General features: G+C 62.1%; 34 protein-coding genes and 1 pseudogene. 16 read left to right on the forward strand and 19 right to left on the reverse strand.

Translation table 11 applies throughout. From position 1 onward, the window contains the following. Positions 1 to 104: 104 nt before the first annotated feature. A pseudogene (locus Mspo_RS15185) lies at positions 105 to 410 on the forward strand (BPSL0067 family protein); the annotation flags it as partial. 446 nt (positions 411 to 856) lie between these two features. Next, positions 857 to 1,207: a hypothetical protein gene (locus Mspo_RS15190; protein ID WP_159731184.1), complete on the forward strand. Its 351-nt coding sequence runs from the start codon at positions 857 to 859 to the stop codon at positions 1,205 to 1,207. 115 nt (positions 1,208 to 1,322) lie between these two features. On the opposite strand, the gene Mspo_RS15195 is transcribed toward Mspo_RS15190, so the two are convergent. Next, positions 1,323 to 1,730 (reverse strand): hypothetical protein, encoded by a 408-nt coding sequence (locus Mspo_RS15195; RefSeq protein WP_159731186.1) that lies wholly within the window; start codon positions 1,728 to 1,730, stop codon positions 1,323 to 1,325. Positions 1,731 to 1,742: 12 nt separating this feature from the next. Between Mspo_RS15195 and Mspo_RS15200 the strand changes: the two genes are divergently transcribed. After that, positions 1,743 to 2,057: a hypothetical protein gene (locus tag Mspo_RS15200; protein WP_159731188.1), complete on the forward strand. Its 315-nt coding sequence runs from the start codon at positions 1,743 to 1,745 to the stop codon at positions 2,055 to 2,057. 135 nt (positions 2,058 to 2,192) lie between these two features. Here the strand turns inward: Mspo_RS15200 and Mspo_RS15205 are convergent, their stop codons facing one another. The 9 genes from Mspo_RS15205 to Mspo_RS15245 form a co-directional block, all read right to left on the reverse strand. Next, a complete protein-coding gene (locus Mspo_RS15205) occupies positions 2,193 to 2,486 on the reverse strand; it encodes a hypothetical protein (protein WP_159731190.1) in 294 nt (97 codons plus the stop codon). 299 nt (positions 2,487 to 2,785) lie between these two features. Then, positions 2,786 to 3,064, reverse strand: a complete 279-nt coding sequence (locus Mspo_RS15210) for a hypothetical protein (RefSeq protein ID WP_159731192.1) — start codon at positions 3,062 to 3,064, stop codon at positions 2,786 to 2,788. Between the two features lie 339 nt (positions 3,065 to 3,403). Further along, the gene (locus Mspo_RS15215) at positions 3,404 to 5,227 is read right to left on the reverse strand and encodes a ParB N-terminal domain-containing protein (RefSeq protein ID WP_244613472.1); all 1,824 of its coding nucleotides are present in this window, start codon (positions 5,225 to 5,227) and stop codon (positions 3,404 to 3,406) included. Between the two features lie 484 nt (positions 5,228 to 5,711). Then, positions 5,712 to 6,248 (reverse strand): hypothetical protein, encoded by a 537-nt coding sequence (locus Mspo_RS15220; RefSeq protein WP_159731194.1) that lies wholly within the window; start codon positions 6,246 to 6,248, stop codon positions 5,712 to 5,714. A 204-nt stretch (positions 6,249 to 6,452) separates the two neighbouring features. Beyond that, the gene (locus Mspo_RS15225) at positions 6,453 to 11,510 is read right to left on the reverse strand and encodes a DEAD/DEAH box helicase family protein (RefSeq protein ID WP_159731196.1); all 5,058 of its coding nucleotides are present in this window, start codon (positions 11,508 to 11,510) and stop codon (positions 6,453 to 6,455) included. A gap of 105 nt (positions 11,511 to 11,615) precedes the next feature. Continuing rightward, entirely contained in the window at positions 11,616 to 11,942 is a 327-nt protein-coding gene (locus tag Mspo_RS15230) for a hypothetical protein (protein WP_159731198.1), read from the reverse strand. A gap of 218 nt (positions 11,943 to 12,160) precedes the next feature. Next, complete coding sequence (locus Mspo_RS15235; RefSeq protein ID WP_159731200.1) at positions 12,161 to 12,595, reverse strand: hypothetical protein; 435 nt, start codon at positions 12,593 to 12,595, stop codon at positions 12,161 to 12,163. A 64-nt stretch (positions 12,596 to 12,659) separates the two neighbouring features. Then, positions 12,660 to 13,712, reverse strand: coding sequence for a phosphoadenosine phosphosulfate reductase family protein (locus Mspo_RS15240; protein ID WP_159731241.1), 1,053 nt, complete (start codon positions 13,710 to 13,712; stop codon positions 12,660 to 12,662). Between the two features lie 5 nt (positions 13,713 to 13,717). Beyond that, positions 13,718 to 14,695 carry an ArdC family protein gene (locus Mspo_RS15245; RefSeq protein WP_159731202.1) on the reverse strand — a complete coding sequence of 326 codons (978 nt, stop codon included), beginning with the start codon at positions 14,693 to 14,695 and terminating at the stop codon, positions 13,718 to 13,720. Between the two features lie 354 nt (positions 14,696 to 15,049). Here Mspo_RS15245 and Mspo_RS15250 point away from each other — a divergent pair, with 354 nt between their 5' ends. Together Mspo_RS15250 and Mspo_RS15255 are read left to right on the forward strand one after the other, a co-directional pair. Beyond that, positions 15,050 to 15,535, forward strand: coding sequence for a MucR family transcriptional regulator (locus Mspo_RS15250; RefSeq protein ID WP_159731204.1), 486 nt, complete (start codon positions 15,050 to 15,052; stop codon positions 15,533 to 15,535). Positions 15,536 to 15,877: 342 nt separating this feature from the next. Then, positions 15,878 to 18,028 carry a DNA topoisomerase gene (locus Mspo_RS15255; RefSeq protein ID WP_159731206.1) on the forward strand — a complete coding sequence of 717 codons (2,151 nt, stop codon included), beginning with the start codon at positions 15,878 to 15,880 and terminating at the stop codon, positions 18,026 to 18,028. Positions 18,029 to 18,080: 52 nt separating this feature from the next. Here Mspo_RS15255 and Mspo_RS15260 read toward each other — a convergent pair whose 3' ends face one another. From Mspo_RS15260 to Mspo_RS15295, 7 genes are all read right to left on the reverse strand, one after another. Then, positions 18,081 to 18,740, reverse strand: coding sequence for a hypothetical protein (locus Mspo_RS15260; protein WP_201281718.1), 660 nt, complete (start codon positions 18,738 to 18,740; stop codon positions 18,081 to 18,083). Between the two features lie 77 nt (positions 18,741 to 18,817). Then, positions 18,818 to 19,090, reverse strand: a complete 273-nt coding sequence (locus Mspo_RS15265; protein WP_159731208.1) for a hypothetical protein — start codon at positions 19,088 to 19,090, stop codon at positions 18,818 to 18,820. Positions 19,091 to 20,062: 972 nt separating this feature from the next. Continuing rightward, the gene (locus Mspo_RS15275; protein ID WP_159731212.1) at positions 20,063 to 20,395 is read right to left on the reverse strand and encodes a hypothetical protein; all 333 of its coding nucleotides are present in this window, start codon (positions 20,393 to 20,395) and stop codon (positions 20,063 to 20,065) included. 39 nt (positions 20,396 to 20,434) lie between these two features. Next, the gene (locus Mspo_RS15280; RefSeq protein ID WP_244613473.1) at positions 20,435 to 22,708 is read right to left on the reverse strand and encodes an adenosylcobalamin-dependent ribonucleoside-diphosphate reductase; all 2,274 of its coding nucleotides are present in this window, start codon (positions 22,706 to 22,708) and stop codon (positions 20,435 to 20,437) included. Positions 22,709 to 22,893: 185 nt separating this feature from the next. Further along, positions 22,894 to 25,011 carry an ATP-dependent helicase gene (locus Mspo_RS15285; RefSeq protein WP_244613474.1) on the reverse strand — a complete coding sequence of 706 codons (2,118 nt, stop codon included), beginning with the start codon at positions 25,009 to 25,011 and terminating at the stop codon, positions 22,894 to 22,896. Then, complete coding sequence (locus tag Mspo_RS19620) at positions 24,995 to 25,924, reverse strand: hypothetical protein (protein WP_201281719.1); 930 nt, start codon at positions 25,922 to 25,924, stop codon at positions 24,995 to 24,997. Before Mspo_RS19620 ends, Mspo_RS15285 begins: the two co-directional genes overlap by 17 nt. Next, a complete protein-coding gene (locus Mspo_RS15295) occupies positions 25,921 to 26,862 on the reverse strand; it encodes a DUF3991 and TOPRIM domain-containing protein (protein WP_159731214.1) in 942 nt (313 codons plus the stop codon). The genes Mspo_RS19620 and Mspo_RS15295 overlap by 4 nt, the downstream gene beginning before the upstream one ends. Positions 26,863 to 27,120: 258 nt before the next feature. On the opposite strand from Mspo_RS15295, the gene Mspo_RS15300 reads away from it, so the two are divergent. The 10 genes from Mspo_RS15300 to Mspo_RS15345 all read left to right on the forward strand — a co-directional run bounded on the left by Mspo_RS15300 (position 27,121) and on the right by Mspo_RS15345 (position 44,513). Next, positions 27,121 to 27,477, forward strand: coding sequence for a WGR domain-containing protein (locus tag Mspo_RS15300; RefSeq protein ID WP_159731216.1), 357 nt, complete (start codon positions 27,121 to 27,123; stop codon positions 27,475 to 27,477). Then, a complete protein-coding gene (locus tag Mspo_RS15305; RefSeq protein WP_244613475.1) occupies positions 27,467 to 27,700 on the forward strand; it encodes a hypothetical protein in 234 nt (77 codons plus the stop codon). Before Mspo_RS15300 ends, Mspo_RS15305 begins: the two co-directional genes overlap by 11 nt. Further along, positions 27,697 to 28,107, forward strand: a complete 411-nt coding sequence (locus Mspo_RS15310) for a hypothetical protein (protein ID WP_201281720.1) — start codon at positions 27,697 to 27,699, stop codon at positions 28,105 to 28,107. Before Mspo_RS15305 ends, Mspo_RS15310 begins: the two co-directional genes overlap by 4 nt. A gap of 168 nt (positions 28,108 to 28,275) precedes the next feature. Beyond that, positions 28,276 to 28,491 carry a helix-turn-helix domain-containing protein gene (locus Mspo_RS15315; protein ID WP_159731218.1) on the forward strand — a complete coding sequence of 72 codons (216 nt, stop codon included), beginning with the start codon at positions 28,276 to 28,278 and terminating at the stop codon, positions 28,489 to 28,491. Then, on the forward strand, positions 28,484 to 30,562 hold the full coding sequence (locus tag Mspo_RS15320; protein WP_159731220.1) for an N-6 DNA methylase: 2,079 nt from the start codon (positions 28,484 to 28,486) through the stop codon (positions 30,560 to 30,562). The genes Mspo_RS15315 and Mspo_RS15320 overlap by 8 nt, the downstream gene beginning before the upstream one ends. A 392-nt stretch (positions 30,563 to 30,954) precedes the next feature. Then, positions 30,955 to 31,941 carry a hypothetical protein gene (locus tag Mspo_RS15325; RefSeq protein WP_159731221.1) on the forward strand — a complete coding sequence of 329 codons (987 nt, stop codon included), beginning with the start codon at positions 30,955 to 30,957 and terminating at the stop codon, positions 31,939 to 31,941. Beyond that, positions 31,941 to 36,074 (forward strand): protein kinase, encoded by a 4,134-nt coding sequence (locus Mspo_RS15330; protein WP_159731223.1) that lies wholly within the window; start codon positions 31,941 to 31,943, stop codon positions 36,072 to 36,074. The genes Mspo_RS15325 and Mspo_RS15330 overlap by 1 nt, the downstream gene beginning before the upstream one ends. After that, the gene (locus tag Mspo_RS15335) at positions 36,074 to 37,756 is read left to right on the forward strand and encodes a hypothetical protein (RefSeq protein WP_159731225.1); all 1,683 of its coding nucleotides are present in this window, start codon (positions 36,074 to 36,076) and stop codon (positions 37,754 to 37,756) included. Before Mspo_RS15330 ends, Mspo_RS15335 begins: the two co-directional genes overlap by 1 nt. Continuing rightward, positions 37,753 to 43,299: an ATP-binding protein gene (locus Mspo_RS15340; RefSeq protein ID WP_159731227.1), complete on the forward strand. Its 5,547-nt coding sequence runs from the start codon at positions 37,753 to 37,755 to the stop codon at positions 43,297 to 43,299. The genes Mspo_RS15335 and Mspo_RS15340 overlap by 4 nt, the downstream gene beginning before the upstream one ends. A 437-nt stretch (positions 43,300 to 43,736) precedes the next feature. Next, positions 43,737 to 44,513, forward strand: coding sequence for a caspase family protein (locus Mspo_RS15345; protein ID WP_159731229.1), 777 nt, complete (start codon positions 43,737 to 43,739; stop codon positions 44,511 to 44,513). A 1,306-nt stretch (positions 44,514 to 45,819) separates the two neighbouring features. On the opposite strand, the gene Mspo_RS20300 is transcribed toward Mspo_RS15345, so the two are convergent. After that, a complete protein-coding gene (locus Mspo_RS20300; RefSeq protein ID WP_368854813.1) occupies positions 45,820 to 45,966 on the reverse strand; it encodes a hypothetical protein in 147 nt (48 codons plus the stop codon). Between Mspo_RS20300 and Mspo_RS19625 the strand changes: the two genes are divergently transcribed. Continuing rightward, positions 45,901 to 46,131 (forward strand): hypothetical protein, encoded by a 231-nt coding sequence (locus tag Mspo_RS19625; protein WP_201281721.1) that lies wholly within the window; start codon positions 45,901 to 45,903, stop codon positions 46,129 to 46,131. The genes Mspo_RS20300 and Mspo_RS19625 overlap by 66 nt on opposite strands. A 146-nt stretch (positions 46,132 to 46,277) precedes the next feature. On the opposite strand, the gene Mspo_RS15360 is transcribed toward Mspo_RS19625, so the two are convergent. Then, positions 46,278 to 46,931: transposase (locus Mspo_RS15360; protein WP_210252813.1), on the reverse strand; the 654-nt coding region annotated here is incomplete at its 5' end.

Here is a 46,931-nt window from a genome sequence, read left to right on the forward strand (position 1 = left end):
CGAAGACGCCGAGCATCATCGTAATTCCTAAACGATAACCTCAGGAAACGGCGTAAGCGTATCCATGCACCAAAGCCCAATACAATGGCCAGAGCGTCGGAAGCGGGCAGTGCGTCGCTCTGGCGCAAGCGACGTCGGACGTCGGCCTCACGTCGACCTGGGTTCCAGGAGAACAAGTTCAGGGGGCGAGCGACATTCCCGAAGGCACGGTAATCGCGACATTCGGTGAAGACGGAACCTACACGAACACGCCGGGTCAAAGCCACACTGCGATATACCTTGGCCAAAATGACCAAGGCATACAGGTAATGGACCAATGGACGAATCAGTCGGCCCATTACCGGACGATATATTGGACTGGGAACAATCAATATGAATCGGGGGATAAATTCTATGTCGTTTCACACTAAGGTGCTCGCCATCCTGACATTGTTGGTTCCGACGGGGGCCTTCGCCGTCGAACCTTGTAAGAACAACCTATCCGGCATCACCATAATTTCAGGACTAGCGGATCCGCCAGGGACACTGACGCCGGACACGGAATCGCTGAAGCCCGATGGTTCTCTGAAGGAGCAAGGTTGGCACAATCTGAAAAAGGCGCATCAGCCGCTCAAAATCATGTGTCGATATAAGGATGGAACACGCGAGACTTTTGTTTTCAAGAGTCCGATTGACCAATGCGTGTACACTCCTGGGCATGTGGTGTGCAAATAGAGCTGCCCGTCGACTATCGAACTACGAGGGAGGGTCGAGTGCAACCGCAGCATTCGACCCTCAATTCATATTCGCGCACATGGAGCGCACGGTTGCAGTGCGGACGATCTTGGAGCGGCCGCCTGCAATTCGGGAGCCTTTCATGAATAAGGAATCGTCGGCGTCACGTCTGCATCTGAACGTAAGTCGGGTTTCGAGCTCTCTCGTCGGATTGCTTGTGGACGCCCTTTCGATAGCGATCGGAGCGGGCGCGCTGGGAGGCGCTGTCGCCGGCATTGTCGTGCTTCTGATGGACGGTCCGGGCGCAATTCGAGGGCGTATGCTGGATGCGCCATTCATTCATCCTGCTTCGCGCGTGAGCGACGATTTGGCGCGACTATTCGACAGAAGCGCGAGAGAGCGAAGGGAAGCTTCGGAATCCCAAGTCGCGGACATGAATCTGTCGCAACATAAGCGGATGGAGCCGCGCTCGACTTTTCTGAGCGATGAATGAACTCGGGAGCATCTGGCGCTCGCAAGCGGATAGTGGGGCTGCGAGCGAGTGCATTCTCGACACACTCCGGCGCCCTCTGCGTCCGATTCTAGTCGCCAGCGCCGGGCTTACCTCATTACGCGGCGATAGGTCGAAGCGGCAAATTGCGATCTAACAATCGCGGCAGGGTCGGATAGACCGTCGCCTGCTTGCACATGCCGAGATCGTCGTGAAGGATCAGGGTGCGGACGGCGATCTTGCGGATGCGGCCATCACGGAGCGACCGGACGAGCGCGAGATCGGAGCGCCCGCTCACAAAGACGTCCTCCCATTTGCCGGTGGTGACGCTGCGGCGGGAGGCGGCGACGAGGCCATTCAAAAACGCCAAAACAATCCAGGGATCGCGGCACACAGGCGTCCCGCGAAATCGGTCGCGCCAATAGGAGTCGTTCTGCAGATAGTAGATGGCTCCGACGGCGATGACGCCGACGCCCTTCGGATTGTCGCCGCCCTGACGGCGCTGTGCATAATATTGTCGAATCATTTCGCATCTCCAATGTTAGAGACGTTCCGTCGGAATTCCTCCGTGTCAGTCCGCCCAGGCGCCGACACGAAGAACGGAACCATCTTTGAAAACGACTCGAACGCCGACGCCGCATTCGATTTCGGTCTTCGCGTGATCGATTTCGAAGGACCAATTTCTTTCGATCAGGCTCATGGCGTATTCGACGGTCATCTTTTTGCTGTCTTCGCCGTCGAATACGAATTCCGCCAGATGCGCGAGATGGTGGCGCTGCCGAATATTTCGGCGGTGACATCGACGTGTGTCCTGGCCATCTTCGTGTCTCCTGGAGTCGGCCTACCGAATTAGCGAGGCGGAGAGAGTGGGAATGACTGCCGCCTCGGTTTTCGAGCAAGATCAGGCGCCCCTGAAGATCGTGTCGTCGGGGCATTAGACGGCGGGCGTGAGACCGCCACATCATGGGCCATTTTGCTCCGCCGTCGCCTAGGAAGGCGGTCGCGCAGGAGAGGTCGGCGTATTGAGATCGATTTCCTCGACTTCGTTGCCGTCGTCGTCCAGCAACACGCAATAGACGCGCGTTCGAACGAGATTGTCGGGTTCGATGCGGGCGCTCTGCCCGTCGGGCAGGGAGACCCAATTGGACGATTTTTCCCGTGCGCGAGCATGGGCGCCGACGAGGATTTTTGCGCCGTCTCGGGCCGTGGAAGCGGCGACTTTGAATTCTGCGCAGTCGCTTTCCACCTGCTCTTCGACGAGAAGGATGCGGTAGGTAGGCATTCGGGCTCTCCATTGGTCGAAAGGCTATGAACGCGCGGGGCTTTGCGCCGTGATCTCGGTCGCCTCCGTGAGAATGCGAACGAGGTCTCGTGTCTCGTCGAAGGTGAGACTCGCGTGTCCGAAACTGTCGCCGAACCGAAATTGCACGGCGACGATACGCGGCGACTCGTTATAGACGCGAATGCAATCTTGCGCATTCATCGGTCTCTCGGTCTTGGGAACGCGTTTCAGAAGTGGAGCGCGCCATCGCCACGCAATTTGCAGTATCCCATCCATCGTCGGGCTTCCTTCGATTTCGGTTAGTCCTCGGCCTCGGCGCCGGAATGCCGAATTCTGAACGGTTCACTGCGGTCGAACAGACTCGCGAAGGCGGCTGCTTCTTTGGCCTGAAGCGCGAACTGGTCGGCGAGCCTCAGCGCCGTGTCTCCCGCCGGGAGCAGAGATTTAGGGTCGGGTGACGGGGGAGCCGCCGCCAGCTTGCGGAATTCGGCTTCATGATCCTTGAAGCGCTCCGCCGCGACCCGGCAAATATTGGCGAGCGTGGCGAGATCGTGTTCGGTGAAGAATTTCGATTTCATCGGGGCTCCTCATGTATGCGACGAGAGTCGTCGGCAACGAGCGCGCGAATTTTCACGATCGCCGCATCTGCGTCGCGGCGGCTGCGGTACGGGGCCTCGAAGAGATCGTAGGCCTCGGTTCTCGGCTGCGGACGAGGCGATCGGCTGTTGGTGAATGACGCGATGCGCCAGCTTCCGTCCTGGAATTGAAAGGAATACATGGTCGGAGCTCCTGTCTTCGCCGCCGACTCCGCGCGCGGCCGTGGCGACGGAACCATAGGCGGGCGCGCGGAGGGAGGTTCGAGCGCTGGCGCCCGAGTAAACACGGCCGGCTTGGAGCCGGCCGCGCCGTCGCTGCGCTCAGGCGAATTCCTCCGCTTGGTGATCCTCTTCGGGATCGGAGTCCTCGTCGGAGGCGCCGATCTCTGGATCCGGGCCGTCTACATTCCCTTCGTCCTCCTCGGCGCGTTCGGTCCGCCGGGCGAGCTCGCTCGCGAGCTCCTCTTCGGAGAGGGCGAAACGCGCGGCCGGAAGCACGAATGTTCCGCCGGAGACGTGCTCGATGAGGGCGGCGCGCGTCTCCTTGGCGCGCGGACGCGGCAGCACGGAGTGCTGCGCGGCGGCCTTTTCGAGCGCAGCCTTCGAAAGCGACGACAGAAAATCTTCCGTCGCCATATTGGGTAGATGCGCATCCGCGCCGATCGCGTCCCCGACGAGGCGGGCGGCGGCGCCGCTCGAATGATAGCCGGGGCGGCAGTTGAGAACATGGGCCAGCATGTCGCGCGCGGCCTTCCGAACGAGGGCGGCGTCCTGGGTGATGCGTCCCTCATTGGCGAGCCGATGCGCGAGGCCTCGACGCAGGGGCGAGGAGTAGCCGCTGGCTTTCACATCGACATTGTCCGCGGCGAAGGCGACGACGAGCAGACTGAGAAGCGTGAAGTCGTCGATCTCGTTTTCCACGAGCGCTCTGACGAGGGCGTCGGTGCGGAAATCGCCGATGATCGCGAGGCCTTTTTGCGTGATCTCGGGACGGGTGCGAGCGGGCTCCGAGAGCGTCTCGGACGTCCCGCCGGAGGCTGCATTCTTTCCCTTCGTCGGCTCCGCCTTGGGCAGGCGATAGGTGATTTCCTTCACCGATCCGTCGTGTGTGTCGACGTAACGGCCGATCGTGTCGCTCTTTCTCGGCTGTCCCCAAACCCGCTCGGCCTTCGGCGGCAGCTTGCCCTGGCCGTATTCGTCAACTTGCAGAAGGGCGCCATTCTTCGGCAGATTGGCCTCGATCCATGCGGCTTGTGCAGCGAGAAATGCCTCGACCTGGGTGGTGTAGCGACTGTCCTGATCGCCCTGCTCGAACAGATCGTCCTCCCACACGATGCCGAAAGCCTGCTCTTCGTCGGGACCGAATTTCGCGATCTTGGCGTAGAGACGTCGCTTGGTCAGCGCGCGAGCGACTTCGTGCCAGATGACCGTCTCTTGGCCCTTCTTTGGCTTGTGCTTCTTCCAGACGGAAGCCTGCTCGTCGGCGCCGGCGGCGGCGATGGTGCGCAGATGACTTTCCTGCGGCATGTCGCCCTTGGCGATCTGGTCGAGCATGTCCGGATGAATATGGGCGAGCAGACGCAATTTCTTGATCGTCCGCACGGGGAGGGCGAGGGCGCCGCCGATCGCCTCTTCCGTCCAATTGTCGGAAATGAGCGCTTCGATCGTGCGCCACTGGTCGACCGGCCCCATCTGGGCGCGCACGACATTTTCGGAGAGCGCGCGGAGATTGTCGGCTCCGTCGTCGGGGCCGCGGACGAGGACGAGGATTTCGGCGAAACCTGCGCCGATGGCGGCGCGTACGCGCCCGTGACCGGCGACGATGACGAGATCGTCGCCGTCGGGACGCACCACGGGAGGCTGTGTGATGCCGGTCGCCTTGATATTGGCGATCATCTGCCGATCGGCATACTCGCTGGGAGCGATGCGGCGGGGATTGTTGGGGTTGGGCTTGAGAGAGCGTGGATCGACGTGACGCAATTCCATACGGACGCAGGCGTGCCCCGCCGCGGTGCCGAGATTGTCGCCGCCGTCGGTCTCGACTTCGGCGACGATTTGGCGATCGGCAGGCGCGCTGGGAGCGACGCGGCCGTGCTTGTTGGAATTGGGCTCGTTAGAGCCAGCATCGATGTGAGGCTGTGCCATGATGATGATCTCCTCTTTCAATTCGGATTGCCGGTCTTCTTTTCGAAGACGAGGATCGAACGCCCCGATCGCGGACGGCGGGGCAAGAGCGCGCGGCACGCGCGGGAGCAGAGCGACGAACTCTTGCGGCGATGGCCGCGCATGGGGCAAATCGCCTTCTCGATTTCCTGTTTCTTATTCCTGCGCTCGGCGCGAAGGGGGATGAGCGAGCGCCAGCCGAATGGTCGCATTCAATTGGTCCACGTTGTTCTGGAAAGCGCGCATGTTTTGTCTCCTTTTCGATTTTGATTTCCTTTCGAAATCGAGAATTCGAGCTTCACGAGACGGTTCGGGACGCAAGGGCGCGCATGCTCGACACGAGCAGGCGCGCACGTCTCGACCCTTGCGTCCCGGATCGCTCGCGATAGTTTTCAACCTTCTGTAGATATTTCGAGGACTTCACTTCATTATGAGCGAGCCCGGGGCCTTTCATCCGACCGGAAAATCACGCGGAGAAATCGAACAGCGAGCCTTGGCGGAGCATCGGCGCTGTCGCCGGCGCCGGGTCGGGTGGCGAATCCGGTCGGGAAATTGGTTCGTATTTGGCTTTCAGACGCTCGAACAACTCGCGCTCCCGGCGGGCGACGTCACTGTCGCGCTGCGCCTTTACGATCGCGAGAAGGTTCGCCGTCGTGATCCGCGATTGGACGAGGATCTCGACGTCGCAAAATGTAAATTCTGCGGAGCCATAACAGGGCCATTGTAGCGTCTGTTCGAGGAATTGCGCCTTCGTTTCCAAAGCCAGAAAGAAGTGCTCGAAGAAGCCTTGGGGATCGTGGTGAGCAATATGCCCGAAGCTGTTGGAGAGGCGCACATACAGTCGGTCGGTGAAACCGCTCCTCGGACAGTCGTCGGCCAGGAATTTCAGCAGCGCGTTCGCGAACCAGGCCTTGTCGTCAGCCGAATGGAACTTGGTCGGCGTGAAGTCCGCGGCCGTCAGTTGCGGTGTTCGGAGAGATCGAATGATTGCGGTCGGGAGCATGGAAGGTCTCCTGATTGGAATGGGGCGGGCGCGGCGAGCGGCGATACGGGCTCCTTCGGATCGCCGGCGCCGAGATGCTCCGACCAGGACCATCGCCGCCGGAGCCCGCGAGCGGCCGTGAAGCCGCGACGGTGATTGCGTCGCTCCATCTCGATCATGATCGTCGCGAGGTCTGGGCGCGCTGCCGCGAACCGCCGAAGAGCGTCAGGCCGCGGAGCTGGCTTCGGCATTTCCGTCGTCATTCGCCGCGAGCGAAGCGTCGAGGGCCGCCAGCTCGTCGCGTTTTGCGTCGAGCTCGTCTTCGTAGGCGAAAGTTTCGTCGAGGCGCCGGCGATAGGCCGGGAGGCGTTCGGCGGCGTCGTGCATGGTGCGCTTGTGCTCGGCCAACTCCACTTCGAAGCGGCTCAGCGCATATTCGAGGCGTGAGACGATTCCGAGCGCTGTCAAATCGGCGGAATAGCCGATCTGGGTTTCATGGCCGGCGCGCTGCATCGTCAACTCGACCTCGGCGAGCTTCTGGCGCGCCACGGGGTTTGCCGTTACGGACAAATCGAAGCCGCCGATACTGGCGACGCGCCAGTCGCCGCCCTGGCCTTCGAATTCCCTGGCGCGGACGCCTTTGAGCAAGGCGGCGCCGGCGTCCTTGCGTTCGACGAAGCGATGGCCCTCGACCTCCATTCGGAAGGCGTCGCCGCGGGTCGGGATGCGCTTGGCGATGTCCTGCTCGATCTCGCCGATCCGCTTTTCGGCGTGACGGAGCGAGGCCTCGGTCGAGGAGATCGTGCGGCGGACGGCGTATTGATCGTCGAAATGTGCGTCGCGCAGGCGTTCCAGCCGAGCGATCTCGGCTTCGAGCCCGGCCTTCTGCATGAGCCTCGGGTCGCCCGATGCAATGGCCTTCGCCATGGCGAATTGATTGACCTGCGATCCGGCGTCCTCCAGCCGGCGGATGCTGCGGTCGCCGGACATGGCCATTTCGATGAAGCGGGCCTTCCGTTCGAGCAATTGCCAGCCCGTGGCGTCGACGCTGCCCTTGGTGGCGTAGGCGTAGAGCTCGATCTCCTCATTCTCGTTGCCCTGGCGCTCGATGCGGCCTTCGCGCTGCTCGATCTGCGAGGGGAGCCAGGGAACATCGAGATGATGCAAAGCGATCAGCCGGCGCTGGGCGTTGACGCCGGTGCCCATCGTGTCGGACGATCCGATGACGATGCGGGTCTTGCCGGCGTTGATGTCCTGGAACAGGCGCTGCTTGGCGCTCGACTTCTTGTAATCCTGCATGAAGGCGATCTGCTCGGCCGGAACGCCGAGCGCGACGAGGCGGGATTTGATCCAGCGGTAGGCCGAAAAGCCGCGCGTCGCCTCCACATTGAGCGTGCCGAGATCGGAGAAGATCATCTGCGCCGCGCCCGGCAGGAGATAGGGAACGCCGTCGGCCCTTGTGTAGCGGCGGTCCGCCGTCTCGCGCCAGATCGAATAGACATTGTCGATCAGGGCATTGAGCTTGTTGCCGTCCTCATTCGCATGGCCGGGGAGGACGAAGCGCAGATCGATGGCGGCGTGGCGACCATCGGTGATGACGGAGAGGAGAATATCGTCGCCCTTCTCGGGCTTGCCCTTGCGCTTCTCGATGACGGCGATGCGCTCGGCGAGGATTTTCTGATAGGCCTTGAAGGCGGCGCTCGGCTCGGCCGTGACGATCTGGCGCTTGCCGCCCTTGACGCTCGGCAGGCGCAGATAATGGCGCAGGTCCGATTTGAGCACGACATCGGCAACCGAGCGATACATGGCCATGAGGTCGGCGACATTGACGAATTCCGAGAAGCACGTGACCGGCTTGTAGAGACCGGACGGCTGCAGCTCGAGCTCGGTGCGCGTCTCGCCGAAGGTCGCGGCCCAGGCGTCGAACTCGTGAATGCCCCGCTCTTCGAGCGTCTCCGGCTGCATGAAGCGCTGCAGGGTGAACATCTCGCCGAGCGTGTTGGTGATCGGCGTGCCCGAGGCGAGGAGCAGAGCCCGGCCGGAGTTCTTCCCGTCAACAAAGCGGGATTTGACGAAGAGGTCCCAGGCGCGCTGCGATCCATCCGGATCGACACCCTTCAGGCTCGTCATATTGGTGGCGAAGGAGAGCTTACGAAACTCCTGCGCCTCGTCGACGATGAGCTGGTCGACGCCCATCTCGCCGATGGTCAGCAGGTCGTCCTTGCGGCTCTGCAAGGCTTCGAGCTTGGCTTCGAGCCCCTCCTTCATCCGTTCGATGCGCTTGCGCGAGATGCGGTCGTCGCCGTCGATCTTCTCGAGCAATTCGGAATAGCTGGCGAGGTGGGTCTGAATGAGCGTCTGCTCGAAGGCGGCGGGCGCCGGCACGAATTTGAAGGCGCTGTGGGTGATGATGATGCAATCCCACTGCGCCGTGGCGGCGCGGGCGAGGAAGCGCTGGCGCTTGTCCTTGGAGAAATTTGTCTCGTCGGCGACCAGAATGCGGGCGTTCGGATAGAGCAGGAGAAATTCGCGGCTGGCCTGCGCCAGGCAATGGCCGGGAACGACCAGCATCGCCTTGGCGACGAGGCCGAGCCGCTTCTGCTCCATGATGGCGGCGGCGATGGTGAAGGTCTTTCCGGCGCCGACCGAATGGGCGATATAGGTTTTGCCGGCGCTGATAATACGCCAGATGGCGCGCTTCTGGTGATCGTAGAATTTGATGACGCTGCTCGCGCCGGGAAGCTGGAGATGGCCTCCGTCGAAATGCCGCGGGACCAGATTGTTGAATTGGTCGTTATAGATGCGGGTGAGACGCTCGGCCCGCTCGACATTGGTCCAGACCCAGCGCTCGAAAGCCGTCTTGATCTTGGCGAGCTTCTCCTTGGCCGCCTCGGTCTCGGCGGCGTTCAGCTCGCGCCGTTCTCGGCCGTCTTCCTTCCAGACGTCATAGATTTGCGGGATCGAGGAGTTGAGCGCGTCGCCGAGCAGGAGGCCGGCGTTGCGCCGCGCGGTGCCCCATTCGGAGGTCGCCTCGGCGCGACCGGAGAAGGCGGAGAGCTCGACGGTCCAGGAGGCGATCTCGACGGTGTGGCGGATCGAGGCCTCCACGCCGATGACCTCGGCGACGAAGGCGGCGACATCGGCGGTCGGGATCCAGGGCGCGCCGAGCCGCGCGGAAATATCCGAGGGCTTCAGATCCTCGGGCTGGACGGGGCCGAGCGCCTCGACATTGCGCCGATAGCCCGGATCTCGCTCGGCCGCGGCGATCACGGCGGCGAGCTTGGTGCGCACCGGGCCGGACAGATAGGCGTCGGCGGTCTGCCAGCTTTCGAAGCCCTCGATCGTGGTCTGAGGATCGAGGAAGACGCGATCCCCGAGTTCGGCGAGCGCCTCGTCGCGCGAGCGGCCGAGCAGCTCGGCGATGCGGTCGATGTCGACATGGCCGAGCTCGTGCAGAGTGACGGCGAGGGCGTCGGCCGCGCTCTCGATCGTCGGCGTCGCCGGCGGATGCAGCACCCGCTCGGAGAAGATCGGCCCCTTCTTCGCCACGCCGGTCTCGACGTCATAGTCCTCGATCGAGGCGACGAGCCAGACGTCGGGGTCGTCGAGGAAGGGCTGGAGATTGGGGCGGCGCTGCGTCTCGCGCGCCTCGCCGGTCTTCGGATCCGTCGTCTCGCTGATGGTGGTGAGATTGATAGGGCCGAAATTGCGCAGGAAGCTGTTGTAGGCGATGCGCAGGCGCGTCTGGGCCGGCCCCCAGGGCTCATTGGCCTCTTGGGCGCGCAGGACCTCGCGGATAGCGTCCCGGATCGGAATGAGCGTGCGAATGATGCGGGCGTGCTTTGCGGGAATGCCTTCGCCCCCCTTGCCGCCGCGGACCTCGATCTTGCGCGGCGCGCCGTCGATGATCTGCATCAGCGCGTCGTCGACGATGACGAAGCTTCCCTCCTTGATCGTCGCGCCTTCCGCCGCCGTCCCGACGCGAAGGGCGGTCCGGCTCGGCGCCGTCGCGGCCGATGGCTCGCTCGGCTGATGGATTCCGCGCGGCAGGCGCGAAACGGCGGCGTCGATCTCTTCGTCGAGCGCGGCGCGATCCTTTCGCAGGCAGGTGTAGGTCGGGCCATAGGCACTGCTGGTCCGCGCATGGAGCCCCATGACCATCTCTGGATGATCGATGAAATACCGATTGATCGAGAGAGCCTCCTCGCCATCCTCGGCGGGGACCGCTTCGGCGAGGCCATCCCATGCCGCGCCGCCGGGCTCCTGGTCGGGGGCGCGCCTTTGCAGGAACAGGATGTCGACGACGACGTCGGTTCCGGCGGCGGCGTTCATGGATCCCTCGGGGAGCCGGATCGCGCCGACGAGATCGGCCATGCCGGCGATATGGGCGCGCGCCTTGTCGTCGACCTTGTCCATTGTCCAGCGGCTAGTGACGAAGGCGGCGAGACCGCCCGGCTTCAATCGCTCGATCGACCGCGCGATGAAATAATCATGCAGCGAAAGGTCGAGGCGCTCGGCTCCGTCGAGACGCGCGCGGCGGTCGCTGAACGGCGGATTGCCGATGACGAGGTCGAAGTTCTCGGTGAGGCGGGCCTTGGTGAAGTCTTCGCGCCGGATCCAGGCGTTCGGAAACAGCTGAGCGGCGATGCGGGCGGTGGTGGCGTCCATCTCGATGCCGGTGAGGCTCGATTTGCCGGTGAGCGCTTCCGGCATGAGGGAGAAGAAGAGCCCCGTCCCGCATCCGGGCTCCAGGATCGCGCCGCCGGCAAAGCCCATGCGCTGGACCGCGCGCCAGATGGCGCGGATGATGAACTCGGGCGTGTAATGGGCATATTGCGTGGCGCGGGCGAGGCTCGCCAGCTCTTCTCGCGGGACCAGCCGTTCCAACTCCTCGCCCCGGTCCTCCCAGCCCTCGGCGAAGGTCTCACCGGCGCGCCGGAACATCATATCGGCGAGGTCGCGCGCGCCGAAACCGACGAAGCGGCTCAGGACGTCCTGCTCCTCCGAAGTCGCATTCCGCTTCTCGGCCTCGATTTCGAGCGCGAGCCGGATGGCGGCGAGATTGTCGGCGGCGCGGGCTTTCCATCCGTGGGCGAGCCGGCGGTCGCCCCGCAAGACGAAGTCCTGCGCGGGAATGGCGGGCGCCGCCGCGACGGCCGGCGTTTCGTCTTCTTCGGGGCGATCGGTCGAGGGGCGAAAACTTCCGCCGTCGAGCGTCAAGCCGCCGGCGAGGCAGGTGGAATCGAAGAGAGAAAGCGTCAGCTGATTGCTGTCCTTGGCCATGGCGAGAAAACCTTTCGGCGAGCACGAAAAAGCCCGGCGCGCGATGGGCGGCCGGGCATGGGCAGTGGGACGAATGTTCGAAGGAGAGGTCGGGTCGCGGCGGACTCACCAGGGTCCGAAGGCGGCTTCGATAGCGACGCGCTCGCGTCGATCGACGAGGTCGAGCGCTTTCATGTGAAGCGCGGAGCCGGCGCGCGCACGCGCGACGACATGGGACCAGGCCTCTCTGTCGTCGTGGAATCTCGGGGGGCCTTCTTGCGGATTATCGAACTTCTGCAGCTCGATGCGAGGCGCGCCGTCGCGATAGCTGCCGCAATCGGATATGACCCAGCCGTCACGGCGCGCGGCGTCGTGGTCGAACGCGTCGAGACTGAATGTCGCCGCGGTGGCGGCGTCGCGATTTTCGGATCCATTCGTGCTGATCTGTCGCATCGGAGTCTCCTCTCGATCTTCTTCTCGAAGACCCCGATCACGCACCGAGGACGAACGGCTGGGGCAAAGGCGGCGCCTCGTGCGCCGGGATCGATCCGGCCCAGCGAAGCGGCCGGAGCGACCCACCCTTTGCGGCGGCCGTTCGTTCGCGGTAACGCATTCCTTTCATGTACTTCTTTTTTCGATTTCTCCTTTTCACACCTCCGAATTGTGCAGCATCACGAATGGTGCCGGACGAGCCGAGCCGCTGGCGTCTTGTCACGCGCGATACGTTCCGAGAGCCAGCGCCGACAATCGATCCTGTCGACGACGCGCTGCGCGCCGAGATCGAGCAGGCAGGCCGCGCCGCCGAATGCATCGAACGAGGGGAACACGCAGCCCTGACTCCAATGGAAACCCCATAGGCCGGTCAATCCGAACGTCCTCGCACAGCGCTGAACGAATGCAATCACTTGTTCGGGATCGCCGTCGTCGCCCGACACGATGCGAAGACATCCTCTATCGGCGTCGCTGGCTTTCACCGTGAAGCAGACGCGCTCAAATCTCGCGTCGAGCTCGTCCGCATATTGCACATAGAGAGCAATGGCCGGAGGGACGAATTCGGAACGGCCGAGTGGAAGAATGCAGGAAAAATGCGTGTAGGAGCGGGACATGGCGATGTCTCCTCTGCGAGGCGCGAAACGGATTGTGAAAAAGGGAAGTCGAGAACTGCGGACGTCAGCCGGGACCGGCGGCGTCGCCGAAGGCGCCGGCGGGCAGGCGCCAGCCCTCGGGAGATGTGCGTATCGCCGGCGACCAATGCTCAGAGAGGGCGAGCTCGACCAGGTCTGGCCGAGCGAGCGCGGCTGGATAGGGTCTGCCGCGATCGGCGACGGCATGGATGGGAGCGTCGCGTTTGATGGTGCAGCCGAAGCGCCGTTCGTATTCGGCGATCATCTCGAAGCGTTCCGGCGCCATCCATCTGATCGTCGCCAGCTGGTCGGGCGAGCCGAAGATGCAATGCATGCAGGAGACGCGGCCGAAGCCGAGCTGATAGGCGACATGCGGAACGACCCTGTGACGCCGGAGCAGATCCCAGACTTGTCGTTCCTCCATGCCGTGGACCGGACGCCAATGATCGACGTGGCGACGCCGGCGGGTTCCGCCGCGCGTATCGGTGCGATGCGGCTCGAAGGTCGCATAGCGAGCCCTCGCCGGGCTCTCCTCGGCGCGTTCGCCGGTGACGACGAGCGTCCGCTTGCCGAGGAAGCGCGGTGAATTGCAGATCATGCTTCGCATCACGTCGATCTTCGCGACGGAACTGCACCAGCGAAGCCGCAAATCGGCCGTGACCTGGGGGAAGCGCAGACGCGTGCCGGGATTGCCGAGACCGCCGACGGTCGTGACGCTTCCTTCGGCAGTCTCGAACGTCACGCAGGCGGTGGGTTCGCCCTCGCGCAACATCTCGCGGCGCAAGCCTCCGTCGCGCCATGAGAAGTAGAGCGGAACATCGAAGGCCTCGGCGATCGCTCGGCAGTAGCCTGCGGTAATCGGCCAATCGAACGTCGGCGGCCCGCGACCGTCGACGTCATGATGATGCAGCTCGATCCGTGAAGGATCGACGCCTTCATCGAGGAGATGAAGAACGCATGCGAGCGAATCTTTGCCGCCAGAGCAAGCGACAAGGATGTGATCGTAGCTCCTGACGTCGGGAGCGATGCAGGCTTCCGTATCCTGGCGAGCTTGCAGATTCTCGTCGCCTGCGGGGTTCGTCGATATGGCGCGTGTCATGACGATCACGCGGCTTCGACGAGGGGCGCGTCACCGCCAGCGGACTCCTCTTCATCCGAGCCGAATTCGCTTTCGGCAAAATCGGGATGGAAGGCCAGACAATAGTCGGCCGCCTTCTGCGCCGCCGCCGCCGCGCGAAATATCTCGCGCTTGTCGGTCTTGAGTCGCTGGAGCCAAAATGCCACATAGCTCGCGTGGTTCTCTATGTCTGTCGGCAATCCGAGTTCGGTGTTGACGAGACAGCTCGCTATGTCCGCGACGAGTTCTTCGAATGCGTATTTCGCCGAACCGAAGCGTCCTGTGAGATCACGCTTCAATCGCTTCTCCGCTCCTGTCCAGTGCGTCAGCTCATGAATCTGGACCGCGGCGAGCCCTTGCGGCGAACGGAACGCGCTTTCTGGAGGGAACTGAATGTGGTCGGTCGATGGGCTGTAGAAGGCCTGGTCGCCGCCAATGCGAACCACGGCGCCGCTGTTGCGCAGGATGACGTCAGCCGCGTCGAATCGGCGCCACGGCGCTTCCTCGATCGTCGGCGCCACGAATTCGGGGATACCGTCGATCTGCGAGCCGTTGAAAACCGTGTAGGCGCGAAGCAGAGGGATGTTGCGCGTGTGCTCCTCGCCATCGGCGGGAGCGTCGCGATCCTCGACGCGTAGCTGCTTATAGAAGAAGACGGTCGTGCCCTTTTCACCGGCGCGCACCTGCCAGCCCCTGGCCTTCGCCTGCTTATAGCTGCAATAGCGTGGATCGCCGCTCGCGAATGAAAATTGCGACATGCCGAGCAGAAGAACGTTGATCCCGTGATAGCGGCGCCCCGTGACGGCGTTGATCGGCGAGAGCGGCCCGCCCGATTTTTCGGGATCCCAGGGCCTGCGCCAGGGAGCCGTGCCCGCTTCGAGAGCAGCGACGATGCGGTCCGTGACGTCTTGGTAATGATCGCGACGCGCGGACGCGCGTCCATTGCTCTTGATGTTGTTATTCATGGGATTCGTCTCCGTTTCAGGTTTCGGAACGAAATCCCACGCCCCGCATCACGGCCGCCGGGGCAAGGGCGGACTCGCCGCTCGCGGCGAGAACGGGCGCGCGCGCCTTCACCCTTGCGGCGGTGGACGCGCATGCGGGTACGGCGCTTTGCGCTTTTCGATCTCTTTTCCTGTTCGGCTGTCGGTATTTTCTGGATGCGTCGATTACCACGAGGCCGAATCCACTCGGCGAGGCGACGAATAGTCCATTCGACACGCCTTCAAGGAAAAGTCGCTGAAAGCGCTTGCGCTGGTGTCGAGGAGCGGCCAATAGTTACGAAATCTTATTCGTCATGAACTTCGAGGAAAATTCGAATGACGGCTTCCGAGGCAGAACCTTCTCGTTCGACCACGCTCGCGGCCGAGGTCGTCGCGGCCTTCGTCGCCAATAACTCCCTGCCGATCGGAGACCTGCCTTCGCTGATCCACGCAGTACGCGGAGCGCTGGAAACTCTCGGCAAAGCGCCAATCGATACAACGCCGCCGCTGGTGAAACGGGAGCCGGCAGTTTCGGTCCGCAAGTCGATCACGCCTGATTTCATCATATGTCTCGAAGACGGGAAGAGCTTCAGATCGCTGCGACGCCATTTGAGGGCGCTCGGCATGAGTCCGGAGGAGTATCGGGCGAAATGGGGCCTGCCTGCGGACTATCCGATGGTCGCGCCCAATTACGCGGCGCAGCGATCGGAAATGGCGAAGACGCTCGGGCTCGGCCGACTTCGAAAAAGCGCGGCGTCGAGCCCTAAGGCGGTCGCCAGCGGGTCCGCCAAGCGCGGTCGCACGACCAAGAAAAAGGTGTAACCGGCGGCTTTCGAACCGCCATTAACGGATCGGAAATGCGCTGTCGGTCGCAATCGCGTGTCCTCGATTCGGACGACCTCCGTTCGGGATACGTACGGAGGTTCCAGAAATGGAACGCAGCCGTGACGGCGTCCTACAAAACTTCGAAAGAAAGATCGCTGTTCGCCCGGCCGTCCGGCGAGGGTTCGGGCAACTCCAGAAGCGGTTCGATCGGCCTGTGCCACATCCTGAGGGCCGCAGGAGGCTCTGTTCTGGGAAGCCTCGATCGGTCGCCGGGGTTGAGTTCTCCATTTGTTCTTATTATTGCGTTACGCTGAATAGTTCTCCGATTCGGCGTGACGCATGGCGACACTGATCATCACGGAAAAGGCCAGTCAGGCGAAGGATCTGCGCGCGGCTCTCGGCGCCCGCTTCGGGCAAATTTTGCCAGCCGAAGGCCATTTGCTTCGTCTGGCCGAACCCGAAGAGGTCAACCCCGCCTGGAAGAATTGGTCCTGCGTCGTCCTCGAGCCGGATGGGCTCTATCCCACCCGTGCAGCCACGCAAGGCAATAAGCCGGCGAAGCTCAGGGCCATCGCGACGGCGCTCTCCACATGCGACGACGTCATATTGGCGACCGACTGCGACCGCGAGGGTCAACTGATCGGTCAGGAAATCCTCGACCATCTCGGCTATCGCGGACGTGTGCGGCGGGCTCTGTTCACCGCCCAGGACCCGAAGACGCTCCAGCAGGCTTTCGCTCGGCTGAAACCCAACGCCGAGATGCGCCCGCTCTACGAGGCCGCGGTGGCGCGCCAGCAGGCCGACCAGATCTTCAATCTGTCGCTCACGCGGACCGCGACGAAGACATTGCTCTCGCCCGGGGTTCGCGGTGTGATCGGGATCGGGCGGGTCAAGACGCCGACCTTGGCGATCGTCTGCCTGCGCGAATTGGAGATCCGCAATTTCCGACCCGAGGATTATTTCGAGGTCGTCGCTGCCGCGACCGTCGAGGGCGGCAGCTTTCTGATGCGTCATGCTCCGACGCCCAAGATGCGGATCAAAGAGCGCGCCCAAGCCGAAGTGATCGCCAAAGCCGCCGCCGGCTATCAGGGTCCACTCGGCGTTTCGGTCGACGAAAAGCGTCAGGCGCCGCCGCGTCTCTTCGATCTTCCGTCACTGCAGAAGACGTGCGGCCAGCGCTGGGGATGGACAGCCGACAAGACGCTGTCTGTGGCGCAAGAGCTCTACGACGGCGATGGCAAGAAGCTGATCACCTACCCGCGGGCGGAAGCGCGCTATCTGACCGAAAATCAGATCGGCGACGTCCCGGCGATCGTCGCTGCGCTGACGCGCCTGCGCGGTTTCGCTCGGCTGGAAATCACCACTCCCGTGATCCGACGCGGCAAATCCGGCCACTTCTGCGACAAGGCTCTGGAGGGCGTGTCGCATCACGCGGTCGTGCCGAATGTCAATGTTCTCGACGACCTCGAAACCCGATTAGCGCGTCTCGACGAGGACGAAAAGCGGCTGTTCGCGCTCATTTGCCGTTCCTATCTCGCCGCTGTAATGCCCGACTACGAATATCGCCAGACCGTCGTCACAATGGCCGTTCCGATTCCTGGCCGAGCGACAGCGGAATTCCGCGCCGTCGGGCGCATTCCGTTGCGACTCGGTTGGAAGGCCGTCTATCAGGCGATCGATCCAGATGCCGAGACAGAGGCGGAGCAGACGCTGCCCTCCCTTCGCGATGGCGAGAGCGCGACTCTTTCCGACGTTCGTGTCGAAGCAAAAAGAACACAGCCGCCGCCCCGCTACAATGAGGGAACGCTGGTGGATGCGATGCAGAATGCATGGCGTTTCGTCGAAGACGCCGCCCTTCGCGACCGGCTGAAGGAAGCCAAAGGGATCGGCACGCCGGCGACCCGGGCGGAAATCATAAAGGGATTGAAGCGGCAGAATTTGCTGACCGCAGATGGCAAGCTCGTGCTGCCGACGGCGGCGGGATTGCAATTGTTCGAGCTGTTGCGTAGCGCGGCGCCTGCGCTCGTCGATCCAGCCACAACCGCTCTGTGGGAGATGCGCCTCGACGAGATCCTGATCGGAAAGGCGGACTTTCGAACCGTCATCGGCGGCATCGCCACGGCTGCTAGAGAATTGATCGATGCGTTGGTCGAGAAATCGAATGGAAAAGTCGATTTGACCACCTCGGCGCCGGCGCGTCGTTCGGGACGTCGACGACGAAGCGGACAGGGGGACGCCCGACCCGCAGCGAGGAACGCGAGCGTGGATCCGCTTCGTCGTGGATCAAAGACGCGTCGGGCGTCGAAGGTGAAATCGGATGCATCGACCAAGAGCGTCGGCGACCCGCGCGCCGGGCGTTCGAAAGCGCCGACCGACAAAATGGTCGCCTATGCGCGAAGTCTCGCGCGCGCAAAGAAAGTGAAATTGCCCGAAGGCTATCAGCAGGACTTCGACGCCTGCCGCCAGTTTCTCGACGAACATGCGGGATAGCGCAATTCCTGCCAATGTCCCTTTCGCAATCCTCATCGACGGGCCGCTTCTGTCAAGGCGCCGTATCTACTCGGCATTCTCGGGAACCGGCGGATTTCAGCGTCACGGCTCCATGGGCTCCAGATGCTCGCAGGTGGTAATTTCGATCCTTTATCTTCGTGATCTTGTAGAGCGTGCCGGATTTCGGATCGCGAAAAAGCACCGAGCGACGCTTTTTGCGAGGATCTGCGACCACCTGCAGCTCGCTGTAACTGCGACCGTCCGCAAAGGCGATGGGCCGATCGAAAAAAATAGTCTGTCCAGGCTGCGGAGAGGGCTTTCGTGCTCGGGCGCTTCGATGGACGGCGCTATCGCGACATCGTCGGCGCCACTCGATGGCAGTCACGTCTTCTGTTGGAGTGAGCAAATCGAGAATCGTCTTGGGACATTCGCTTTCGTTCGGTCCCATCGACTCACATTGCTCCTTATATCCGAAGATGTAGCCTTCAGGATCGCGAGGATTGTAGTCGACAAGGCAAACGAGCGCCCAAACTTCGCGTGAGCCCGACAATTTGTCGACGCACTCGACCCCCGCATAGTAGACGCGCATCTTCACGAGAGCGGATTTCAAGACCTTCGAGCGGTGATCCTCTCGCTCGTAGGTGAATTGCGCGTCGAGATAGCGGCGCGGTCCGTCATGGCCTCTCAATGAAGTCATATAAAGCCAGCCCATGTGAGCCTCCACTCGAAAAAAGAGCCCGGCGCAGCGGCCGGGCTCGACTGCAAAGCGTGAGCATACGCGCGCGCGAGCTATGGCGACGCACGATGGCGTACATGATCCGAATTGCTCGGCATTCCGCTCGGCGTCAGAAAGCCACGCGCGTCATAGACGGATTTCGATCCATCGGAGAAGCTGACCGTGAAAAAGCTAGAGCCATTGTTCTTCCTCCAAAATCGCACCTGCGCATCGGGATCGATGCGCAGGCCCATGGCGATGACGCCGTAGTCATCGAGCAGCGGCGCCGGAACCCCGCTATCCGCCGCTCTTTTGATTTCGTATTGGAGATCGAATGCCTTAGTCATGATTCGAGCTTTTCGCATCCTTTTGTGACCATTCCGAGGTAAGGACAAACCGTCGAGCGTCTCCTCATGGAATACGGCCGAAGAATCCCGCGTTTGCGAGACGTAGGGAGAGCTCGAGACCCGCGCGATATTCAGTGACCCTCGCAGTGTATTCGTCCTGCGCGCCATTCGACGAATTCGCTTCGATGACGCTCCAACCAGGTCAGGAGATCGTGTAACTCGTCGAGGTCCCCGAGCAATGTGTCGAATTCCGATTGGCGGACACCCCCGCACTTTCTCGGTCCAGCTGTTCGCAGGAGCTGCTGGACCACGCGGATCGTCGCGGCGTGCGCGGTGAGAGAATGTCGCTTCTTTCCGCCGGAGTCGTTCATGGGCTTCGCCTCAGCCATCCGAAGGATGGTTCGCCGCTATGGTTCTTTTCCCAGATATACCATGCGAAGTCCGTTCGCCCCCCGCGCGCTTTCAGGCCCGCGAGGATGACTGGCCCCGGCGGCATGGAAGGTCGCGGCGTTATGATCAGCACCCGCCGCGGAAAGGTTTGCTCCAACCACCTCGAGCGGCGATCGCCGCTGATCCAGGAAAGGGGAAGGATCATCGCGACCTTTCGTCTCGCGATCTTCCGCGCGCGAACGACAAATTCCCGCGCCAAACCGAATGGCGGATTGCAACAAATATTGTCTGGCCTCTGGTCACGCGGCTCGTCGGACAGAAAGTCGGCGATACGATCGCAGAACATGGATCTTCGAACCTTGTCCTCGCCGCGGACTTCATTGTAGCCCGCGGCTCTCGCGGCCTCGACGATGCGACCGAGACCACAGGCAGGATCGCAGATGGAGCCTTCGAAAGGCTCGTCCTCGAAGAGCCGGCGATCGACCCAGCTTTCTTCGACGTACCAATCCTCCGGGTGTCGAGCCCAGAGATGGGCGTTGAGCGCGCGCTCGGGGACGGCGGGAAGGATTTCCATCGCCGTTCTCAATTTGAGCCGAGATCGTAGTTGGCGGCTGGATCGGAGCGAGCCGCGACGAGGCGGCGCAATCTGACGATTTCGAGCCCCATTTCGTCACGGCTCATTTCTTCCGGTTCGAGCCGATCGAGTTCGGTTTTCCAATCGGCGCGCGTCGTCGGAGCGCCGAAGAGCCAGTCGGCGCCTCCCGCGCGCACGATCTCCTCTGCGGTTGCGTCGCTCACGCGGCAGAGCGTGGCGTACTCGGTCTCGCCGCAGCTGTCGTGATACCGAAGTTGCAAGGCCCAACGGATTCGGGGATCGACGCTGAGGGAGGAAGGGCGGAGGATCAAGTCGACCATGTGAGTATCTCCTGAAAATTGGGCAGTTGGAAGGGACGCTCAAGAACATTTCGACCAACCGCAGTGACGACAGGTCAAGCAGCCGTCGTTCTTGATGAGGCCAGGCTGGCTGCATTTCGGGCAGAGTGCGCCGAGCGTGCGCGCCAGCGGACGTTCGTCGGAAGCGTGCGCGACGATCGCTTCCGACGGAGCGAGAAAGCCGATATCGATCATGTGTCGCTCGATGATGGAGCCGAAGGCGGCGACCAAGGAGGGGACATAACGCCCTTCGCTCCAATGCCCGCCGCGCGGGTCGAACACCGCCTTCAACTCTTCTGCGACGAATGCGACGTCGCCGCCGCGGCGGAACACCGCGCTGATCATGCGCGTCAGAGCGACGACCCAGGCGTAATGTTCCATCGACTTCGAATTGAGGAACACTTCATAGGGCCGCCGCCTCCCATCCTCTTCGATGTCGTTGATCGTTACGTAGAACGCATGCTCGCTCTCCGGCCAGCGCAGCTTGTAGGTCGCGCCGGCGAGCATTTCCTCGCGGGGCGTGATCGCCGGATGCGGCAGCGCCGTGGGAACGGTCGTCGCGGGCGTGGTGGTCGACAGGATGGAGCCGGTGATCTCGTTCGGACGATAGGTCGTGCAGCCCTTGCAGCCGGAGCGATAAGCGTCCATGTAGATCGTCTTGAAATCCTCGAACGAGATATCGGCCGGGCAGTTCACCGTCTTGGAGATCGAAGCGTCGACGTGGTCCTGAACCGCGGCCTGCATACGAATGTGATCGGCGGGCGTCAGGGTCTGGGCGGTGACGAAATATTCCGGCAGTGGTGCGTCGGCGCCGAATTTTTCGCGGTAGAGGCGGACGGCGTAGTCTTCGACCTCCTGCTCGGCGAAGGAATTGTCGGGTTGGCGGATCTTGCGCAGATAGGAAAGATCGAAGATCGGCTCGATTCCCGAGGAGACATTTTCCGCGAACAGTGAAATCGTCCCCGTCGGCGCGATCGAGGTGAGCAAGGCGTTGCGAATGCCATTCTCGAAGATCGCGGCTTTGATGTCGTCGTCGAGATTGCGAACGGTCTCCCCGGCAAGATAGGCGTCGCGGTCGAAGAGCGGGAAGCCCCCCTTCTCTTTGGCGAGATCGATCGACGCGACATAGGCCTGCCGACTGATCAGACGCATCCAGCGCGCCGCCATTGCAGCGGCCTCCGGCGACCCGTAGGTGAGCCGGCACATGGCGAGCGCATCGGCGAGACCGGTGACGCCGAGACCGATGCGCCGCTTCGAAAAGGCCTCGACGCGCTGGGCCTCGAGCGCGAATTGCGAAATTTCGATCGTATTGTCGAGCATGCGCACGGCAATCGAAACGAGAGCGGTCAGCTCCTCCTCGTCGAGATGGGCATGCGCTGTGAAAGGGTCGCGCACGAGCTTGGCGAGAAGAAGCGAGGCGAGGTCACAGGGGGCGTAGGGTGGCATGGGCTGCTCGCCACAAGGATTGGTCGCCGCGATCGTTTCGCAATAGTAGAGGTTGTTGCGCGCGTTGATGCGGTCGATGAAAATGACGCCGGGGTCGGCATAGTCATAGTTCGCACGCATGATCTGGTCCCAGAGGTCGCGAGCCCAGATCGTGCGGTACACCTCGCCGCCGAACACGAGTGGCCAATCCTTGTCTGCGTCGACGGCCGCCATGAAAGCGTCGGTGACGAGGACCGAGAGATTGAAATTGCGCAGACGGGTCTTGTCGGCCTTCGCGGAGACGAAGGCCTCGATGTCGGGATGATCGCAGCGCATCGTCGCCATCATGGCGCCGCGCCGCGTGCCGGCCGACATGATCGTGCCGCACATGGAATTCCACACATCCATGAAGGACAACGGACCAGAGGCGTCGGCTCCAACCCCTTTGACGAGCGCGCCCTTCGGGCGAATCGTCGAAAAGTCATAGCCGATGCCGCCGCCGTGCTGCATGGTGAGCGCCGCCTCGCGAAGATGCGAGAAGATGGCGTCGAGATCGTCCTCGATCGTTCCCATGACGAAGCAGTTGAAGAGGGTCACGCGGCGCGAGACCCCTGCCCCGGCGAGGATGCGGCCGCCCGGCAAAAATTTGAAATCCTCCAGAGCCGAATAGAAGGTTTTCTCCCATTGCGCGGGATCGGATTCGGCCATCGCAAGGGCGCGGGCGACACGGCGCCAGCTGTCTTCGATGGTCAGGTCGATCGGCTCTCCGGCGGGCGCCTTCAGCCGGTATTTGTCGTCCCAAGTCTGTTGCGAGATCGCGGGCAGCGTCGCGCCTATCGGGCGCGATCGGGTTGCGGATATCATATTCATGATTTGCTCCTCGAGCAGTGGATGGTTTTCTCCGATAAAACCCCGAAGGCCGCCTCACGCCCGTCGGGGCAAGGGCGCGCGGAACGCGCGGGAGCCTCGGCGACGAACCCTTGCGGCGATGGGCGCGCAGGCGGCACTCGTGTCTTCAATGATTTTCGGTTCTCGTTCCTTCTTCCGGCCTTTGCTCACGGTCGCCGCAAATGGCTCGGGAGCTTCCGCCAATCGACTGGCTGGCGTGGCGCCCCACGGCGCCGCTCTGCATCGCGCAGGCGTCCTCTGACGCTGTGCTCATCGGGGATATCGTCGACGAAGAGCGACGGCGCTCCGAAGCCGCGCCGGAAGGCGCAGTAGGAAATGCTGACGCGGCGCATTCCGCGCGTCAGCGCGACGTACGCCAGCCGGCGCTCCTCATCGCCGTCCCCGTAGTCGGACGGAAATACGCCCGCCTCCCAGGCAGGAAGAAACACATGCGGGAACTCGAGGCCCTTCGCCTTGTGCAGCGTCATCAGGCGCACGCGGTCGGTTTCGTCCTCGCCGGGACGACTGGTGGCGAGCGCCGCGTGGTCGAGAAGCTCGCGGGCCGTGTGGAACTCGCCGGCGAGCGCGATCAGCTCCTGCAGGTTTTGGAGGCGATCCTCCGAACTCTCGGCCTTGCTGTCTCGCAGCATGGCGCGATAGCCGCTGGCGTCGAGAAGCAGCGAGATCTGATCCGCGAGCGTGTGCGAGCGGTCCTCGCCGATGCGGCGCAGCTGGTCGGCGAACTGCAATCCGGCGGAGCGGCATTTGGCCGGCAGCTCGGCGGTGTCCAGGGCGCGCAGCAGCGAGACATTGCGGAAGGAGGCCTCCGTCTCGACCGCTTGCATGGCCTTGGCGCCGAAGCCGCGGCGCGGCTCGTTGATCACGCGACGGAAGGCCTCGTCCGATTGACGATCGTCGGGCGTCGCGGCGAGACGCAGAAGCGCGAGCGCGTCCTTGACCTCGGCGCGCTGATAGAAGCCGACGTCGCCGACGATCACATGCGGAATCCGCGCGCGCATCAAGGCTTCTTCGAAGCCGCGCGACAGGAAGGAGCTGCGATAGAGGATGGCGATCTCCTGCCATCCCGTTCCCTCGGCGTGGCGGGCGAGCATCTCCTCGACGACGCCGGCGGCCTCGGCCTGGGCGTCGCGATAGGCGACGATCTCTATTCTTTCGCCCGCCTCCTTTCGGGTGTAGAGTGTCTTGCCGAGACGTTTCTTGTCGCGAGCGATGACCGCATTGGCGGCGGCGAGTATGTGTCCGGTCGAACGGAAGTTCTCTTCGAGCCTGACTCGTTCAGAGCTCGGGAAGTCTTGATGAAAACGACGGATATACTTGATATCAGAGCCACGCCACCCATAAATGGCCTGATCGTCGTCGCCGACGCAGAAGACACGCCCATGCGCTGCCGCAAAAGACTTCAGCCAGCTGTATTGGGCGAAATTGACGTCCTGATATTCGTCGGCGGCGAGCCAGTCGAAGCGCGACGCCCAGCGCGCGCGATAGGCGTCGTCCTTGCGCATGGCGAGGGTCGGCCACAATAGCAAGTCGCCGAAATCAGCGGCGTTCGCTTCGCGCAGGGCGCGCTGATAATCGGCGTAGACGCGCACGGCGGCGCGCAGCGCATGGGGATCGATCGGGTCGCGGGAATGATCGCTTTTGGCGATCCTGGATTCGACCCAGGCGGCGGCGCCGGCCGGCGTGATCAGATTGTCTTTGAACTTCGCGATGCGGTTGCACATCATCTTCAGCGGATCGCGCGCATTGGCGTCGCCGCTCTCCTCGCCGTCGAGGCCTTGCGCCTTCATGACGCGCTTGACGAAGCGGCGGCTGTCGTCGGCGTCGACAATGTCGAAATTCGGCCGTAGCTCGGCGATCTCTGGCGCGTCGCGGAGCTGGCGTGCGGCGAGCCCGTGATAGGTGCCGAGCCAGGAGGGCGCCGCCAGGCCGTCGAGCGCGGCGCGGATGCGCGACGCCATCTCGGCCGCGGCCTTGTTGGTGAAGGTGACGGCGAGAATGCGCGAGGCCGGAATGCGGTCGACGGCGATACGATGCACGACGGCGGCGGTGAGCGTCGAGGTCTTTCCGGTGCCGGCTCCGGCGAGGACGAGGATCGGCCCTGTGTGCGCCGCCGCGCGCGCCTGTTCCGGCGTGAGGGTCGCGGCCATTCTGTCGAAAGCATCGGCGGATGGGCTATGCTCGGCCGCCGGTTCGTCGAAGCAGGGCTCGAAGCGGTCCCACTCCTCCATGCCGGCGAGCGGGTCGATGTCAGAGTATCTCGACATGGCAGTTCGCTCCATTGCAGCGGATGAGTTCTCCGCGTTGTGTGTCGATGGTGGTGAAGACGACGAAGTGATCGTCGAAGTAGAAGGCGCCTGTGTCGTTGCGTTCGCCGTCGACGACGACGCCCTCGACGATTTGCGAACCGTCATCGGCTTCGACCTGAACGAGCGTGTCCAGTTCCCGTCTGCCGGTCGGGATGTGTCGGCAACGACGGCGCGTCGCCTCGGGCAGCTGGGAGAAGGCTTCGGCCAGTTGCACGAGCGTGTGGTCGATCGCGAGTTCGTCGACGGTGTCGGTGACGTCGATCGCGTCGCCGAGCTCACCGAGCCTTTGAAGGAAGAGTGCGCTGGCGAGCTTCGGCGGCCACGGCTCCCAGGGCGACATGCCGGGCGGCAGGGGCAAGGGGTCCTCGTCGAGCGGATCGAGCGTGATCTGTAGGCTCGATCTGATGTCGTCGCGGCTCCAGCCGACGATGTGATAGGCTTCATTCGCCGCCGCCTGGCGATCGGCGCGCTTATGGAGGGCGTAGCTCTCGTCGGTCCACGGCGGCAGGCGGTAGCGTCGATCGACCGCCCGCTGAAGCCGCCGATCGAGCCGTGCGAAGCCCTCGCCGAGATGCGGCTTCAAAGGCATGATCGGATCGAAGCCGCCGACCAACGCCTCGGTCGCATCGTGCAATAGCTCGCGCAGAGCCTCACGGGGCGCGAGCTTTCCTTCGCGTTCGCGCAGGGCCAGGACGGCGAGGCTGTGCTGGGCGACGCTGAGCGGCAGGTCCCATGCCGAATATCCGCCCCAGCGATAGGTGCGCGACAATCCGATCGCCAAATCCTCGTCGGTCCAGGCGTCCGGCTTCGGATCGAGCAGGTCGAGCCGCCCGCCCGATTTGAGCACCATCCAGGCGCGATGCGATGTCATTGTTTCGTCCTTTCTCGTTGGTCGAGCATGTCGTTCCAGTCGCTGTCCTCGACGGGCGGCCGTAATCGCTCGAAGGCGACGCCGGAAGCCGCGGCGATCAGCTGGTGGCGGGCCGCGTAGCGGTCGCCGGCGAGATTGGCGTCGGCCGCGCTGCAAAAGCGCGAGCCCGGGACGTGCGCGAGGCGAGCGACGATCGCCTCGATCTCAGAGATCGTTTTCGGACCCATGCCCCCGCCGGTCGCCGCATAGAGCGTGTCGGCGCGAATGTTCTCCAAGGCGGCGATGCTGAGCGCGTCGATCGGCGCCTCGGCGAGGGCGAAGCGCGTCGGCGGCTCCGAACCGCCGGGCAAGCGGAACAGGATCTTGTCGCCGCCTCGCACCGATCCTTTGAAATCCGGTCCGCGGATTTCGATATGGGTGACGTTGCGTCGATCGTCGTGATGCGCGAACCAGGCGCTTCCGTATGGCCCTTCTCTCACGACGTCGGCGGCGCGGGCCGTCTCCAGGACGCTCTGGGGAAGGCGACGCTCCTCGGTGAGATACCGCCAGACCGGCGAGCCTCGCCGAAGCCGGGGGCGGCGCGCCCATCTGATCGGGAGCGGGAGATCGGGGGAGCGCTTCCTTTCGATGTCGGCGGCCGGAAAACTCGGCTGTATGCCGGTGAAGCGGCGCAGGACCTTGCGGACCTCGCCGAAATTCAGGCCGGGTTCGAGATGCTGCACGAGATCGAAGACGTCGCCCTTCGCGTCGCTCTGCGGATCCCACCAACCGCGGCCCTCGTGATTGACGATCAGGATTTCTCCCCGCCCGCGCCGATATTTGAGGCAATGCTTCGTGCTCTCTCGGCGATCGAGCCGCCATGGCGGCGTCGAGCGCTCCAGCAGCGCGGCGCAATTCGTGCGCGCGCGCAAGATTTCGATCTCCTCGTCATGTCTCATGGTCTCGCGGCGCTCCCTTCGGGTTTCACGGGAAGGGCCGGAGGCCTCGAATCCTCCTTTTCCTCTCCCAAAACGCCGTCGGCAGACCGCGAGGCGGCCGCGCCGCAAGGGCGCGCGGAACGCGCGGGAGCTCGGCGACGAACCCTTGTCGGCGTGGTCGGCGCTAGCGGTAGCCATGTTCCCTCTTCCTTTGCTCCGGATTCCCATTCGTGATTCACTTGTGTGCGAATGCGAAGCGGGCGGGCATGGAGGGCCGGCATGGCGGCGATGGACGAGATCGCGATCCTGTTGCAGGGCCGCAATGCGGAGGCGAACCGCCATCGGGCCTGGCGCATCGAGGCGGGGCGCGATCTGTTCGGAAAATGGATGGTGCGCGTGTCATTCGGCCGGATCGGCTGCCGGGGGCGGACATTCGCGCGAGAATTCGCGTCGGAGGACGAGGCCTGCGCTTATGTGCGCGACGGTCTGCGCCGCCGGAAAGGCGCCATTCGGCGCTGCGGGGTCGAGTATCGCGTCGTCGACGCGTCGCCGGCGGCGCTGCCTCTTCTGGCGACGCTCAGAATATCGAGCGCCCCCAAAATATTCGAAGCGGCAGGGCCTCGCCTTGAAGCCTGAACCGCCATCGGATGCCGCCGCTTCGCAGGAAACGCTGGTCGGCTCGGTCGAACGCGTGACTTTTCACAATGAGGAGAATGGTTTCGCCGTCCTGAAGGTCAACGCGCGCGGCAAGCGCGACCTCGTGGCGGTTGTCGGCCACGCCGCTTCGATCTCGGCCGGCGAATATATTCACGCCGTCGGCGTCTGCGGCAGCGATCGCACTCATGGTCTTACGCAATGACCGTCGTCGGTCGCCTCCTGCAGCGCGAACGACACTCCGGCGCACAAGCGTTGGAGATCCTCGGCGCGGAAGTGGTCGGCGACACGATCGGCGGCGAGCCTTGCGTCTTCCTGCGCGGACTTCATATCGCGGAGCGCGCGGTCGCCGAACGGCTGCTAGGGCTGCTCCGAGGCTCGCCGCCCTGGCCGGCTATCGACGTGGAAAAGGCCGTGCCCTGGGTCGAAAAGCGGACCGGAAAGGCCCTGGCGCCGTCGCAGAGCGCAGCGATCGAGACGGCGCTCCAATCCAAAGTGGCCGTGATCACCGGCGGCCCCGGCGTCAGTAAGGCCCGTCGCCGTCGCAGCGCGTTAATCGGCCTTGGTCCATGCGCGGCCTGGCATTATAGGTTATTGAATTTCTTAGTGTGAATGGGATCACTCTACCGTGCCGATCCGAACTGGAAAGAAACGTCCGTCGACGCACCCTCGTGGGGGCTGGCGTAACCCCGCTCAACCGGGATAAACCAGCTCAACCCGATTCAAAGCCCGCATGGCAGGATTCGCGGCGTGATGATTTGGGAGCTCGGAGGGACTTTTATGACTGATCGGTGGCTCTCAGCCGACGAGATCGCGTTGTACCTCGGGGTAACCAAGGATACAGTCTACACGTGGGTGACCTCGAGAGGGATGCCAGGGCACAAGGTTGGTCGCTTCTGGAAGTTCAAGCGCGAGGAGGTCGACTCCTGGGTGCGCGATGGTGGTGCGGCTGCGTCTTCCGACGAGCTAGGCGAAAAGGAACGCAAGAATGGCTAAGCCGAGGAAGGCGGCGAAGTCGGAGACGGTGACGGCGCCCCAGGACGACGGCGCATCGATCGACGACGTCGACACGATCGAAGACGGGAAGGTCTTTGACTACATCACGGGTAAGCCCGTCGCTGAGAACGACAAGGAGCGTGTTCGCCAACGCATTGCCCGCGCTCTGTTCCACGAGTACGGCATCTCGGTCGATGACATGGAGCCGGACTTCAGGGTGAAGGTCGATGGCTCGAACAAGAAGATCGACATCGCGATTTTTGAGCCAGGCTCCGATCACACGCCGGAGAACGTACGCCGCCTCGTCGTCTGCCAGAAGGAGCTGAAGCTCGGGGATAAGGGCGCATATAAGATGCGTGACCACGAGCACGCAGCAAAGGACCTTGACGTGCTCAAGGCCGCCATGGCGGCCTGTGAGAGCTGCAAGTACGGGCTTTGGACCAACGGCCTGGAGTTCTTTTTCTTCCGCGTCGAGCGCACACGCTTCGACGTGAAGTTCAAGCCGATCGGCGACTGGCCGCTCTCGGACGAGTCCATTGGCACGCGAGACGTCGCGTCGCACGCCAGGCTGCGCCGAGCCGATCCCGAGATGCTGCGCACGGCCTTCCGGCGGTGCCACAACTTCATCCACGGGAACGAGGGAATGCCGAAGGACGCGGCCTTCTGGCAATTCCTCTACCTCATCTTTGCCAAGATGTATGACGAGCGGCAGCCGAATGAGGCGCGCCGATTCTGGGCCGGCCGCTTCGAGAAGAACGGCCAACTCATCGACGAGCAATTCGATCCTGCGGGGCAGAAGGCGATCCGTAATCGGATCGAGCCGCTGTTCGCCGATGTGAAGAAGAAGTACTCGACCGTCTTCCGTGGCAATGAAGAGATCACGCTCTCCGACCGTGCTCTCGCGTTTATGGTCTCGGAGTTGGCCAAGTACGACTTTGGCCGCACCGACGTCGACGCGAAGGGCGCCGCGTACCAGGAGATCGTCGGCGCGAACCTACGCGGAGATCGCGGCCAGTACTTCACCCCTCGTGGCGCTATCAAGCTCGTTGTATCCATTCTCGACCCGCAACCGACCGAGCGTGTGTTTGATCCAGCGTGTGGGACCGGCGGCTTCCTTATCGCCACGCTCGCGCACCTTACTCGCAGGTTTCAGAAAGAAAAGGGCATCGAACCCGGTATTGAGTCGACGCAAGACTTCCTCTCCATTCAGGAGCGTCTCGCCGAATTCGTTAAACAGAATCTGTTCGGCGCCGACTTTGATCAATTCCTCGTGCGCGCGGCACAGATGAACGTGGTGATGGCGAGCAACGTCGAGGCTCGTCTCTTCAACATCAACTCCCTCGAATTTCCCGCTGGCCATTTACCAGGCATCACTGACGCGAAGAAGTTTGCCCAGCTTGGCTCAATGGACCTCATTATGACGAACCCACCCTTTGGTTCCGAGATCCCCATTACCGACCCAAACATCCTTCGTCACTTCGAACTCGCTCACATCTGGCAGCGCGCGGAAGGCGGCGGCTTTCTGAACACAGGACGGCTCCAGGGCAGCGTCGCCCCCGAGGTGCTCTTCATCGAGCGCTGCGTTCACTGGTTGAAGCCCGGAGGCCGTCTGGGAATAGTTGTTCCCGACGGAATTCTGGGGAACCCAGCACAAGAGTACCTCCGGTGGTGGCTCCTCCGGCGAAGCTGGCTTCTTGCAAGTGTCGACCTCCCGGTGGAGGTGTTTATCGTTGAAGCCAATGTCAATATATTGACGAGCCTGATTTTTCTCAAGAAGAAAACCGATAACGAAGTACGCGCCGAAGATCTTGGGCGGAAAGTTGACTATCCAGTGTTCCTGGCCGTTGCCGAGAAAGTTGGCTTCGATCGGCGCGGCAACACGCTATACAAAAAAACTCCCGAAGGTGAGGAACTCCTTGAGGAGGTTGAGGAGGTCGAACGCATTCGCACAAATGGTCATTTTGTTACAAGAACACTACGCCGAAAGAAAAAGCTCCTTGACGATGACCTGCCACGAATCGCACAGGCATATCGCGAGTTCCGCGCCAAGAACTCAGAGCCTGGCGTATGAAGACCACGCGTGTCCCTATATCTTGGATAGTCGACGAAGGGCATAGATTCGACTGTGGTCCATTCACGCGCGGGGGAATAGAAGCGAAGAAGACTCTAGAATCATTGAAAACCACCACGACGAGACTGGCCGGACTCACCCGAGGTGGGTTGGCTGGTATTTACCACGTAGGCATGGACAAGCTTCGGTGGGTAAACGGTCCTGAACACGGCGTGCCATTTTTGCGAAGCGCAGATATCCTTCGGGCAGACCTCACAAATCAGCCGTATATCTCGCTAACTCAAGTTCGTAACAATCCCCTTTTTACATGCCCTGAGGGAAGCACGCTCGTCACGCGCTCAGGGACAGTCGGGCGCATGGCGTACTGCCGCGCAAGTATGGCGTCACTGGCGATGTCCCAAGATGTCTTGAAGATTGTTGCTGACACAGATAGAATTGCCAGCGGTTACCTTTATGCATTCCTTTCGTCCAAGTACGGTGTTCCGATGGTTGTTAGCGGGACATTCGGGTCGATAATTGTACACATCGAAGCCGAAAACATCGCGAACCTCCCAGTTCCGCGGTTTGACAAGCGGATTGAGACTGACGCGCATGAGCTGATCGACGAAGCCGCTAGGCTGCGAGATGAAGCTGCTGGGTCGCGATTGAGTGCCATCAATTACGTTCAAAAACTGCTCAGATGGAATGCCGCTCCGGCAACGAACATCACGCAGATCTCTGCCTCCACACTTGAGCGCCGCATGGACGCATTCCACCATACGCCGAGAGTTGTCGAAGCGAGAGAGTCATTCAATCGGTCGGGAGCTGAACGACTCGGGAACAGGGTTGAGTCGGTTTTTGAACCAAATCGCGGTTCGCGCTTGAAGGTTGATGATCCGTCATTCGGAGTTCCTTTTCTTTCCTCATCCGAGGTTTTCCGACTCGATCCCACTGGGGAATATTCAATTTCAACACGGAGAACACCTCACCTCGATAAGCTGATAGTATCCGAGAGGGACCTGCTAATTCCACGCAGTGGACAGCTAGGTGGAATTATCGGTCGCGCTGAACTGCCGCTCCCAACATACTACGGGCATGCAGCATCCGAGCACCTAGTTCGAGTGAGGTGCAAATCGAAAGAAGATGCGTTCTTCCTTTGGGCGGTCCTTGCGTCTGAACCGGGCTACCTCGCAACGATCGGAACGGCATTCGGATCTTCCATTCCCAGCCTCGACTGCGAGCTGCTCGCTGACCTGAAGGTGCCTTGGTTCGACAATGCGAAACGTAGCCACCTTTGCGGGCTGGTTGGGTCTGCTGTGCATGCACATACGCGTGCTATCCACGCCGAGCGCACCGCCGTACGGATTGTAGAAGACGCAATCGAAGGCGGGGCGAACTGATGGCCACGGTGATCCCCATCGGCGAGCCAGTAAACGAGGCCGAACGCCAGGCTATCGCTTTCCTGCGTGATCACCTGCCAACGAGCTACGTTATCCTACACAACTTCGAGGTGCCCCGCGACGACGAAGCCTTCGAGGTCGATATCGCGATTATCGCGCCGCATGCCGTCTACCTCGTAGACGTCAAGGGCACCCGCGGGCTGATCGATGTCTACGGACCCAAATGGTATCCGGAGGGGCGACAGCCGTTCAGTTCGCCGCTCGCCAAGCTGCGCGGGCACGCGCGCGCCATCAAAGGCGTCATCACAGGCAGCCAACCAGGCCGCCGAGACCTCGAGGACATTTATGTCGACGCGGTTGTCGTGCTTACGGCTCTCGACGCGACGCTCGTGGACCAAGGAGGCCGCGATGCGCAGAACGTCACGACGCTGAAAAAGGCGGCGGCGTTCTTCCAGAATACCACGCGCCTCCCTGCAGGCAGGTCGAAGAACATCGGCGCGCACCACAAGATCGTAATGAAGGCGATCCAGGGCGTGGCGAAGGCGCGCTCCGGTCCGCTGCGTTTCGGAAGCTGGCAGGTCACCGAGAGGCTCGGAGGCACCGACAGCTACGTCGAATACCGTGCGTTTAATGCCTATGCCGGGCAGAAGGCGACCGGGCTCATTCGGGCATATCAGGCCGACCCGTACAAGCCACAAGCGGAACGCGAGAAGCAACGCCTGCTTATCTCGAACGCGTATCGCGCTCTCAGTTCGATGCCCGGGCACCCCAGCATCGTCGCCGTACGGGACTTCTTCCCGAGCGAAGCGGAGGATCGGTACTTCCTCGTCACCGAGGACACTCCCGGACAAGCATTGCGCCTCCATATCGAAAAGCCAACGCTTGCACTTACGTTCGACCAGAAGATACGGATTGCCGAAGACCTCCTGAATGCGCTTGAGCATCTTGAGGCGCATAAGGTCGTCCATCGTAACATCTCGCCGTCGAACATCCTTGTCGGTAGCGACGGCCGCATCCGCCTCACCGGATTCGACTTCGCGCGGCCAGGCGCCGACTACAGCCGAACCATCGCGCAAGAGATCGTCGACGACCTCGAGCCGAAATACATGGCCCCAGAGATTCATGGCGAGCCAGGGGCGGCATCATCCTTCTCTGACATCTTCAGCGTCGGCCTAGTGCTTTATGAGCTCTTTGTGGGCGAGCCTCCCTTCAAGACCACCATGGAGCTCTTTGAGCAAAAGGCCGTGTTTGCCGTAAAGCCCAGTGAGCTGCGCCCCGATCTCCCACAGAGCTTTGACGCGTGGCTCCAGCAGCTCTGCACCTTCGAGCCCAGCAAGCGTCCGGCAGCTGAATGGGCCTTAAGCGAGTTGACGTCCCTCCTCGACGAGGGCGTCGCATCGGCGCAGGTGCAAAATGCCTCCCCTTCTTCGGCGGAACGGGAACCCGATGCGCCAGAACTGGATTATGCAAACCTGCAGGCGCAGACACAGCTCACCGCTAAATACGTCATTGAGAGGCGACTAGGGAAACCAGGGTCGTTCGGCGTTGCTTACAAGGTAATCGACACGCTTGGCGACGTTTCCCGTGCGATGAAGCTGGTCCTGCGCGACCGCGTCTCAACGGTCGAGCGGCTCAAGAAGGAATATAGGACACTTCTTCAAATCCCCGAGCACGCAAACGTGGTGAAGGTGATAGACGCCGACTTCATTCCAGGCGGTCCGCCCTTCATCGTCTTCGAGTTCATCGATGGCTTTGACGTCGGAGAGATGATCGAGAATAGCGCGCTCACCCGCGAGGACGCGTTGGAACTCGGGCGGCACGTGGCGTGTGGCCTCGAACATTTGCATGAGCACGGGGTCTTCCACTGCGACATCAAGCCTCGCAACCTTCTTTGGACTGGGCGTGGAACCAAGATCATCGACTTCAACGTTTCCGTGGCGGCCAAGGATGAGGAGCGTCGTGGCGGCGGCTCGCGTCGCTACCTGCCCCCGGACCTTGATCTCGACGCGATCCCGTCCGCGAGCGATCTTGCAGACCGCGACCTCTACGCGCTTGGCCTCACTCTCTTCGAGGCGGTAACCGGACGCTACCCATGGGACGCGCAAATTCCGCTGCCGGGCGTGCCAGCGAGTGATCCGCGCGAGTTCTCGAACCTTAGCGATCTCGCGCCTGAGCTCGTAGATGTCATGCTCAAGGCCATCGCGCCGAAGCGCGCCGAGCGTTTCGCAGCCGCTCGGGACCTGCGGTGCGCTCTTGCAAATGTCCCCGCCGCGCGGCGTGCCCCCCAGCCCGTCACGCGATCATTGACGCTCCGGGGCGTTGGCAGCATCGCCGGATCGGGCGTGCCGGTCCCGCCGAACACCAACCCGTACGTCCGTCACCTGTTGACGGTTTACAGCCAGAGCAAGCAAAACAATTCCGGCACACGCGGTCTCGACGTTATCAGCGAGCAGACCTACGTCGAGACCGCACTCGATCGCGACCTCATACCGTCCGTGCTGTCGGGCGAGTTCTCGCTCGTAATCATCTCGGGCAACGCCGGTGACGGAAAGACGGCATTCCTCCAAAAGCTCGAGCGCCGCGCGGCGGACGAGCGGGCCGCCGTCGACGATTCGTTGCCGAACGGTGCACGCTTTGAGCTGCGTGGACGCACGTTCCTGTCGAACTACGACGGCAGCCAGGACGAGGGCGCACAAAAGAACGACGATGTCCTTCGTGCCTTCCTCGCTCCGTTCAAAGGGAATGACTCGACCAAATGGCGTGCGCCAAAGGAGACGCGCCTCATCGCCATCAATGAGGGGCGCCTCGTCGACTTCCTCGAGGCGAACCGCGCCCACTTCGCCGCGCTCGGGACATTCGTGAAAGAGGGGCTTCGCACGGGCGAGCCCGCCGAGGGCGTCGCAGTCGTGAACCTCAACCTTCGCAGCGTGGTAACCGACCTTACGGGCTTCGACGGTTCGATCTTTGAGCGACTGCTACGTCGCATGACGCACGAGACGTTCTGGGAGCCGTGCCAAGGCTGCGACCTAAAGGACCGTTGCTACGCCTTTCACAACGCCCAGACGATCCAGGATGAGACGGCGGGCCCGCATGTCATCGAGCGGATCAAGAACATCTATTCGGTCACTCATCTGCGCGGCCGGCTCCATATCACGCTGCGCGACTTGCGCTCCGCGCTCGCGTTCATGCTCGTCGGCACGCACGACTGTGACGGCATTCACGAGCTTTACCGGACAGGACAACGCGACGAGATAGTTCAGGGGTATTACTTCAACAGCTGGAGAGGCGGAGACTCGCCGAACGCGGACCGTCTCCTCGCGTTGCTGTCCGAGATTGACGTCGCGGAAGCAGACGATCCGCGCCTCGACCGCGCGCTTGACTTTGTCTCGCCGACCGAGGACCGGACGCTCTTCCGCTTCGAACGGCGCGGCAACTATGACCGCGAGATCCTCCGCAGCCTTTACGACGAGCTTCCGCGCGACGTTTCAGGCCGGGCGAGCAGCCACCGCGCGAAGGCTCACAGGCGCTTCGTCGCGATGGCCCGACGACGCACGTTCTTCGAGCGCCGCGACGCGGGCTGGCGCTCCATGCTGCCATACAAGATGGCCGATGAGCTGCTTTCCATCGTGCGAGGTGACCGCTTGCCGGAGGGCTTGCTCGATTCGCTGCTCGTCGCCATCAATCGTGGCGAAGGGTTCACGAGGCCTGAACGCATCGGCAATCACGTCGCACTCGAGGTGCGGCAGGTCGAAGGCGGCAGCATTCGTTCTTATCGGCTCTACCATCGCGAGCGCTTCTCGCTGGCTCTCGCCGACCAGGCTTCGCGCTCTCGCTTCGTTGAGCATATGCCGACGGGCCTCGTGCTTCGCTACGAGGACAAGGCTGGGCTCAATGCCGAACTCATCATCTCGCTAGACGTCTACGAGATGCTCAAGCGCCTAAACGAGGGCTACCGACCCAGCGTGGAGGAGGAACAGGGTCACTACCTGAGCCTCGCCGTCTTCAAGAACCTGCTCGGCTCTGCGCCTTATCAGGAGGTAATGCTTAGCACGTCTGGCCATGACTTCTACCGCATCACGCGGCACGCAGACGGTCGCCTTGAGATGACTCGCGCAGACGGGGGAACGGTCTGATGTCCTTGTCCAAGCGAGATCGCGAGTTCCGTCTGCCTAAGATCAGCTACTTCGACTTCAAGCACCTTGAGATGGACCGCGTGCTCACCGCGTTTTTCGCACGGCTCGCACACAACGGCTTCCCGAGCCGCCTACGACGCAAGGTGGAACTAACCGTCGAAAGCTTCGTCGAGGAATTCATGGAGCACCCGGAGTGGTTTACGGGGTTCCAGGCGCACCCTGATGTCCTCGCACGCTGGGTAGAAACACATCTACTTGACGTCGTGAATCGAGGGAAGCCGACCCAGGCGGTGGCCGCCCCGAGGCCGTTGCATGGTTTTACTTACCGCTTCCGCAACCCTAAGCACTCGCGTGACTACGGTGCCGCGCAGCACCTCTTCGAAACGCTATATGGCGCTCGGAATGGCGCCGGACAGAAAGCGATCGAGCACCTCAACCACTTCTTTTTCCAGGGCCACGATAAGGTCACCGGGAGGTCCGACGCCTCGGCCGCCCTCGACGTCGAGACGCAGGCACTCCTACGGCTGCTGGATCAGGTCGAGGATGCGCCGGACACGAGTTCCGGCCGCGAGAGTTTCGCGCCGCTGTGCGTAGGCGCTGCAGACCTGCTCGCCGAGGACACCCAGCGCCTGCTATTCTACCAGCGCTTCATCCCGCGCTCGGTGATGGTCGAGTACCTGAAGGTGCTCATCGCCTTCCACCTCGGGCTTTATCACCTGCGGCTCCTGAAGCTTTTGCCTGCGTTAGTGCACCGCAAAGGCGCAGACCCGACGTGCGCGACCGGCGCATGCCCGATGAACCCGAAAAGCGCCGAGAACCCTTTCGGCGACTGCCCTTATCGCTTGGGCATGGTCGTCGACGTCGCAGGCCAACCTGGCACGCCGATGGCGGCGCTCGCGCAACGCAGCGCCGACACCCACTATCGGCGCATCCCGACCTTTGTGCGCGCCTATTTCGCGACGAAGAAGCTCGACGAGTTCGCGACCGACCTCGTTCGTCGTGGCAAACTACCGAAGCCGGCGGGCGGTGAGTTCTCGGTGGGAGAGGTTCTGCAACTCCTCGATGCGCCGCTGAAGGCCGAGCGCGAGAAGTTCTTTGGTCAGCGCATATCGAGTCTTGTGGAGGAGACGTCGGGCGCAAAAGACGCCGTGCTCGATCCAGAGTTGAAGGCGGTCACGGAGATGGGGCTATCCGAGTTCGACGCCTACATCGAGATGATCGTCGCCCTTCGCGGCCGGTTTCATCGCCAGTACATCGTCGAGTGCCTCGACTCGCTACTTCTCAAAAACCGGCCCGGCGCCGCTCTCGCACAGGGCAGAACGAAGAACGCGCCTCGCCGCTTCGTCCTCGATAGCCGGCTCTTAGAGGTGCTGCTTCAGATCGCCGTAATGAAGCCGGGCGGCACTGCCGGCTTCCACACGGGCGAGCTGCGGATCGACGAGCTGCTGATGTTCTTGCGAGAGCGTTACGGCATCTTCATCGATCAACTGCCTAGAGGTGATGGCTTCTTGACGACGAGCATCAACGACCGCCTTGCGCTTCGCAATAACACCAGCGCTTTCATCGGACGACTCCGCGAAGTCGGCTTCTACCAAGACCTCTCCGATGCGTACGTCACGCAGACCATCACACCGAGGTATCGCATCGCCGCCGATGATACGGCTGCGGGAGGTCGGCCTTGAGCGCGGGATTCCAGGAACTTTCTCCGACGCAACTTACGGTCGAACTTGAGAACGTCGCCGTGCCACTGCTCGTGGAGCAGCTTCGCTCGCGCGAGGCAGGGCACTGCATGCGTATTGGTGACCTCGACGTCCAATTGATGATTCGTCTCTGCGCCCGCCTACGCGCCGAGTTGCCGAGCACTATGGTTGTCGTACTCACTAATGGCACGCTGCCTATCCCTGCCGAATTCTCGGTAACAAGTACCAAGCTCGTCGAGCTGCGGAACCCACACGCCGACGGCACACAGCGTCAGCCACTCCTCGTGTTCGTCCCGAGCGAAGTGCGCGCCTCGGCCGAGGACTCCTTCGGCGTCGCGACGTTTGAGGAGGTCTCGATTATCGGGCTCTATGAGATGCTCATTCAGCGGCTCATCGGCGAGATCACGCCGGTTCTGCGCGGGGCCGTTCAAGAATCCCTGCGGCAGCTCCGTGACTCCGAGAGCCCGTGGACCTTCGCGGATGCGCTCTCGACGACGCGTTTCCTGCTGACGGCGAAGGTCAACGGCAACGACGCCGAGGCCATCGGCGCCTCGCTCTACGAAATTGGGCTCGTGCCCGATTTCGAGTGGCTAGCGCCGCCGGAAAAGGCACCGCACCGCCTGTTTCGCAACCGCGAGTGCGTCGAGAAGCTTACCTGGTCTCCGCGGTCTGAGCGAGGACGTGTTGGGGAGTTGGGCATCGTTAAGCGCGCAGTCCGCAACTGCCTCGGCAACTTCCTCGCGGAGACGGGCACCGACGACCCACGGCAGTGGGCGCGCCGTATTGTCGTCGACCGAGCGCTCTGGCCCCTTGCCTTCAACAAATGGGAGTTCGAGGACGGCGGCATTCAGCCGGACGCGGTTTTCATTGGCGAAGTACAGACAGACCTTCCGATCGTCGACGACGATGAGACCAAGGAGCCTCTCGCACAACTCATCGGGCAGCGGATCCTGCCGGTCAGCAGCCTGAAGAAATTCAACGTCGCCTTCCGGGTCGAACCGCATCCGACGAGGGTGCAGGGCCTCGCCAAATTCGTCGCTCAGGTCATCTCGAAGGAACACGGCCCCATAGGCCTCGTACGCAGCAAGGCCGCATGGAAGACCGCGACCGACAGGGCGACCATCTCTTTCTTGGCGCTGAACAAGATCGAGTGGGAGGAAGGCTGGCACTTCGTTCGCGTGCTCGCGCAGACTGAGAGCGGAGATTTCATCCCTCTCGTCGATTTGAATGGCCTCGCCGTGGCGTGGAGCGCGGACACTGAATCGGCGCTGCCTGGCCCGAACGAGAGCGACCTCTTCTACGTCCTACCCGACGCTGAGGTTGTGATCGAGCCTGTGCAACGAGCGGTTCCTCGTGAGCTAAGTGCACTGCACGCTCTCTTTCGCGCGCAGTTCACCGCTATCCTCGATGACCGTGACCCGACGGCCGTCGTATTCGGGCATGCCGCCTGGGCAGAGAAGACGAAGGGCCATGTCTCGGGTGCGGAGATGCTCGAGGTGAAGCTTGGACGCGAAGGCTCGGTACACGTCCCAGTCTCGCGCACGCTCAAGAGCATCGAGCAGAAGATCCTCACCGCGCCGGATGGCCCAATCAGTTGGCGCATTCCGCTGAACCTCGGCGTGCCCGGCACGAGCACGGGCGAGGTAACCGGCTGGCCGTTGGGACTCGCTTCCGAGCGCTTCCTCGGGGCACGCGGCCGCTACTTCGAAGCGGTACGGTGCGGCACTTCGGAGCTCATCACTCAGGGTATCGACGCTGGTGCCCAGTCGGACCTCGCGAGAGACTACGCCGAGGCGTACCTTGAGCTGCTCGCCGATCTCATGCAGCGGGCGGAGGGCACCGCGAAGAGTGACTCGCAGCGCGCCTTCTCCGACCTGCGTAAGGTGCTCGCGCTCGACTCAGTGCTCCTTTCCATCGTCGACTACCGTGGCCGCCGCCGCGACGCGGTCCTCGTTGCCCCTACGCACCCGCTCAGGGCGCTTTGGTTCGCCGCGTGGGCAAAACTCGGCGCCCAGTGGGTTGCGGCGGCACGGACCGCGCCACGCGAGTATGTGGTCCCGACGCGCGAAGCCCTCCTGCGACTTCTGTCGCCGACGAGCTTCCCGCCGGTTATCCCCACGGAGGCCGGACACGTCCTGACCGCAGTCGACAGCATCAACCCGTTCTGGACGCTGTTCGCGGCGTCGAACGAAGAGGATCCACGCGGGCTCATCGGCGAGGTGTGCATCGCGCTCGCCCTGCCGGAGCCGGCCATTGGCGGCGCGCTCATCGATGGCTCGTACCTCGCGTCACGTGTCCGCCGCTACCTGGTGCAGCACCCCTATGTTCGCACACTCACCATCAACGCCTTCAACCCTGGCCGCGCGGGCGTCCTCGGCGACATGCTCATCGAACTGCAGAAGGAGTCGGCGTTTGCCGACCTCCGCTACGACATCCGGCTCTTCGTGCCCGATCCCGACGCGCCGGGCATCGGCGAGGGGATCGCGACGCTGCTGACGACCGACGGCGGAACCGCCGCGCGTGAAACGGACGCGTTCTCCATCCCAGCCGAGACGCACCTCCATCCGAAGCTGCGCCTCGCGGTGCGCGCTACAAAGGACTTTCGCAGCAGCCCCGAGACGCACTCAGCGCACCTGTCGCTGCTCTTCGATGTGTTCCCGGCCGAGGAAGTGGCCGCACGCAAGGCCGACCCGCGCCACGCGACCGCCTTCCTCCACGGCCTCGTGCAGGAGTTCGCGACCGAGTACCACGAGGACGAGTTGACCGTTGCGTGGCGGCGCCAGCCTCGCCATAGCGTGGCGAAGCCGATCGAGAATGCCGACGAGCTTTCCGATCTGCTTGGCAGCCTTGCCGCCGCGATGTCGAGTGCTACGGCCACAATCGCCACAGGCCAGAGCGGCGTCGACCTGCGGCCCGTGGTAAGCCTCGCGCTCGGCCCCGATGACCGCGCGCTCCTGCATCAGGTCCACGAGGTGAGCGACTGGGTGTTCACCCTCGATCGGAACCTCGGCATCGAATTCTTCGACCACGGCGGTCACGTAACGCGCCCCGATTACCTCATCGACCACTCGCCAGATATGGCGAGTACGCTGGGACACAGGCTCGTGATCACTTCGCGCTCGGTCGCAGAGCTCGAAGCGCTGCTGCGCCCGGTGCTCGAGCAATATGGGCTCCAGGCCGACGGGGGCCACGCCGTGGTGCTGCTCGATCAGCTCCGCTCCCTTTCGGGGCGGCTTGCGCTGAAGCTCATCTCATCCCCGACGCAACGTGCAGAAGCCCTCGGCCTCGCGCTCTCGCGTCTCTACTTGGAACACCAGGGCGTCTTCGAGAACCAGGTCGTCGTGCCGCTAGACGCGCACATCGAACTCTATCGCGTGCTGAAGGCACAGGCAAACGAGCTGGGCGACGAGGTCAGCTTCAGGCGCACGGACCTCGGGCTCTTCGACCTCGATATCACCAGGCGTACGATCACGTGCCGCCTCGTCGAGGTGAAGTGCTATTCGGGCGTTGGCGACCTCGCGAAATATAACGTGCTCAAGTCGACTATTGCGGAGCAGATTGGCCAGAGCGAGCAGGTGCTGGCGCACCACTACGACCCCCAGCGCACGCCAGAGGATCGCCCAGACCGCGCGTTCAAGACGCGCGAACTCGCGCTGCTCCTAGAGTTCTACTTGGAGCGCGCGGAGCGCTATGGCGCCATCAGCCGCGAAGCTGCAGACGAGGCTCGTTACTTTGTCCACACCCTCGATGACGGTTACCAGCTCACCTTCACCCGAAGCGCGCTTATCTTCGACTTCGCCAAGCCCGGCACCGAGCCGCCAGATAGTGAGAGCGGCATCGAGTACCACCGCATCGGAATCGACCTCATTCGACAGCTCGTTGAAGCTGCCGCGCCGGACGCCGAGACGTCGGCGAGCATTAGCTCCAGCTCCGGGACCGGCGGTCCAAGCGGTGGCCCGCCTCCACGAGGCGTCAGTGAAGTTCGCCGCCGCCGCGAGCGTGCGCCCTCTGTGCCAACCCTCAACGTGGCAGCCTTCCTCGGCTCGCCGCGCGACCATTCGGTGTCGTGGGAGGAGTTGGGCGACAACCATCCCAATGTCCGGCCGCCGTCGCCGACATCCGCCGCTCCCCAGCCCGCGCCCGCCGTGTCGGCCCTAGAGCGCCGGAGTGAGTCGGATGCTCTCCTCGCAGCGCTTCCTAAAGTGGCTCCTACCGCCGATGTGGCGCCCGTGTCGGCGTCTCCCGAGCGGCCGGCAACGCAGGTGCCACAGGCTGATCCTAGCGCCAAGCCGAAGCCAGCGCCCTCCGTCGCTTACGACATAATGCTTGGCGTCACTGGCGACTCGCCCCAGTACGGTCTCCTCGGCGACGTCTCAGGGCGGCGCGTCGCAATCGATCTCAACGAGACTCATACTATCAGCCTCTTCGGTGTCCAGGGGGGCGGCAAGAGCTACACGCTCGGAACAATCGCCGAGATGGCTTCGCTACATATCCCGAACATCAACGTCCTTCCCCGGCCGCTCGCGACGGTCATCTTCCACTACAGCCCGACGATGGACTACCGGCCGGAGTTCACTTCGATGGTCGCACCGAACAGCGAGGCGGCTCAAGTGAAGGCGTTGAAGGAGACCTTCGGCGCCGAGCCGTGCTCGCTCGCTGACGTCCTGCTTCTGGCGCCTGCAGACAAGCTTGAGGAACGCAAGCGGGAGTACCCGGGCATTGAGATCCTCCCGCTGAAATTCAGTGCCGCGGAGCTGCAGACGACCCACTGGCGCTTCCTCATGGGCGCCGTCGGCAACCAAGCGACCTACATTCGTCAGCTTAACCGTTTGATGAAGTCGCTGCGTGACGACCTCACACTCGAGGGGTTGAACCGGGGAATCGAAGCCTCATCGTTGCCGGACCACCTGAAGGATATGGCGAAGATACGGCTCGAACTCGCGAGCGAGTACATCGACGACTCGGTTCGCCTGAAAGACGAGATCCGACCCGGTCGCCTAATCATCGTCGACCTCCGCGACGAGTTCATCGAGAAAGACGAGGCACTCGGCCTCTTCGTTGTGCTCCTAGAGCTCTTCGCTGACGCGAAGTATCGCGACGAGACGGGGGTCGAGCGCTCGTTCAACAAGCTCGTCGTATTCGATGAGGCCCACAAATACATCGAGAGCCCTGACCTCGTCGCTGGACTGATCGAAGTCGTTCGCGAGATGCGCCACAAGGGCACAAGCATCATGGTCGCCAGCCAAGATCCGCCATCGGTGCCTGTCTCGCTCATCGAGCTCTCGAGCCAGATCATCCTTCACAAGTTCAACTCGCCAGCTTGGCTCAAGCACCTGCAAAAGGCCAACGCCGCCCTCGGCTCGCTGACGCCCGAGAAGATGTCGAATCTTAGGCCAGGGGAAGCATATGTCTGGTCAAGTAAGGCTACCGACGAGTCCTTCGTCCGAGGGGTTGTAAAAATTCGATGCAGACCAAGGGCCACGCAGCACGGAGGTGGAACGAAGACTGCTGTTTCTACCTCGTAGCCGAGTGAAGTTGGCGGTCGAGTTACGACTGTCTTCACTGGATCACTTCACTATCATCCCTAGAGTATCCGTTATGCGCAAGGCGCTTTTTCGGCCCAATCCCGTCATCGCGCAACAAGGCATTGGCGAGGACGATCTTTCTGCGCATGACGGCGGTGATGGGAGAACGGGTGACTACCGGCGCTCATGCGAAGCAGCTAGAAGTCGCGCTGAGGGCGGGGGCGACACTTGATGCCCCCTGTTGACGAGGACGTCAAATAGGGAATACGGCACATCCTTTTCCAAACGGTTCTGTCGCAAAATCGATTTATACTTTCATATACTAACGACCCTCTGATATCAAACTCCTATCGAATCAATCGGTTAAGTCCGCCGAAAATGTGTGAATCGGCCTTGAAAAAGGCCTTTACTTGAAATTTGCGACAGAGCCCTCTGCGTTGCCCATCATTTTTCGCAACGATTATGTGGATGCGCTTCATTGGCGTGCGCAAGCTTACAATGCGAAAGGTGACTACGATCGCGCCATCGCCGATTTAGACATAGCGATTCCACTTAGCGAATTCAGACCACTCTTTGAGCTCCGCGGACTCGCATACAGTAGGAAAGGTCTAAATGACCGCGCCATCGCAGATTTTGACCACCTCATCCAGCTTGATCCGCATTGGCCCGATGTCTATTACTACCGAGGCGTCGCCCATGAAGCGGCGGGGCACCTGACGCTTGCCAGGACGGATTTGCGCAAGCAAGTGGAAGTCTATGGAAAAGAAGATTGGGGGCAGGTCGAAGAGGAAACCAAGGGTGCCTTAGCTCGGGTCGAGCTCAAGCTTTCTAAAAGTGGCGCCGCCTCTCCTTCTACGAACGTTACTTCGGCCGCACCTTCCGTGGCTTCTTCGACGCCAGCGACATTTCTCGCATCATCTTCCTCAGCCCAAAAGCGCGTCGCTTTGGTTATCGGCAACGGCTCCTACAAGACGGTTGCGCAGCTGCCCAACCCGCCGCGCGACGCGGCGGCGATAGGGGAATTGTTCCGTTCGGCGGGCTTCCAAAATGTCGCCGTCGAAACCAATGTCGGCGTCGAAGCGATGCGGAAAGCCTTGCGCAGCTGTCGATTGGCACTCCAAGGTGGGACTCGCCCATTTTATGATTTCAATGAGATAGCTGAGACTGCAGTGCCCACCCGGGCAGTCCAATTGAGACTGGCGAAGACATTTTGAGCACTCAAAATGAAACTCGTCGACCGGTCGATCGACCGAGGCATGTTCGAGAGCGATGCGGCTTCGCCCAAGAAAATTCGGGGCACTGCGATACCCTTTCATTCGAGACTCAGACCGCTAAAATCTCGCATGAAATGCCGCAAATCGGACCATTCATCCAGAGTCCCGGATTGAACTGCCAATTGACACCAGCCCCCGCCGTCCACAGCCGATCGGTGTGGCACGGCCGCACCGCTTACGATAGACAAGACTCGGGTCGACGCCGGCCGCCCGTGCGATTTCCACGACGTTAGCCCCCGGAGCCGCGGCCGCAAGGGCCAATCGCTCCTTCTCGGCGAGAGAGTGCTTGCGACGTCGCTCGACCGACGTGATGACCTCGATGCGATCCATGGCTCTCTGTGACTATCCTGTGGCTAGTCACAGTGTCTTACCCAACGCGCTGATTCGTAAGGGGGCCGCTGCCGGACGAATACGATCGACAGCCCAATGGCGCGTATCTATTCAGCGACGCGGAAAACGTTCTGAAGGGAGTTCGAGATCTTCGAAACCACGTGATCGACAGCCTCGATCTCAGAATCTGTCGGCCTGACCAGGAGGGGCATCAACCGTAAGCATCCGGCGTGGGCCGCAGGCGGGATAGGCTGAAGCGTCAGGCGCCGGCGCGTGACTTCAGGTCTTTGTGGATTTCGATGAGCTCGACGAGAGTTTCGATGCCGAAGTCGGTGAATGCGAGAACGCCGTTGTCGGGATACATCTAAAAACGAGAACCAATTCCGGGATAATTCAATGGGTTGCCGAGCAGGAAAAATTTGAGAATATACATGTGAACCGAGAAAACCGAACGCCCGGTTACGCTTAATTCGAGAATTGGCCTCCCAAACATTGGCCGCGGATGCGCCGGGAAAATGGACATCAATAACGAGAATTTCCGGCCGGCACTTTTCCTCCGCACAGTCGGCCGACCGTTGTATTTCAGGCGCTTCGATCAGATCGCACTGGTAGCTCTCGGAGCGCGGACGCTTCTCAATTTGGATGTCCGGGAACGAAGTTCTCCCTCGAAATTCTCAAATAAGACGCCCAAAGGCCTGCCGAACCGTGATTTTCTCACAATAGGATGTATCCCGACAATCAGGTGCTGATCTCAAGCCACCGCAAGCTGCTTCGGTCAAGAGCCGTGGTTGTGAGTGTTGCGGAAACATCAGGACGATGATTCCGGCAGGCATTGCCAGGAGCCATTTTGGCGGGGTTTGCGTCACTTTACGTGCAGATGGCTGTTTCGAACGGAAGCATTCGAGCTCGCAGCAGTTCAATGCCTGCGCATCCCTACATGGCGCGCTTTAACGTTTTGAGACGATTGATTTGCCCCTCGGCCTAGCCGCTGCTTCCAATGTTCTACGATGGCGTTCCTGACAGCGTCGATATCTCGGCTCAACATTCGCGCAAATTGCTGCATAAGGCGCACCCCGGAATGCTTCGCCTCATGAAGCCAGTCATTGAGCTTATCAGGATTTTTGCCGCGCAGAATGCTTCAGAAGCGCATCGCGAGTTGGCGCAGGATGACGAAGCTGGGCGAGGCGCGCTTCAAAACGATGACCTTGGCGTTCTCGGCGGGCGTTAATCGCCGTGTCGGCTTCATGCAGAGAGAAGCGGCGACCACAGGAGAGATTTGCCAGCCGGTCGCCGGATCGACTGCCGGGAACTCAATGAATTTTCAATGTTGCTTCTCTGGCTGCTTCCTTTGGACGCCGCCGGCGCGCCATGTCGTTAAAAGGCGCTCGAGATTTGGGGACGCCCGGCAACGCGGCTGACGCGGGTCGTGTGTCGCTCGATGCTTTCGCGCAAGTTTTGCAACAAATGAAAGCGATCCGCGACTTGTCGGGCTTGCGGCGCTCCCTGCCGAACGCCCTGTGCGTAAAGATCGCAGCGGTCGCGGCTAACGACTTCGATTTCAGAATGTTGCTTGACCCAATCCGCAGTCTCTTTGGCGGAGCGAATTTCGAGCACGTCTGCAACGATCCGACGTTCAAGATCGACAATGATCGTTCCGTATTTGAAGCCTTTGCGCCAGCTCCAATCATCAATCGCGATCGCGCGCAGAGGAGCGCCGTCGCGACGTTCAGCTGCATGACGTTTGAGCTGCCGCAGAATTGCATTGTCACTGACGGGCATCGCTAGCCGCGCCAACAACTTCTCGCTTGTCCTGCCGCGAGCGGCGTGGCCGAACAACCTCACGAGGTCGATAACACGCTGCGTTTTTCGTGCAAAGGGAAAAGCTGTCGTCAGCCAGGGCGATCGGGTGAAGAAATAGGTGACAAGACGCGTCTGAGCTGAATCTCTCGGCATCCTCTGATTCGATCTTTGGGGGATTGCGATGGACGCGAGCGGACGCGACTTCGAGGCTCTGGCCGAGACGACGGC

The organism is Methylosinus sp. Ce-a6 (genome assembly GCF_009811655.1).
Classification (GTDB): Bacteria; Pseudomonadota; Alphaproteobacteria; order Rhizobiales; family Beijerinckiaceae; genus Methylosinus.

What these genes read in the sequence shown, in the direction of transcription:
- Mspo_RS15190 (WP_159731184.1), top strand. Translation starts at nt 857, where the DNA reads ATGAATAAGGAATCGTCGGCGTCACGTCTGCATCTGAACGTAAGTCGG.
- Mspo_RS15195 (WP_159731186.1), bottom strand. Translation starts at nt 1,730, where the DNA reads ATGATTCGACAATATTATGCACAGCGCCGTCAGGGCGGCGACAATCCG.
- Mspo_RS15200 (WP_159731188.1), top strand. Translation starts at nt 1,743, where the DNA reads ATGTTAGAGACGTTCCGTCGGAATTCCTCCGTGTCAGTCCGCCCAGGC.
- Mspo_RS15205 (WP_159731190.1), bottom strand. Translation starts at nt 2,486, where the DNA reads ATGCCTACCTACCGCATCCTTCTCGTCGAAGAGCAGGTGGAAAGCGAC.
- Mspo_RS15210 (WP_159731192.1), bottom strand. Translation starts at nt 3,064, where the DNA reads ATGAAATCGAAATTCTTCACCGAACACGATCTCGCCACGCTCGCCAAT.
- Mspo_RS15215 (WP_244613472.1), bottom strand. Translation starts at nt 5,227, where the DNA reads ATGGCACAGCCTCACATCGATGCTGGCTCTAACGAGCCCAATTCCAAC.
- Mspo_RS15220 (WP_159731194.1), bottom strand. Translation starts at nt 6,248, where the DNA reads ATGCTCCCGACCGCAATCATTCGATCTCTCCGAACACCGCAACTGACG.
- Mspo_RS15225 (WP_159731196.1), bottom strand. Translation starts at nt 11,510, where the DNA reads ATGGCCAAGGACAGCAATCAGCTGACGCTTTCTCTCTTCGATTCCACC.
- Mspo_RS15230 (WP_159731198.1), bottom strand. Translation starts at nt 11,942, where the DNA reads ATGCGACAGATCAGCACGAATGGATCCGAAAATCGCGACGCCGCCACC.
- Mspo_RS15235 (WP_159731200.1), bottom strand. Translation starts at nt 12,595, where the DNA reads ATGTCCCGCTCCTACACGCATTTTTCCTGCATTCTTCCACTCGGCCGT.
- Mspo_RS15240 (WP_159731241.1), bottom strand. Translation starts at nt 13,712, where the DNA reads ATGACACGCGCCATATCGACGAACCCCGCAGGCGACGAGAATCTGCAA.
- Mspo_RS15245 (WP_159731202.1), bottom strand. Translation starts at nt 14,695, where the DNA reads ATGAATAACAACATCAAGAGCAATGGACGCGCGTCCGCGCGTCGCGAT.
- Mspo_RS15250 (WP_159731204.1), top strand. Translation starts at nt 15,050, where the DNA reads ATGACGGCTTCCGAGGCAGAACCTTCTCGTTCGACCACGCTCGCGGCC.
- Mspo_RS15255 (WP_159731206.1), top strand. Translation starts at nt 15,878, where the DNA reads ATGGCGACACTGATCATCACGGAAAAGGCCAGTCAGGCGAAGGATCTG.
- Mspo_RS15260 (WP_201281718.1), bottom strand. Translation starts at nt 18,740, where the DNA reads ATGGGCTGGCTTTATATGACTTCATTGAGAGGCCATGACGGACCGCGC.
- Mspo_RS15265 (WP_159731208.1), bottom strand. Translation starts at nt 19,090, where the DNA reads ATGACTAAGGCATTCGATCTCCAATACGAAATCAAAAGAGCGGCGGAT.
- Mspo_RS15275 (WP_159731212.1), bottom strand. Translation starts at nt 20,395, where the DNA reads ATGGTCGACTTGATCCTCCGCCCTTCCTCCCTCAGCGTCGATCCCCGA.
- Mspo_RS15280 (WP_244613473.1), bottom strand. Translation starts at nt 22,708, where the DNA reads ATGAATATGATATCCGCAACCCGATCGCGCCCGATAGGCGCGACGCTG.
- Mspo_RS15285 (WP_244613474.1), bottom strand. Translation starts at nt 25,011, where the DNA reads ATGTCGAGATACTCTGACATCGACCCGCTCGCCGGCATGGAGGAGTGG.
- Mspo_RS19620 (WP_201281719.1), bottom strand. Translation starts at nt 25,924, where the DNA reads ATGACATCGCATCGCGCCTGGATGGTGCTCAAATCGGGCGGGCGGCTC.
- Mspo_RS15295 (WP_159731214.1), bottom strand. Translation starts at nt 26,862, where the DNA reads ATGAGACATGACGAGGAGATCGAAATCTTGCGCGCGCGCACGAATTGC.
- Mspo_RS15300 (WP_159731216.1), top strand. Translation starts at nt 27,121, where the DNA reads ATGGCGGCGATGGACGAGATCGCGATCCTGTTGCAGGGCCGCAATGCG.
- Mspo_RS15310 (WP_201281720.1), top strand. Translation starts at nt 27,697, where the DNA reads ATGACCGTCGTCGGTCGCCTCCTGCAGCGCGAACGACACTCCGGCGCA.
- Mspo_RS15315 (WP_159731218.1), top strand. Translation starts at nt 28,276, where the DNA reads ATGACTGATCGGTGGCTCTCAGCCGACGAGATCGCGTTGTACCTCGGG.
- Mspo_RS15320 (WP_159731220.1), top strand. Translation starts at nt 28,484, where the DNA reads ATGGCTAAGCCGAGGAAGGCGGCGAAGTCGGAGACGGTGACGGCGCCC.
- Mspo_RS15325 (WP_159731221.1), top strand. Translation starts at nt 30,955, where the DNA reads ATGTCCCAAGATGTCTTGAAGATTGTTGCTGACACAGATAGAATTGCC.
- Mspo_RS15330 (WP_159731223.1), top strand. Translation starts at nt 31,941, where the DNA reads ATGGCCACGGTGATCCCCATCGGCGAGCCAGTAAACGAGGCCGAACGC.
- Mspo_RS15335 (WP_159731225.1), top strand. Translation starts at nt 36,074, where the DNA reads ATGTCCTTGTCCAAGCGAGATCGCGAGTTCCGTCTGCCTAAGATCAGC.
- Mspo_RS19625 (WP_201281721.1), top strand. Translation starts at nt 45,901, where the DNA reads ATGTTCTACGATGGCGTTCCTGACAGCGTCGATATCTCGGCTCAACAT.
- Mspo_RS20300 (WP_368854813.1), bottom strand. Translation starts at nt 45,966, where the DNA reads ATGCAGCAATTTGCGCGAATGTTGAGCCGAGATATCGACGCTGTCAGG.